The organism is Caballeronia ptereochthonis (assembly GCF_001545075.1).
GTDB lineage: Bacteria > Pseudomonadota > Gammaproteobacteria > Burkholderiales > Burkholderiaceae > Caballeronia > Caballeronia ptereochthonis.
Genome location: NZ_FCOB02000032.1, coordinates 1 through 57,303 on the forward strand (window position 1 = coordinate 1; position 57,303 = coordinate 57,303).

The window sequence follows — 57,303 nt, forward strand, 5'->3', positions numbered from 1 at the left end:
GCATCGCTCCAACAGCGCTGCCGCCTAAAAAACAAACCCCACGTTCCGAAAAACATGGGGTTCGTCAGCAGTCTGACACCCCGCTTCTGCGGGGTGTTTTCGTTTGGCGGACCTCATTCGGCGGCGCGAGTTGCGGAATGCTTAGTCCCGCGAAGCACGGCGTTCGATCAGCGCGAGATAGGCGTCCGTGTCGGGCGGCGTGCCGGAGCGCTGCGCTTCCCAGATCACCTGCCCGAGGCACTCCATGATCGCGTGCTGCGCGTCGTGCGGCGAGCCCAGGCGCGCGACGAGCCTGTCGTGCGCGCGGCGGATGCCCGGCGGCTGATCGATCGACAACTGCTCGCTGATCGCGAGATGCATCGACAGATGCAGAAACGGGTTGGTCTGGCCGCGATCGGGCGAGTAGTCGGCTTCGCGGGTTTCGGGATTCAGGAGCGCGTCGTGATATTCGGGATGCTCGCCGATCCAGTCGGCGGCGATGCTTTCGAGCGGCGTCAGAATTTCGCCCGCGCGCTCCTTGCGCCAGGTTTCGGAAAAGAACTGGCGAACTTCGTCGCGGCTAGGGTTGAACATAAGGTATTGATTCGATTGCGGGTTTCTCAACCCACCATTGTAGACCGCGGCGCCGCCGGCCGCTCATTCGACCGGCGCGGGCGTCTTCGGGCGAAACTCGCAGAGCGGCTCGATTGCGCAATGCCAGCACTCCGGCACGCGCGCCTTGCAGACATAGCGCCCGTGCAGGATCAGCCAGTGATGCGCGTCGTGCAGGAACTCCTTGGGCGTGAACTTCTCGAGCGCGCTTTCCACCGCTCGCACGTCCTTGCCGGGCGCGAGCCCCGTACGATTGGCGACGCGGAAGATGTGCGTATCGACCGCGATCGTCGGATGTCCGAACGCCGTGTTCAGCACGACGTTCGCCGTCTTGCGTCCGACTCCCGGCAGCGCTTCGAGCGCCTCGCGGTTGTCGGGCACTTCGCCGCCGTATTGATCGATGAGAATGCGGCACGTCGCGATCACGTTCTTCGCCTTCGTGCGATAGAGCCCGATCGTGCGGATGTATTCCGACACGCCTTCCTCGCCGAGCGCGAGCACCGCCGCGGGCGTATTGGCGACGGGGAACATCTTGCGCATCGCCTTGTTGACGGAGACGTCGGTCGCCTGCGCCGAGAGCATCACGGCGATCAGCAGTTCGAAAGGCGTGGTGTATTCGAGCTCGGTCGTCGGGTGCGGGTTCAGGCTCTGCAGCGTCTCGAAGATGGCGCGTCGCTTGTTGGCGTTCATTGTTCGATGTCGGTTCTCACGCGGTTTTATCGCCGTCGCCGGAAGGGGACGCGTTTTCGTCGTCCGTCAGCCCGAGACGGCGGCGGCGCTCCTCGGCGGCGTCGATTTGCGCCTGCACGTCGGCGCTCACGTGCTCCGTGTTCTTCGGGCTCGCGCCGAGCCGCGCCATCTCTTCCTTCTTCTTGCGGGCGCGTTCCAGCGCAGCCTGGATGATCGCGCGTTTCTTCGCTTCCGGGTCTTCGCTTGCTGCTGGCGCCGCCGGTCGTGCATCCGCGTTTGCGTCGACGTTCGCCTGCGCCGCACGCGATGCCTGCCGCGCGCTCGCCCGCGCTTCGGCCGCCGCGCGCTCGCGTTCGAGGCGCGCCATGCGGCGGTCGTGGCGCGCGCGCGCCGCATCGGCTTCTTCCTGGCTCCAGGCGTCCCAGCCGGTGCGCTCGCCCGTTACCGGCACCATCGCGATGCAATCGACCGGGCAGGGCGGCACGCACAGATCACAGCCCGTGCACAAGCCGGCGATGACCGTATGCATCTGCTTGGGCGCGCCGACGATCGCATCCACCGGGCAAGCCTGCATGCACAGCGTGCAGCCGATGCACACGTTCTCGTCGATCACGGCGACCGGACGCGCGCGCTCCACGCCGTGCGTCGTGTCGAGGGGAATCACCGGCTTGCCGAGCAGCGCGGCGAGCCGCGCGATGCCTTCGGCTCCTCCGGGCGGACACTGGTTGTAGTTCGCCTCGCCCGCGGCGATGGCGTCGGCGTAGGGCCGGCAGGCGGGATAGCCGCACTTGGTGCACTGCGTCTGCGGCAGCAGGTCTTCGATGCGCTCTGCGAGCGTCCTGGAAACGGTTGCGGTCACGGGGTTGCGATGATGCCGGGGGACGGGCGCAGCGTGGGCCAAGGTGCGTCGCTGCGATCACGCCGGACGCGCAAAATGCGCTGAAAACGCTTCGGGGTCCACGATGACGGCACGCTGCATGTTCGGCGCGCGTCCCGTTCGAATGGGCGCGCTTGCCTTTGACCGACATTATCGCCGAAGTCGGCGAGCACCGTGACGGATGGCTTTCAATCCCAATTGCCAATGCTCTTCAATGTGCGCATAATCGAAGCGCTTTTCCGTTTGACCGCAGGACGGTGTTTCCCAATAACCATGGGCAGCGCCCGTTCACGTCATGTACCCCAACGCGGGCCGCGTGACGCTAATCCGGCAACGCGGCTCCCGAGTCATGCCACCATGAATCAGCCGAAAATCAAAAGAGATCCTGAAGGCACCCGGCGCCGTATTTTACTTGCCGCCGCGGAGGAGTTCGCTGCCGGAGGCCTGTTTGGCGCGCGCGTCGATCAGATCGCGCGCCGGGCGGAGACCAATGAACGTATGCTCTATTACTACTTCGGCAGCAAGGAGCAGTTATTCACCGCCGTGCTCGAACATGCGCTCGCGGCGCTCGTCGAAGCCGAGCGCACGCTGGAGCTCGATGGCGTCGCGCCCATCGAAGCGATGACACGACTCGCGCATTTCGTCTGGGATTACTATCGCGACCATCCGGAATTGCTGCGCCTCATCAATAACGAAAACTTGCATGAGGCGCGATATATCAAAGGATCGAACCGTATCCGCGAACTCATTTCGCCGATCGTCACGACGCTCACGGCGATTCTCGATCGTGGCCAAAAGGCCGGGTTGTTTCGCTCCGACGTCGATCCGCTCAAGTTCTACGTGACGCTCTCGGGCCTCGGCTATTACATCGTCTCGAACCGCTTCACGCTGGAAGCCAGTTTCGGGCTCGATTTCAGCGAGCCGAACCAGCGCGAGCAGATCGTGCGGATGAACACCGAGTTGCTGCTGGCTTATCTGACGCGCCGCTGATCCATCGCGATCGCGCACGCGCCGTCTGAAGAAAAAACGTCGCGCCTTTTGCAAGGCGCGACGTTTTGTTTGTGCAGCGATGGAATCGGTCCCGCGGCGGATACGCGGATTCGCGAATTACGCGGGCACCGCTTCCGTCTTCGGTGTCTTGTCGTGCTCGAGGATGAATTCGCGCAATTGCGGATAAACCATCGTGCGCCAGCGGCGGCCCGAGAAGATGCCGTAGTGGCCGGCTTTTTCGGCCGTGAAATGCCGCTTGTGCTTGGCCGAGATGCCCGTGCACAGATCGTGCGCGGCGCGCGTCTGGCCGCTGCCGGAAATGTCGTCGAGCTCGCCCTCGATCGTGAAGAGGGCGGTGTGCTTGATGTCCTGCGGACGCACGAGCTCGCCGTGCACCTCCCAGGTGCCTTCCGCGAGCCGGAACTCCTGGAACACGATGCGGATCGTCTCGAGGTAATACTCGGCAGCCATGTCGAGCACGGCGTTGTATTCGTCGTAGAAACGGCGATGCTGTTCGGCGTCGTCATCGTCGCCGCGCAGCAGATTTTGATAGAAGTCCCAATGGGCGGTGAGGTGGCGCTCCGGATTCATCGCGACGAAGCCCGCGTGTTGCAGGAAGCCCGGATAAACCTTGCGTCCCACGCCAGGATAGTTCGCCGGCACCGTGTAGATGACGTTGTTCTCGAACCACTCGTAAGAATGCTCGTTCGCCAGCGAGTTGACCGACGTCGGGCTGCGGCGCGCGTCGATCGGGCCGCCCATCATGGTCATCGTGCGCGGGGTGTCCTCGCCGCGGCTCGCCATCAGCGAAATGGCGGCGAGCACGGGCACGGTCGGCTGACATACGGAGATCACGTGCAGGTCTTTCGCGCCGATATGGCGGATGAACTCCTGGATGTATTCGACGTAGTCGTCCAGATGGAACGGGCCGTTTTCGATCGGCACCATGCGCGCATCGATCCAGTCGGTGATGTACACCTTGTGGTCCTGCAACAGCGTGCGCACGGTGTCGCGCAACAGCGTCGAGTGGTGGCCCGAGAGCGGCGCGCACACGAGCACGATCGGCTCGTTCTTCAGCTTGGTGACGGTGGCGCTGTCGTCGGCGAAGCGCTTGAAGCGCAGCAGGCGGCAGAACGGCTTCTCGATCACGGTCTGCTCGATGATCGGAATGTTATGGCCGTCCTTGACGATCTGATGAATGTCGAACTCGGGCTTCTCGTAGTCCTTGCCGAGCCGGTACAGAAGCTCGTATGCCGCCGCGAAACGGCTCGAGCCGGGAACGTAGGCGAGCGGACTGGCCGGGTTGACGAACGATTTGGAAGCGGCCTCGGCCCATGCTGTGAGGGGGGACAGCATGGCTCGCTGAATTTCGTGGATTTGATAGAGCATGGTTGCCCCAGTAACTCCGGTTGGAACCGGTACGCCCGTTGATCCCGGCAAGGAAAGCATCCGGCGATGAACTCAACGGTACTCGATGACCCCCGGCGGCTCGGCGGGCTGTCGCCGCACTGCCGGGGCACTGTCTTTCTTGCTTGTTCTTGCTTTCTGCACGAGTCTTCTGCGCACTTGCCGACTCTCAGTGACGAACCTTGAGTCGAGGCCGGATTTTCCGCGCATTAAACGTTCAATTCAACAGATCGGTCGAAATTACCGGCTTATAAACAACACATAAACAGCGTATCGAATAAGCTACCAATTGTGCATTGCAGCAATTTTACCCGGAAAACGGCAATTTCGCCAAGCAAAACAGTCATTTAAGACTTTCCTGCGGCGGCGTCGATCTCGGCCTGCGCTTCCGCGTCGTCCGGGCTTTCGGCGCCCGACGGCTGGCCGGTCGCCTTCGCCATCTCCTCTTCGTGACGCATCAGGTTCATGCCCGTATGGACGAGCGCCACATGAGTGAATGCCTGCGGAAAATTTCCCACCATGCGCTTCGCCACCGTGTCGTATTCCTCCGCGAGCAGGCCGACATCGTTCGCGAGGCCGACGAGGCGCTCGAACATCTGGTGCGCTTCGTCGATCCGGCCCTGCAGCGCCAGGTTGTCGACCAGCCAGAAGCTACAAGCCAGAAACGTGCCTTCGCCGGGCGGCAGTCCATCGGCGACCTCGGCGGTGTGATAGCGCTTCACGAGGCCATCATGCGTCAGTTTCGTCTCGATCGCATGTACGGTTCCGGTCACTCGCGGATCTTTTGGCGGCAGAAATCCGAGCAACGGGATGAGCAGGAGGCTCGCGTCGAGTGCGTCGCTGCCGTAGGCCTGCGTGAAGGAGTTGAGCTTCGCGTTCCAGCTCTTCTTCAGCACTTCGGCGCGGATGCGCGCGCGCATTTCGCGCCAATGGTCGACCGGGCCGGGCAGTTCGAAGTTTTCCGCCGATTTGATCGCGCGGTCGTAGGCGACCCAGGCCATCACCTTCGAAAACGTGAAGTGCTGCCGTCCGCCGCGCACTTCCCAGATGCCTTCGTCGGGTTCTTTCCAGATCGTGTCCAGGTGCTGCAGCATCGCGCACTGGATCGACCAGGCCGTCTCGTCGCTCTGCAGGCCGCCGACGCGCGCGAGGTGCAGCGCGTTCATCACTTCGCCGTAGACATCGAGCTGCAACTGATCGACCGCGCCGTTGCCGATGCGCACGGGCGACGCGCCCTCGTACCCGGGCAGCCACGGAATCTCCCATTCGGGCAGGCGTCGCTCGCCCGCGATGCCGTACATGATCTGGATCTGCGAGGGCGAACCCGCCATCACGCGACCCAGCCACGCGCGCCATGCGCGGGCTTCGTCGTAGTAGCCGCCGCGCATCATCGCGAGCAGGGTGATGGTCGCGTCGCGCAGCCAGCAGTAGCGGTAGTCCCAGTTGCGGGTGCCGCCGAGCTGCTCGGGAAGCGAAGTCGTCGGGGCCGCGACGATGCCGCCGGTCGGTTCGTAGGCGAGCGCCTTCAGCGTGATGAGCGAGCGGCGGATGGCCGGCGCCCAGCGACCCTTGAGCTCGCTCTGGCCGGACCATTCGCGCCAGTGGTTCTCCGCGCGCGCGAGCTGCGTATGCGGATCGTGCGCGGGCGGCAGGCGCAGATGCGACTGCGAATAGCACAGCGAGAAGGGCACGCGTTCGCCCGCGCCGACATCGAAGCACGCGGTCGTATGCATGTTTTCGCCGACGAGTTCGACGGGCGTGCGCAGCACCGCGAGGTCCGGTCCGGCGATGGCGCGAATGCCGCTGTCGTCGGGCAGGCGGCTGACCCAGGGCACGATGGAGCCGTAATCGAAGCGCAGCACGAGCTCCATCTTCATGCGCACGGTGCCGCGCCGTCCGACCACGATGCGCACGAGCTCCGAATGACCGTTGCGCAAGGGCATGAAGTCGACGATGGTGACCGCGCCCTGCGGCGTTTCGAAATCGGTCTCGAGAACCAGCGTGTCCTCGCGGTAGCGGCGCGTGATGACGGGCGCCTCGCCGTCGGGCAGCGCGGGCGTGATCAGCCATCGGCCGTGCTCGGCCGTGCCGAGCAGCGCGGCGAAGCACGCGCCGGAGTCGAAGCGCGGCCAACAGAGCCAATCGACGGAGCCGTCGCGTGAAATGAGGGCTGCGGTGTGGCCGTCGCCGACCATCGCATAGTCTTCAATCGGTGCTGGCATGAGCGGACATCTTCCTGCTTGCGGCGACGCGGGCCGAATGCGCTTGCGCGTCGCGGGTTGAGCAAAAGATTCGGGACGAAGCACGTCCCGGGCGAAGCGCGGCGTCATGTCGACGAACACGGACGCCATGCATGCCTTCTGGCCGCATTCTGCCGCAATCGTTCGATGCAAGCAGAAAAGCGGGCCGTGCGTGATCGCATCGCACAACCTCCGGGTGCGGCGACATGCCGCGCCCCGTTGACGGATAGGTGCTAACGAAGCGCCGCTCACGCCGTTGGAAAAACATTCGACTGATGTTTAGAATGAAGCTTCGTGAAAGGCGTCGACGCCGATCCCTCAGGCATTGCACCTCATGTGTCTTTCACGTGCCCTTCATGCATGGTTCGACCGGGCTTGTGACGCCGGTCATGCAGTGTCTTCAGGCCGTCGTGCGCATCCCGGTCTCGCGGTTCGTCCAGACCGGTTCACCAGGTTGATTTCGTAGCGTTTTCGAGGAACGGAACCCATGCTCTATCCGTCGAAAGCCGATTGCATCGCCATTCTTTCCGCCGCCAGCCGCTTGGGCGACGCCGAACCACTCCTCGTGCTCGATCACCGGCATCTCGGCCTGTCGCGCAACGCGATGGAAACCGCCGCGGCCTTCCTCACGGAGCGCGGCTGCTTCAGCCGCTATACCTTTGGCGTGAGCGGCGTCTGTGTCGGCGCGTTGTCGCTGCAGGGGCGCCTGCGTCTCGACCAACTCGCCAACGGCTGATTCAGCCCGGTACGAAGCGCGGCGCGTCGGCGCGTTCGTCTGTTCTGCTTTCGTGACGCTTTGCTCACGCGCACGGGGCAACCCGTGCGCGGGCGTTCGCGCGTCGGCGTCCCCGCGCGGCGGCGGAACCGCGAGCGCGAATCGGCGTCACAACGCAAGGCGCGCTCGGCGCGGCCGGTTAAGGCGCCGTCAGAAATGCATCGAGCCCATGCCGAACAGCCCGATCAGCCCGATCACGATCAGATAGATCGCGACGATGAAGTTCAAGAGCCGCGGCATGATCAGAATGAGGATCCCGGCGATCAGCGAGACCAGCGGGCCGAGACTTAAATGAATGGTCATGGCGGCAACTCCTGTTGTTGGTTCGAATCGGGTCGGTTGGCCTGTCGCGCGTGGTGTATCTTGAATGCGGCCCGTCGTTCGCGACGGCGCACTCCATGACTTTGGAGCGGAATTTGCTCCCGCACGTCGTTGGCCGCGCGATATCTGCCGATTTGCGCGTTGCCCTTGAAATAACAAGCCAGCAAAGAGACGATGAGGAGGTTTCATGCATCCGAGCCATTCCTGCGGCGCCAATACGCGCGCATCCGCATCTGCATCCACAACCAACTCGCAAGACGTGCGCCTGACGCATTTCAGGCCGGCCGTCTGGGCGAAGGGCTTCGCGCTGATACTGTCGCTCGCGGCGGCGCAAGCCTTCGCGCAGACGCCGGGCGCGCCTGATGCGGCGAGCGGGGCCGCCACCGTCGGCGCGGCGGGCGGCGAAGTCTACGATCTGCTCATCGGCACCTACACGGGCGTCGGCAAGAGCGAGGGCATCTACGTCTATCGTTTCGATGCCGGCAACGGCGAGTTGTCCCGCATCGCTTCCGCGCAGACGGTGAATCCTTCGTATCTCGTCGTGAGCCGCGACCGGAATTACGTGTACGCCGTGAACGAATTGCCCGGCGACAACGGCCCGGCCTCGCAGCGCGGCGGCGTGAGCGCGTTTCGCTTCGATCGCGCGAGCGGCCAGTTGAGCTTCCTCAATCGCGTTTCGTCCGATGGCAACGATCCGTGCTATCTCGCGATCTCACCCGACGGCAAATATCTGCTCACCGCCAACTATTCAGTCGCCGCCAATCCTGGCGGCAGCTTCGCGGTGTTTCCGCTCGCCGCCGACGGCCACGTCGGCACGTCGGTGCTGACGGTGCATCACGAGGGCGGCGGACCTGTGAAAGGGCGGCAGGACAACTCGCACGTGCACTCGACCGTGTTCTCGCCCGACGGCCGCTATCTCTTCGCGCAGGATCTCGGCGTCGACAAGGTGTTCGCCTACCGCTACACGCCCGATCCGTCGGCGAGCAGCCGCGGCCTGTTCGGTCCGACGGAACGGCGCTACACGCCCATCAAGGCGGGCTCGGGCCCGCGTCATCTGATCTTCGACGAGAGCGGCAAGCACGCCTATCTCACGACCGAGCTGAACGCGTCGGTGCTCGTGTTCGACTATCACGACGGCCAGCTCACGCAAGTCCAGACCGTATCGATGATCGCGCCGGGCTTCAAAGGCAAGATCGGTGGCGGCGCGCTGCATCTCTCGCCGGACGGACGCTTTCTCTACGCCACCAACCGCGGCGATGCGAACGAGCTCGTCGCGTTTGCCGTCGATCCGCGCAACGGTCATCTGAAATTGCTCAAACGCTATCCGACGCTCGGCAAGACGCCGCGCGAGTTCGCCATCGATCCGAGCGGGCGGTGGCTCGTCGTCGGCAATCAGGAGAGCGACAGCGCGTATTTCTTCCGCCGCGATCCGGCGACGGGCGAACTCGCGTCGGACCCGAAGCGTCTGTCGATCGGCTCGCCGGTCGATTTCAAGTTCGTCTCGCCTTCATGACCTGACCGTCGGGGCGACCTGAAGCGGCGGCCCGGACGCCGCGATTCACCCAGCGATACGCGGTCCGATGACAATGAAAAAAACACTGGTCAAGGCGCTCGCCGTCTGGATGGCGTGCGCGCCGTTTGCCGCCCGCGCAAGCGACGGCCGATGCGATTACAAGCAGGACTGGCTGTCGTCGGCGTGCGAGCGCGTGATGCGCGTCGCGCGCGACGGCACCTGGGATCTCTACCTGACGGGCTATGGCTGGCATATCGATGGCTACGACGACCCGGGCAGTCTCAACGCGAATTCGTGGGGCGGGGGCGCGGGCAAGCACTGGACCGACATGAACGGCAATCAGGACATCCTGTTCGCGTTCGCATTTCTCGATTCCCACAAGAACATCCAGCCGATCGGCGGCTATGCGCGGCAGTGGTACACGAAGCCGGTGCTCGGCGGGCTGTCGCTCGGCGGCGGGTACTTCGCCGGCTTCACGGCGCGCAGCGACGTGGCGCACTATCTCCCGCTGCCGCTCGCCTTGCCGATCGGCTCGGTGCGCTATCGGCGCGCATCGGCCATGGCGACGTTCATTCCGCGCATACCGGGCATCAACAAGGGCGATGTCGCGTTCTTCTGGGGGCGCTACGAGTTCTAGTACGATGCATCTCCGGCCCGCCTTTTCGTTCGCGTTCGACTGAAAGGTGGGCCGGGGAAATCGAAAGGCACTAGCAGGGAAAGCAAGATTGAACACGACTCATATTTTCGAATCGCGTGAGCAAGCCTCGCCCGGGCGCGACGAATCGGCGCCGCCGGGTTTCATCAGCGCGTTTCGCTTCTCGGGCGGCCAGGCGCTGCGGCTGTCGTGGGACGAGGCGCGGGAATCCGTCGCGGGCGAGGGGCCGACCTGGCTGCATCTCTCCGCGAACGACGACACCGTCGAAGGCTGGCTCGAAGGCGTCACGTCGATGCCCGATGTCGCGCGCGAGTTCCTGAACGGCGAGGACAAGCGTCCGCGCGTGCATATCGGGTCGAACTTCGTATACGGCGTGGTCGCGGATCTCGAACTCGTCGCGAAGACGCCCGACACCGACGCGCCCGACGCGCGCGAGGCGAACCGCGCGACCGGCGCGCTGCGCTTTTACGTCGACAAGCACCGCATGATCACCGTGCGCGCGCGGCCGCTGCAATCGACCGACCGGCTGCGTCACGCGGTGCTCGAAGGCGCGATGTTCCGCGACACCGTCGATCTGTTCGCGGGGCTCATCCGCGCGCTGAACGACACCTTCGCGAACCGCATCGACGAAATCGGCGACGCGCTCGACGACGTCGAGGAAAGCGTGCTGGAGGGCGGCCACTCGAAGTGCCGCGCGTTGCTGGGCGACGTGCGGCGGCGCATCGTGGAAGTGAAGCGCTTCATCGATCCCGAGCGCAACGCGCTGACGCAGCTCGTATTGCGCAAGCTCGAATGGGCCGAGCCGCGCTCGATGGAAGCGCTCGTGCAGGCGATTCAGGTGCTCAACGGCCTGGGCGGCGGACTGGAAGGGCTCTACGAGCGCGCGAAGCTGTTGCAGGACGAAATTGCCGCGGCACTCTCGGAGGACATCAACCGCAAGCTGCTGTGGCTCGCGATCATGTCCGCATTGCTGCTGCCCGCCACGCTCGTGACGGGCATCTTCGGCATGAACGTCGCCGGCTTGCCGGGCACGAAGGATCCGGTTTCGTTCTGGATCGTGGTCGGCGTGATGGCGGGATGCGCCGCCATCACGATCTTTCTCTTGCGGCGTTTGCGGCTCTGGTAAGACCGCTGTTAGCGCGTTACTCGGCCGGTCCCGGCGGCGCGAGCACTTCGCGGTTGCCGTTGGTGCTCATCGACGAGACGAGGCCAGCGGTTTCCATCTGCTCGACGAGGCGCGCCGCGCGGTTGTAGCCGATGCGCAATTGCCGCTGCACCGAAGAAATCGACGCGCGCCGCGTGCGCACGACGAAGGCCACGGCTTCGTCGTAGAGCGGATCGGCTTCGGCATCGGGCGCATCGCCGAACAGGTCCTGCGTCGCGCCGCCTTCGGACGTCGGCCCGGAGAGAATGCCTTCCTCGTACTCCGGCTCGCCGAACTGCTTCAGATACTCGACCACGCGATGCACTTCGTCGTCCGCGACGAACGCGCCGTGCACGCGCTGCGGGTAGCCGGTTCCCGGCGGCAGGAACAGCATGTCGCCCGCGCCGAGCAGCGATTCCGCGCCCATCTGGTCGAGAATCGTGCGCGAATCGATCTTCGACGACACCTGGAACGCCACGCGCGTCGGAATGTTCGCCTTGATGAGTCCGGTGATGACGTCCACCGACGGGCGCTGCGTCGCGAGAATCAGATGAATGCCGGCCGCGCGCGCCTTCTGCGCGAGACGCGCGATCAGCTGCTCGATCTGCTTGCCCGCGACCATCATCAGGTCCGCCAGCTCGTCGATGATCACGACGATGAGCGGCAGCGTCGACAGCGGCTCGGGCGCGTCGGGCGTGAGCGAGAACGGGTTCGTGAGCTTCTTGCCCGCGGCTTCCATGTTGCGGATCTTCTGGTTGAAGCCCTGCAGGTTGCGCACGCCGACCGCCGACATCAGCCGGTAGCGCTTCTCCATTTCGCCGACGCACCAGTTGAGCGCGTTCGACGCGAGCTTCATGTCGGTCACGACCGGCGCGAGCAGATGCGGAATGCCTTCGTAGACGGAAAGCTCCAGCATCTTCGGGTCGATCATGATGAGGCGCACGTCCTCGGGCTTCGCCTTGTAGAGCAGCGACAGGATCATCGCGTTGATGGCGACCGACTTGCCCGAGCCCGTCGTGCCCGCGACCAGCATGTGCGGCGCCTTCGCGAGATCCGTCACGACCGGATTGCCGACGATGTCCTTGCCCATCGCGATCGTCAGATTCGACTTCGACGCGCGATAGACCTCGTCCTCGAGAATTTCCGAGAGGCGGATCATCTGGCGCTTCTGATTGGGCAACTCGAGGCCCATGCAGGTCTTGCCGGGAATCGTCTCGACGACGCGGATCGAGGTGAGGCCGAGACCGCGCGACAGATCCTTCATCAGGCCGACGATCTGGCTGCCGCGCACGCCGAGCGCCGGCTCGACCTCGAAGCGCGTGATGACCGGCCCGGCCGACGCGCCGACGACGGTCACCGGCACCTTGAATTCCTGCAGGCGCTGCTCGATCAGCTGGCCCGTTTCGTTCAGGCGTTCCTCGGAAACCGGTTCGGTTTCGCCGGAAGCGGGCTCGAGCAGATCGAGCGTCGGCAGTTCGATCGCGGACGCGTGCGGCGCGTGGAATTCGAACTCGGTGGGCGTGAAGCCGCGCACGGACGACCGCGTTTCGGACGGGGCGGGCGTCGTGCCGCTTGCCGGAGCGACGACGGGCGGCGGCGCGGCCGGTGTCGTCGCGGCAGCCGTCGCAACGGGGAAGCGCACGATGTTCGATGACGAAGCGAACTCGTCGCCTGCGACCTGACGCCCGGTGAGGTCGCGTTCCTCTTCCTCTTCGATTTCCGCTTGCGCTTCCGGTTCGGTCTGCTGCTTCGCCTGCGCGGCGGGCGGCTCGTCGATCACGCGCAGAAGCGGCGGGGCAGGGGGCTCGTGCCAGTCTTCTTGCGGCGCGGGGGTGTCCAGCCACGGCGGAGTCTGCGCGAGATCGCGATAGTCCGTTTCATGCGCTGACGTGGAAGTCGCGGTCTCGCCGGCGCCGGGCATCGGCGGCTCGGCAGGCATCGCGACCGGCGACGTTCGCGCGGCGACGGATGAGGCGGGTGCGGGTGTGTGCGCCGGGCGTTCGATGAAGTCGGCTCCTGGGCGCGTGCTGAAGGCGCCTGGCGGCGGCATTGGCGCGTCGGTCGATGTGGTGCCATGCGTCGTTGCGGCCGCGATGTCCGATGCCGGCGGCTCGAGCGGGCGCATGTCGAAGAGCGGCGGCGGCTCGACGAGCGCGGGGGCGATCGCATGCGCGTCGATCAGCGGCGTTTCGACGCGTTCGACAGATTCCTGCGCGATTGCGGGCGTTACCACGGGCGTCGAGGCGACTTCGGGCGCCCCGGGCGCTTCGGCGACGCTCGCTTCGGCCACCGTCGGAGCGGAGAACGCGGCTTCGAGCGGCTCCGCATCCGGCTGATCGAGCGTTGCTCCGTCGATATCCGGATGTCCGGCTCTCGCCATCGCCTCATGCCCGCGAGCGAGACTCGCGCCGGCCAGCGAAGTCCACAGCGCGGTCTTCTCCTCGATGGAACGCAACGTCGCCTGAATCGATTCGGGCGCGGGCGGCGGCGCCGGCGGTCCGAGCGGCGTGGGCGGCCGCGAGAACGCGGGCGTGGCGAGCGGCGGCGCCGCGAACTCGCGCGTCGCGGCGCTCGCGCCCGGGCGTGACGGAGGACGCCTGAGCTCGCCGCCCGGCTGCATCTGCGCCACGGACGGCCTGCGCGCGGCATCCATGCCCGCCGCCGCGGAGGCCACGGACGCGGAAGCGCTCGACGCCCGCTGCGCCGGCATCGACGCCACCGCACCGCGCGGCCGGTCCATTCCCGCATTCGTGACGGAAGGCTTCTGGCCGATCGGCTTATCGACGGCGATCGACGCGCGCAAACCCGACCCCGAAGGCGCGAACGCCGACGCCTGGCGCGGCGGATACTGCAGGTGCGCGTCACGGTTCGACGCCGGCTTCAGCCAGTCGGCGGGCGCGATCGGCTCCGTCCGCGTGGGCCGATGCGAGACGCCGGCCGCTTCGAAGGCGGGGCGCCGCGCGTGAGGATCGCCGGCAGCCGTTCCGGCCGCACCCGCACCGCGATTCGCCGCGCCCTTGCTCACCGCGGGAGGACGCCACACGGTCGGACGCTGATAGCGACTGCCTCGATTGCCCGTCGGAAGACCGAGCGTCGGCTCATCGGGCGTCGTGCGCGAGGGCGGCGTGTCGAAGCGCTCGGAGCGCAGGCCGCGCTCCTGCGAATCGCGCGCGGCGCGCGCGCGGGCGCGGCGCTCGAACCAGCCGACCGACTTGTCGCGAGACTTCTCGCGACTCGCTCTCGCCGGCCGGGGCTCGGCCTCGCGCTCGCGCGGCGTGATCCAGCTTTGCGGCAGTCCGAAGCCGAACGCCTCGTCGGCCCAGGCGAGAACGGAACGCCAGCTGAATTCGATGAGCCAGGGCAGAAAAAACGCGAGCACGAGCGCGGCGATCGCGCCCGCGCCGAACGGATGCGCGAGCCCGCTCAAGCCCGCGGCGAGCGCGCGCCCGCCGCGATTGACGTTCGCCTGCGCTTCGAGCGCGCCCGCGAGTGTGCCTTCGAGCGTGCTGCTCGCGAGCAGCACGGCCAGAAAGCCGAGCCAGAGGCGGATCGTGCCGGGGCCGCGCAGCCCGCCGCCGCCCGGCAGCGCCATCTTGACGACGCGCCAGAGCAGAGGGCCGAACCAGACGACCGATGCACCGAACCAGCCGAGAACTACCATGTGCATGCCTGAGAATGAATCGATGTTGGGTGAAACAGAGAGACTGCCGCCCGGCCGCGCCGGTCTCGCCTGACGGCCGGGCTGTTCGACCGAGCAGTTTAACGGGTGGCGCGCATGCCCGACGCGCATGCCGCAAGTACGCAACACATGCGGTCGAAGCGCGCCGCGTTCACTTGGCGTGAGGCGCGAAAGTGAGCACCTGACCGTCGTCGAGCGTCAGTTGCAGGGTTTGCGGAGGATTCATCTGCACGCCGCTTTTCGCGACATGCGCGAGCGCGTCGAGATACGGCTTCTCCAGCGCGGCGCCCGCGCCGGCCACGCACGCCATGCGCGTGCCGGCGAGCGGTCCGAACGTGAGCTTGCCGTCCTTCAGGTCGTATGCGCCCGTGAAGCGGTTGCAGCCCGAAAACCCGCTCGCCCTGCGATGGCCGGTTGCAGTCGAGAACTCGAGCGTGATCGGCTGGCCGCCGTCCTGAGCGCCGTGCGGAATGGCGCGCGCCCGACCGTTCGCGTCGGTCCAGCTCGCGAGTTCCCACTGCGTGTCGTCGAGCAGCTGGGTCGCGGCAGGATTGTAGGGATCGGTGGGCGGCGCGCTCGCGTCGGGGTGCCTGGGCATCGCGCAGCCGGCGACGAGGCTCGCTGCCACCAGCGCCGCGCAGGCGCCGGCGCTCGCGCGGGCCACCCGTGAAAGCGTCTGCCCGCGGCGCGACAGGAAAAGTGACGATGAGCGCGAAGAGATTGCGCGGGGGAAGTGCGTGGGCATCGATGATCCTGAAGCTGGCGAAACCGTAAGCGTATCGCACTCGTCCTACGATTTGTCCAGCGCCGAGATGCAACAAAATGATCGGCCGGCTTGCACCGAGCCTCGCCGAGCCTCGCCGAGCCTGATTCCGACGACGAACCGCCGCCGGGAATTCTGCCATGCAATCGCGTGTCAATACCGCTTGTGACGAGCTTGTCGAGCGTGTCGATAGGCCAGACGGCAGGGCTGTTGCGGCTGGCGCTGCGTGTTAACATCGCGCGCAATTCCGCAGATTCCGCCTCGTCACCGATTCATTCCTGGAGCACGCATGCAAACCGATCCACTCCGCGCCGGCGCCACCGGTCCGAAAGCCGCGAACGCGCTCACCGCGCGCATCGGCACGCCGCTATCCGCGCACGCCACGCGCGTCATGCTGCTGGGGGCGGGCGAGCTCGGCAAGGAAGTGATCATCGCGTTGCAGCGCCTGGGCGTCGAAGTGATCGCCGTCGATCGCTATGCGAACGCGCCGGGGCATCAGGTCGCGCATCGCGCGCACGTGATCGACATGACCGACGCCGCCGCGCTGCGCGCGCTCGTCGAAAAGGAGCAGCCGCACCTGATCGTGCCGGAAATCGAGGCGATCGCCACCGACGCGCTCGCCGATATCGAAGCGGCCGGGCTTGCGACCGTCATCCCGACGGCGCGCGCCACGCAGCTCACGATGAACCGCGAAGGCATCCGTCGCCTTGCCGCCGAGACGCTCGGCCTGCCGACCTCGCCCTACGCGTTTGCGAATTCGCTCGACGAAATGAAGGCGGCGGTGGCGAAGATCGGCTTTCCGTGCGTGGTGAAACCGGTGATGTCCTCGTCGGGGAAGGGGCAGTCGGTACTGAAGCGCGACGCCGACATCGAGCCCGCCTGGAATTACGCGATGGCCGGCGGCCGCGTGAATCACGGGCGTGTGATCGTCGAGGGATTCATCGACTTCGAATACGAGATCACGCAGCTCACCGTGCGCGCGGCGGACCCGGCGAGCGGCGAGACGCACACTTGTTTCTGCGAGCCGATCGGTCACGTTCAGGTGGCGGGCGATTACGTCGAATCGTGGCAGCCGCAGGCGATGAGCCCCGCCGCGCTCGAGAAGGCGCGCGAAGTCGCCGCCAAGGTGACGACGGCGCTCGGCGGCCGCGGGCTCTTCGGCGTCGAGCTCTTCGTGCGCGGCGACGATGTCTGGTTCTCGGAAGTGAGCCCGCGTCCGCATGACACCGGCCTCGTCACGCTCGCCACGCAGCGGTTCTCCGAGTTCGAGCTGCACGCTCGCGCGATCCTCGGCCTGCCCGTGGATACCGCGCTGCGCGCGCCGGGCGCATCCGCCGTGATTTACGGCGGGCTGGACGAGGCGGGCATCGCGTTCGAGGGCGTGGCGGAAGCGCTCGCCGTGCCCGGCGCGGATCTACGGCTCTTCGGCAAGCCGGAGAGCTTCGTGAAGCGCCGCATGGGCGTCGCGCTGGCGACGGGCGCCGACACGAACGAGGCGCGCGAGCGCGCGAAGCTCGCCGCGTCGAAGGTCAGGCCGGTTTCGGCCAGGTGACCGGCGCGGCTGCGCCGGCGGGAGCGGACAAGTGAAATGGAAAGTGCTGGCCGCGCTCTTCGCGGCTTCCCTGGGCCTCTCGGGCTGCGGGCTCGCGGCGGCGCCGTGCCGGATCGCGTCGGCGGGGCTGAAGATCGTGCCGGTGGTCGGACATGTCGCGGCCGCGCCGACCGATGCGTGCGCGGACGTGATCGATCCCTGACCGATCCCGCGCGATCGGAAGCGGCCTTTTTTCGCATCGACATTCAACGAATCGCGAGCCGAACGATGAAGAAACTTCTCGCATGCATCCTCGCGCCGCTGGCCCAGACGGCGCTCGCGATGCCGCTCACCGTGCCGCAGATCCAGACCGCATCGACGCAAACGACGCGCTACGACTGCAAGGACAACAAGAGCGTCAGCGTCCAGTACACGAATACGCGCAACCATCAGAGCTTCGCGGCGCTGACCGTCGACGGGCGCAAGCTGCTGTTCGTGAACGTGATCGCGGGATCGGGCGCGAAATACGTCGCCGATCAATACACGTGGTGGACCAAGGGCCCGCAAGCCAATCTCTACGACGAGATGGCCGCGAAGGATTCCCCGCCGCTGCTCGCCGATTGCGAGGCGCGCAAGAAGTAGGCGCGCGCGCCGCATGCCGGAGTCCGCCGGATCGTGCTTGCGCGCCGCCGGAGTGGTTCGGCGCGCGGTGCTACAATGTGCGGCTTTACGGCCTCGACATTCGCGGCCGGAGAGAAAACGAATGTGCGGCAGCGCCGTTCGATGCCGGCGCAAGCGGCGCATCTGCCAGCAGTGCGAGCCGCTTGACCAGAAACGAGCGATGCCGCTTGCCTTGAAAACGTCATCGAAACTGTGTTCCATCGGAACGCCAGATCGCGAGCCGAAACACGGGCGGCGCCCGAAACGGGGCAGCCGGGCTCGCCGAATGAGCCGTAATGCCCGCACCACGCGCCCGCGCGCAACTGACGCGCCGCGAGCGCAACGAAACATATCCGCGTAAGCGACCGGTCGCGCCAGATCGACCGAACGACCCGACCGCGACTCGACCGGTCACTTGCGCGCGCCGCATCCAGCGGAACTTTAGCGATAGCCATATAGCCACCATGTCCGATTCCGTCGCCACGAACACGTCCACCGCACAGGCCGCCGCGCCTACGTTCGACCAGTTCGGTTTGTCCGCCGACATCCTGAAAGCGGTGCGCGAGTCCGGCTACACGACGCCCACGCCGATCCAGGCGCAGGCGATTCCCGTCGTCCTGTCGGGCCGCGACGTGATGGGCGCCGCGCAGACCGGCACCGGCAAGACCGCCAGCTTCTCGCTGCCGATCATCCAGCGCCTTCTGCCGATGGCCAGCACGAGCGCCTCGCCGGCGCGCCATCCGGTGCGCGCGCTGATGCTCACGCCGACGCGCGAACTCGCCGACCAGGTCGCGGCCAACGTGCAGACCTACTCGAAGCACACGCCGCTGCGCAGCACGGTGGTGTTCGGCGGCGTCGACATGAATCCGCAATCCGAGGCGCTGCGCCGCGGCGTGGAAATCCTGATCGCGACGCCCGGGCGCCTGCTCGATCACGTCCAGCAGAAGACGGTCAACCTGGGCCAGGTGCAGATGCTCGTGCTCGACGAAGCCGACCGCATGCTGGACATGGGCTTTCTGCCGGATCTGCAGCGCATCCTGAATCTGCTGCCCAAGGAGCGCCAGACGCTGCTTTTCTCGGCGACGTTCTCGCCCGAAATCAAGAAGCTCGCGGCGACGTACCTGCGCAATCCGCAGACGATCGAAGTCGCGCGCAGCAATTCGACCGCGACGAATGTTCGGCAGATCGTCTACGAGGTGCACGAGAGCGACAAATCCGGCGCGGTCGCGCAGCTGATCCGGGATCGCGAACTCAAGCAGGTGATCGTGTTCTGCAACAGCAAGATCGGCGCGAGCCGGCTGGCGCGCGTGCTGGAGCGCGACGGCATCGTGGCCACGGCGATTCACGGCGACCGCTCGCAGAGCGAGCGCATGCAGGCGCTCGACGCGTTCAAGCGCGGCGAGATTGAGGCGCTCGTCGCCACCGACGTCGCCGCGCGCGGTCTCGACATCGCCGAGCTGCCCGCCGTGATCAACTTCGACCTGCCGTTCAACGCCGAGGATTACGTGCACCGCATCGGCCGCACCGGTCGCGCGGGCGCATCGGGCGACGCGCTGTCGCTGTGCAGCGCGAACGAGCGCAAGCAGCTGGCCGACATCGAGAAGCTGATCAAGCGTCCGCTCGAAGTCGAGCAGCTCGAAGTCGCGACGCGCGCGCGCCGCGACGGTTCGGCACCGCGCCGCGAGGAGCGCTTCGGCCGTCCCGAGCGCGCCGAGCACCGTCATCCGTCGCGCGACGATGCCGGTTCGCGCCGCCGCGCGGCGGGCGCACACGAGCGTCCGCGCGGCCGGCAGCAGCCGATCGACGAGTTTTTCCTGAAGCCTTACGAGCCGTCGCCGTCGGCGATGAAGCGTCATCAGGAGGAAGCGGTCGAGCCGGAGCGCAAGAGCGCGCCCAAGCAGCCGCTCGCGGCGTTGCTCGGCGGCCTGGGCATGCCGCGCAAGTCGTCCTGATTCCGCTATTGGTCGAATCGAAAGAGGCAGCCCGCGTGGCTGCCTTTTTTGCGTCCGGGCGACGAATCTAGCGCCCGAAGCGCTTCGCCCATTCGGCCGTTGCGGCGCTGTAGAAGGTATCGAGCGAATCGGCCGGCACGTCGATGCCGAGATGCCGCGCGGCCTGAGCGAGCGCATCGAGCGGCGCGTGACGGTCGAGCGGGGCCGCGCCCGTCTGCTTGCTCAGTTTTTCCCCCGCCTCGCTGTTGACGACCGGCACATGCAGATAGGCCGGCGTCGGCGCACCGAGGCACTGCTGCAGATAGACTTGCCGCGCGGTCGAATCGAGCAGATCGGCGCCGCGCACGACGTGCGTGATGCCGGCGTCGGCATCGTCGACGACCACCGCGAGTTGGTACGCCCACAAGCCGTCGGCGCGCTTCAGCGCGAAATCGCCGACTTCCGTTGCGAGATCCTGCGTCTGCGTTCCCTGCCAGCGATCCACGAAGGTGATGCGAGCCGCATCGCCTTCCGGTACGCGCAGCCGCCACGCGCGCGCGGGCTTGCCGTTCAGGCCGTTGCGGCAGGTGCCCGGATACGCGAGCGTCGCATGACGCGCATGCGCGTGCACGAGCGAATCCGCGATCTCGCGCCGCGTGCAGCCGCACGGATAGATGAGGCCCGTGGCCTGCAGACGTTCGAACGCGGCCTGATATGCATCGCCGCGCTCGCTTTGCCAGACCGGCGGCTCGTCAGAATGCATGCCGAAGTGCGCGAGCGTCGCGAGGATTTCATCGGCGGCGCCGGCGACGGTGCGCGGGGTGTCGACATCCTCGATGCGCACGATCCAGCCGCCGCGATGCGCGCGCGCATCGAGAAAACTCGCGAGCGCGCTGACGAGCGATCCCGCGTGCAGCGGGCCGGTGGGCGAGGGCGCGAAGCGGCCGCGATAGGTCATCGATGCGTGCTTATGCCGCCTGGCCGACCTTGGCGTCCGGGTGGCAGGCGGGGCACGTCTCGCCCGGCCTGTAGAACGGCGACTTCTGATCCTCGACCGACACCACGGCGCGGCATCCGAAGCATTGCGAGGTCGCAGTCGGCTGCAGGTCCGGATCGAGCGCCGTACGGTAGTCGAACACGAAGCATTCGCCCGTGTAATGCGCGCCGCCCACTTCCTCGAAGTACTTGAGGATGCCGCCTTCGAGCTGATAAACGTGCTTGATGCCGACGTCCTTCATATGGATCGCGGCCTTCTCGCAGCGAATGCCGCCGGTGCAGAACGACACGACCGTCTTGCCTTCCAGGTCCGCGCGATTCTTCTCGATTACTTCCGGAAACTCGCTGAATTTCGTGATGCGGTAATCGAGCGCGTTCTCGAAGGTGCCGACGTCGACTTCGAACGCGTTACGCGTGTCGAGCATCACGACCGGGCGGCCTTCGTCGTCGTGGCCGCGGTCGAGCCAGGCCTTCAGCGTGGGCGCGTCGACGAAAGGCGCGCGGCCGAGCTCCGGCTTGATCGCGGGCTTTTTCATCGTGATGATTTCGCGCTTGAGCTTCACCAGCATGCGGCGGAACGGCTGTTTTTCGGAGAGGCTTTCCTTGAACTGCAGATCGGCGAAGCGGCGGCCGAAGAGCGCGTCCGTGCGAAGGTAGTCGATGAATTCGCGAGCCTCGGGAATCGGCCCGGCGATGAACAGGTTGATGCCCTCCGGCGCCAGCAGGATCGTGCCCTTCAGGCCGAGCGCGTTGCAGCGTTCGGTGACGAGCGGCCGCCAGGCCGCGCCGTCTTCGATGGTGACGAATTTATAGGCGGAGAGGTTCAGAATGCTCATGATCGGACGACGCTGGATACGGCTGTAACGGGTAAAAAATGCGGACGAGGTGAGGACATGCGGCCCGCGCAAAAGCCGTATTATCCCGCAAACGGCGCGCGCTTCGCCGGAATCTCCGCGGCGCGTCGACCGTCCTTGCGCGCGCTCAATCGAGGGCGCCGCGCAGAGCCTTATCCGTTCGGCCAACGCCTGCGCGTCGCCCGTTTTCGCGATGGCCCGCATGTACAATACCGCCATGTCAGATCCCCGCTTCGTTCATCTCCGCGTCCACTCCGAATTCTCGATCGCCGACGGCATCGTGCGGCTGGACGACGTCGTCAAGGCTGCCGCGCAAGACGGACAAGGCGCGCTCGCGCTCACCGATCTCGGCAACGCATTCGGCCTCGTGCGCTTCTACAAGGAAGCGCGCGGCAAGGGCGTCAAGCCGATCGCCGGCTGCGACATCTGGATCACCAATCCCGACGATCGCGACAAGCCTTCGCGCCTTCTTCTGCTCGTGCGCGACGGGCAAGGCTATCTCAACCTGTGCGAGCTGTTGAGCCGCGCGTGGCTGACGAACCAGTATCGCGGCCGCGCCGAGGTGATGCTCGAATGGCTCGAAGAAGGGTTGGCGCAGGGTCTGCTCGCGCTGTCCGGCGCGCAGACGGGCGACATCGGCATGGCGCTGGCGGCGGGGAACGCGGCCAGTGCGCAACGGCATGCCGAGCGCTGGGCGAAGCTCTTTCCGAACGCGTTCTATATCGAACTGCAGCGCGCGGGCCAGCCGGGCGAACAGGCTTACATTCAGGAAGCCGTCGCGCTTGCCGCGAAGCTCAGGCTGCCGGTGGTCGCCACGCATCCGCTGCAATTCATGACGCCGGACGACTACACCGCGCACGAAGCGCGCGTGTGCATTTCGGAAGGCGACATCCTTGCGAATCCGCGCCGTCAGAAGCGCTTCACGACGGAACAGTATTTCCGCACGCAGGACGAGATGTGCGCGCTGTTCGCGGACATTCCTTCCGCGCTCGCGAATACCGTCGAAATCGCCAAGCGCTGCAATCTCACGCTCGAACTCGGCAAGCCGAAGCTGCCGCTCTTCCCGACGCCCGATGGCCTCTCGCTCGACGACTACCTCGTGCAGCTGTCGAAGGAAGGGCTCGAAGTGCGCCTCGCGCAGCTCTATCCCGATGAAGCCGAGCGCGACGCGCAGCGCGAGACGTACTACAAGCGCCTCGACTTCGAGTGCGACACCATCATCAAGATGGGCTTTCCGGGCTACTTCCTGATCGTCGCCGACTTCATCATGTGGGCGAAAAACAATGGCGTGCCGGTCGGTCCGGGGCGCGGCTCGGGCGCGGGCTCGCTCGTCGCCTACGCGCTCGGCATCACCGATCTGGATCCGCTGCGCTACAACCTGCTGTTCGAGCGCTTCCTGAATCCGGAACGCGTGTCGATGCCCGACTTCGACATCGACTTCTGTCAGGAAGGGCGCGACCGCGTCATCCAGTACGTGAAGGGCAAGTACGGCGCCGACGCCGTCTCGCAGATCGCCACGTTCGGCACGATGGCCGCGAAGGCGGCGGTGCGCGACATCGGCCGCGTGCTCGATCTCGGCTACATGTTCACGGATGGCGTCGCCAAGCTGATCCCGTTCAAGCCCGGCAAGCACGTGACCATCGCGGATGCGATGAAGGAAGAGCCGACGCTGCAGGAGCGCTTCGACAGCGAAGACGAGGTGCACCAGCTGCTCGAGCTCGCCCAGCGTGTGGAAGGGCTGACGCGCAACGTCGGCATGCACGCGGGCGGCGTGCTGATCGCGCCGGGCAAGCTCACCGACTTTTGCCCGCTCTACACGCAGGGCGAAGACGGCGGCGTCGTCAGCCAGTACGACAAGGACGACGTGGAAGCCGTCGGTCTCGTGAAGTTCGACTTTCTGGGCCTCACCACGCTCACGATTCTCGACTGGGCCGAGCGTTACATTCGCCGCCTCGATCCGTCGAAGAAGGACTGGAATCTCGCGCAAGTGCCGCTCGACGATCCGGCCTCGTTCGCGATCCTCAAGAAGGCGAACACCGTCGCCGTGTTCCAGCTGGAAAGCCGCGGCATGCAGGGCATGCTGAAGGACGCGCAACCGGACCGCTTCGAGGATATCATCGCGCTCGTTGCGTTGTATCGTCCGGGCCCGATGGACCTGATTCCGAGCTTCTGCGCGCGCAAGCACGGGCGCGAGATCGTCGAGTATCCGGACCCGCGCGTCGAGCCCGTCCTGAAAGAGACCTACGGCATCATGGTCTATCAGGAGCAGGTGATGCAGATGGCGCAGATCATCGGCGGCTACTCGCTCGGCGGCGCGGACCTGCTGCGCCGCGCGATGGGCAAGAAGAAGCCCGAGGAGATGGCCAAGCATCGCGAGATCTTCGCCGAGGGCGCGGCGAAGAACGGCCTCACGCGCGAGAAGTCCGACGAGATCTTCGACCTGATGGAGAAGTTCGCGGGCTACGGCTTCAACAAGTCGCACGCGGCGGCATATGCGCTGCTCGCGTACTACACGGCGTGGCTGAAGGCGCACCATCCGGCGGAATTCATGGCGGCCAACATGTCGCTCGCCATGGATGACACCGACAAGGTGAAGATCCTCTTCGAGGACTGCGTCGCGAACGGCATGAAGGTGCTGCCGCCGGATGTCAACCAGTCGGCGTATCGCTTCGAGCCGGTCGCGGAAGCCGACGGCACGCGCTCGAAGACCATTCGTTATGGCCTCGGCGCGGTGAAGGGCAGCGGGCAGAACGCGATCGAGGAAATCCTGCGCGCGCGCGAAGACGGTCCGTTCGTCGATCTCTTCGATTTCTGCGAGCGCATCGACCGGCGTGTCGTGAACCGTCGCACGGTGGAAGCGCTGATCCGCGCCGGCGCGTTCGACACGCTGCACGCCAACCGCGCGCAACTGCTCGCGTCCGTGCCGCTGGCGATGGAAGCCGCCGATCAGGCCGCCGCGAACGCGATGCAAGCCGGCCTCTTCGACATGGGCGACGCGCCGCTGCAAAGGCACGAACTCGTCGATGAAGCCATGTGGTCGGACAAGAAGCGCCTGCAGGAGGAGAAGACCGCGCTCGGCTTCTATCTGTCGGGCCATCTGTTCGACGCGTACAAGGGCGAAGTTCGCCGCTTCGTGCGCCAGAAGATCGGCGAGCTGAAGGAAGGGCGCGACAAGCTCGTCGCGGGCGTGATTTCCGCCATGCGCACGCAGATGACCCAGCGCGGCAAGATGCTGATCGTCAATCTGGACGACGGCAGCGGCCAGTGCGAAGTCACCGTCTTCAACGAGCAGTTCGAGGCCAACAAGGCGCTGTTCAAGGAAGACGAGCTGCTCGTCGTGCAAGGCCAGGCGCGCAACGATGCATTCACGGGCGGCATCCGTTTCACGGTCGACACCGCAATGGATCTCGAGCGGGCGCGCAGCCGCTACGCGCAGTCCGTGAAGGTCGAGATGAACGGCAACGCGGACGCCCTGCGTCTGCGCCGCGTCCTCGAAGCGCATGCGGCGGGCGCGCAAGCCGAAGCACCGCCGCCCGCGCCCGCGCGCGAAAATGGCCGCTCGCGCCAGTCCGCGCCGATTCCGAACGGGCTGAACGTGAGCATCGTCTATCGCAGCGAGCACGCCGAAGGCGAAGTGCGTCTCGGCGACGCGTGGCGCGTCAAGCCGACCGACGAGCTCATCACGGCGCTGCGCGGAGAATTCGCGGGCAGCGCGATCGAAATCGTCTACTGATGCGCATCGGCATTTCGGCGAACGCGCTGAAGCACTCCGGCGGCCTCGAACGCTACGCGATGGATCTCGTGCGCGGGTTCGCCGCCGCGGGCTTCGACGACAAGGAGAAGCTCCCGTTCTTCGCGCGCAGGATCGATACGTCGCTGCCGGAAAGCCGGCTGATCGAGCCGCATCGCATCGAGGTGTCGTTCCTGCCAGGCAAGTGGCGCGACGGATATTTCTCGTGGGCGCTGAAGCGCGCGCGCAGGAAGGCGAAAGTCGATGTGCTGATCGGCTGCAATCGCGTGGAGGGCTCGGAGATCGCCATTTGCGGCGGCACGCATATCGGCTTTCTGCGCGCGACCGGGCGGCGCGAGAAGCGCTCGGACGCGCGGCAGATCGCGCTGGAGCGCCGCCAGTACGAGCAAGCGGATGTGATCGTCGCGCATTCGGACATGATGCGCGACGAGCTTCGCCGTCTCTACGGCATCGACTCCGCAAAGATCCGTGTGCTTTATCCGCCTGTCGACGGCGCGCGTTTCTCGGCCGTCGATGCAACCGGGCGCGCGCGTCTGCGCGAGCAGTTCGGCTTCAAACCCGATGAAATCGTGCTGCTGTTCCCGTCGAGCAGTCACGAGCGCAAGGGCTTGCCGCTGATCGAGAAGGCGCTCGCCGGGTTGCCCGTGGTCGTGGCCGTCGCGGGGCGCGCGCCGGAGAAAGCGGCGGCGAACGTGCGCTATATCGGCTATGCGAAGAATATCGAGGACGCTTATCGCGCGGCGGATTTCACGATCCTCGCGTCGAGCTACGAGCCGTTCGGGCTGGTCGGCATCGAGTCGGTGATGTGCGGCACGCCGGTGATCTTTCCGGCGAGCATCGGCTGCTGCGATGCCATCGCCGATCACGCGAAGCACGTCTTCAAATCCGGCGACGCCGACGACCTGCGCCGCACGGTGCTCAAAGCCATCGAAGCGCGGCGGCGGGGCGATGCGCGCGTGTCGGGCGACGCCGTGCGCTATGACGCCGATGTCGCCTCGCATGTGAGCGCGCTCATCGAGCTCGCGCGCGGCATCGTTCAAGTAAAACGTTGAACGCTCAGCGAAACTCGTTCAACTGCGCGAGCTTCAGAAACCGGTAATAAACGGTCTGCGCATTGAACACGGCGATCATGAACCCCGTGCGGCCGTCGAGAAACCCGCGGCGCAGCACGTAGGTCCGCAAGAACGCCCACGCGCCGCGCGCAAGCGCTATGCCGAAGCTGCCGCGCTTGCCCGCCGCGTGCCGCTGCTCCGCGCCCGCCGTCGAATACGCGTCCAGCTTGCGCAGCACCGCTTCGAAATTCTCGTAGGAGTAGTGCATCAGCTTGCCGGAGAGGCGCACGACCGGCTTGCCTGTCGACAGCAGCAGCCGCTCGTGCACGAGATCCGGCGAGAAGCGCGCCGTGCCGCGCCGGAAAAGCCGCGGAATCCAGTCCGGATACCAGCCGCTGTGCCTGACCCACACGCCGCAGAAGCTCGACAGGCGATCGACGGCGTACACGTCCGCCTGCGGATCGGTCATTGCCGCGCGAATCGAGGCCGCGAGTTCCGGCGTGACGATCTCGTCGGCGTCGATCGAGAGCACCCAGTCGGTGGAGAGCGCATCGAGCGCGCGGTTCTTCTGCGGGCCGAAGCCGGGCCAGTCGCGTGCCACGATCACGCGCGCGCGGTGGGCCTCGGCGATGCCCACGGTCGCGTCGGTGCTGCCGCCGTCGACGACGACGATCTCGTCGGCGAAGGAGACGGCCTGCAGGCACTGCGCGAGGCGGGCTGCCGCGTTGTGCGTGATGATGGCGATGCCAAGCGTCGGGGATTTCATGTTGACTCTGGATGGCGCGGTGCGCCTTGTCGTTCTATTGAGCGGGAGGAAGCGCGATCATCCGCGCAAATGCCACTTCACGAAGAAAAACGGCGAGAGCAGCCACGGGCACGTCGCGTAAATGAACATTCTGAAGCGAAAGCCGAAGCTCACATTCTTCGATGCGGCGAGCAGCGCGATCTTGCTCGCGAGCGAGCGTTCGCCGAAAACCTCGCTCACGTAGCTTTCCCGGGCGGATTTTTCGGCAAGCAGCGCGCGCATCTGGCTGCCGGCGCCGACTTTTTCGGCGTCGCTCACGAGCTGGCGCGTTTCACCCGTGCCGTTGATGTTCGCGAGCTTGATGCGCGCGATGAAATCCGCCGGCGTGCGCCATTTGCGCTTGCTCGACAGGCCGCCGCGCCGGTACAGCACGAGCGGCTCGTGCAAGGTATGCGCGCCGTGGCTCATGATCGCGCGAAACGCCATGATCTGGTCCTCGCCGTAGATGCCCGGCGCAATCGGGCCGAACACGTCGAACAGCCGCCGTGCCCACGCGTGCGCCGCGCCGACCAGATGCGGACGGTTGCTCGACCACGCCTCGAAGCTGCGGTAATCGTCGAGGTCCGTCACGCGCAGCACGCCGTGCGCCCGGCCGTCGGCGTCGAGGTCCTGCAGGTCGGTCGCGATCAGGTCGTAGCGCTTGCCGCTGTCGAGCCACACGCGCATCACGCGCTCGACGCGCTCCGGTTTCGAGATATCGTCGCCGGCGGCGATGAACAGCATCTCGCCCGATGCGCGCGCCGCGAGCGCGCTCAGATGCGCGCTGATGCCGAGATTGTTCTCGTTGCGATAGAGCCGCACGGTGTGCGGGCCGCGATAGCCGCGCACGCATTGCTCGGCGACGGCGAAGGTGTTGTCGGACGAGGCATCGTCCGAAATGAGGATTTCGAGCGGCGCCCAGGTCTGGGCGAGCGCGCCGCGAATCGCGTCGGCGACCGTTTTTTGCTGATTGAACGTGATGAGCAGGAAGCTGGCGAGCGGCGCGCCCGGCTCCTTGAGAGGTGTCGCTGACATGTCGGATTCACAACGCGTGGATTGCCTGGCACGCCGCCCGGGCCGTGGGTCGATCGACTCCATAGCGAAGAGCGTGCCAGGCGGCAACGGCTATAATAACGCGGGTTTTTGGGACACGCGACCGGGCCGGCCGGTCAATCCCATGTCAGGTTCATCGATTTGGAAAAAAATCTCCGTTACGTCATCGCCAGCCTGGTCTTGCTGGCGCCCGCGAGCACGCTGGTCGTGCGGGGTGGAACCGGTTACTGCTTCTTCGTGCTGCTCGCCATTGCGCTTTTTGCCGGCTTCAGCAAGCCGTTTCGGCTCAAGGGCAGCCTGCTCGTCTCCGCTTATCCCTGGTACGCCGTGGGCATGCTGTGCTTCATGGTCTATCTGCCGCTGCAGCAGGCGATCGAAGGCTATTTCCTGCCGCGCGAGTTCGACGGGATGTCGCGTTTCGCGCTGAGCCTGCCGATCTTTCTGCTGCTCGTGAATGTTCCGATCAAGAATCTGAAGGCGCTCGGCTGGGGCTGCGCGCTGGGCGGGATCGGCGTGGGCGTCTGGGCGGTGTACAGCAACCTCCACATGACGATCAACGATCTGAACCGCCTCGGCAACGATTTCACGAATCCGATTCCCTATGGCAACACCGCGCTCCTGCTCGGTTTTCTGTCCGTGATGACGATCCGCTGGGACGATTATCCAAGCGCGCTCGCCAGGCGCCTCGGCATCGCGGTGAAAGTTCTCGGGCTCGCGGGCGGCGTGTATGCGTCATATCTGTCGGGCACGCGCGGCGGCTGGCTCGCGATTCCGCTCTTTCTCGTGCTGTGCTCGCTCAATTTCGGCTGGGTCAGGCAGGTCCGTCACTTGCTCGTCGCGCTGCTGGTCGCCGTGCTGGCGATGTCGGCGCTGCTCGCGTCGCCGCTCGGCCGCGAACGCGTCATGGCGACGCGCTCGGACATCGAGCACCTGGCGGAGGGCTCGGCCGCGTACAGCTCGATCGGCGCGCGCCTGCAGCTCTGGCGCGCCTCGGTTCGCCTGTTCGAGGCACATCCGGCGACGGGCGTCGGCAAGGGCCATCTGGAATCCTCGTTGAAGGATCTGGCGAACAAGGGCGAGGTGCCGGCCTACATCGTCAATCAGCGCGCGCATAGCGAGTTTTTCTCGACGATCGCGGAACTGGGCGCGGCAGGCGTCGTTTGTCTGGCATTGATTTATATCGGGCCGCTCGTGTATTTCGTGCGCTATCGAAGATCGCCGCACCGCGATGTTTCGACGGCCGCCTATTGCGGAATCGCGGTGTCGGGGTCGGTTATCATCTTCGGTTTGAGCATCGACGTGTTCACCGTCGTGATGAGCACCGCGCTCATCGCGCTCATCTGGGCCGTGCTGCTTGCGGTCATCACGCACGACGCGCGCCTGCCGCAAGGCAAGCCGGGCCGCGGACCGATCGGCTGATCGGCTGATCGGCGGAACGGCTGAGCGAAAACGCCGATCCGCCCGGCTGACGACGATACCAACAAACGCCGCGCGACGAGCGAGTCCAGCGCCGGGCGAAGTGGAGATACGCTCTTGAACAAGGAAGCAGGTTTGCGCAAGCCGATAGGCGGCACGGAAAGCTCGTCGCCGACGGCTGTCATGAAGCGGCTATGGCCGTACATTCGCCCGCTGATGGGCATGGTGCTCCTCGGCCTGTTGACGATGGGAATCGTCGCCGCGAGCGAAGCCGGCATTCCGATGCTGCTCAAGCCGCTGCTCGACCACGGCTTCGGCTCGAAGAGCAGCGATCATGCGAAATGGCTGGTGCCGGCCGCCGTCATCGGGCTCGCGCTCGTGCGCGGCGCGGCGCAGTATGCGTCGGGCTATTTTCTCTCGTACGTGACGAACAAGATCCTGCTGCAACTGCGGCTCGAGATGTTCCAGCGCATGATCCACACGAGCGCCGGGTTCTTCCAGCGCGAGACGGCGAGCACGGTCATCAACGCGATCGTCTTCGAGGTGAACCAGATTCTGAGCGTGCTTTCGAGCGTCGTCGTCACGCTCGTGCGCGATTCGCTCACGGTCGTGTTCCTGCTCGGCTATCTGTTCATCCTCAACTGGCGGCTCACGCTGATCGTCGCGGTGATTCTTCCGGCGATCGGCTGGCTCGTCAGCAAGATCAACCGGCGCCTGCGCCGCCTGAACCGCGAGCATCAGACGCTCACCAACGAGCTGTCCTATATCGTCGAGGAGACGGTCGGCGGCTACAAGGTCGTGAAGGTGCATAACGGCGAGCCGTATGAGATGGGGCGCTTCACGGAGATGAGCCACCGTCTGCGCGGCTACGCGATGCGCATGCAGGTGTCGGGCGGCCTGGCGCAGCCGCTCACGCAGTTTCTCGCGTCGATCGCGCTCGCGATCGTCATCACGATCGCGGTCGTGCAGTCGGCGAACGACCAGACGACGGTCGGCGGCTTCGTCGCGTTCGTCACGTCGATGCTGCTCGTCATTTCGCCGTTGAAGCATCTGATCGACATCAACCAGCCCTTGCAGCGCGGCATGACCGCGGCGGAACTCATCTTCGGGCTGATCGACGAGCCCGCCGAGCCCGAGGGCGGAGGGCGGCGTCTCGAACGCGCGCGCGGCGAAGTCGAGTTCCGCGACGTGATGTTCACCTACGGCTCGGTCGATCGGCCGACGCTCGATCGCGTGTCCTTCAAGGTCGCGCCGGGCGAGATGGTCGCGCTCGCGGGACCGTCGGGCAGCGGCAAGACCACGCTCGTGAATCTGCTGCCGCGGTTCTTCGATCCGCGCGGCGGCCAGGTGCTGGTCGACGGCGTGCCGCTCACGGAATACGACCTGCACGATCTGCGCGGTCAACTCGCGATGGTCAGCCAGGACGTCGTGCTCTTCAACGATACGATTGCCGCGAACGTCGCGTATGGGCAGACGCCGGATCGCGCGCGCGTGATGTCGGCGCTCACGGCGGCGAATCTCGCGGATGTGGTGGCTACGTTGCCGGACGGCATTGATACGCTAATCGGCGGCAATGGCATGCGATTGTCAGGCGGCCAGCGTCAGCGGCTGGCGATCGCTCGCGCGATCTATAAGGACGCGCCGATTCTGATTCTCGACGAAGCCACGTCGGCGCTGGATTCGGAGTCGGAGCGGCATGTGCAGTCGGCGCTCGAGACGCTGATGAAGGGACGCACGACGCTCGTCATCGCGCACCGGCTCTCGACCATCGAGCGCGCGGACCGCATCCTGGTCATGGAGGCGGGGCGCATTGCCGAGCAGGGGAGTCATGCGGAGCTGCTGCGCAAGGATGGGTTGTATGCGCATCTGCATCGGATTCAGTATCAGCAGCAGGCGGCGTGAGGAGGCTAGGCCCCTTTCACCTGTCCTGACCTTCGGGCCGGATGCCATCGGCCCGATTCGTTCTCAGCCGGCGAACGCTCTTTCGGCCCAGCTGCCGAAGTCGCGATAGCCCGTGACTTCGGCGGTTTGGGCGAGAGAGTCGCTGCGCGCCCGAATTCGATGTCGCTGGCGCCTTCTTCGACACCACGAGTCGATGGGCGACTTCATCCACCTGCTTGACGTCCGCGAACTTTCCGTAGACTTGATGGACGCGGTCCCAGTCTATCTTGCTGCCCGCGCCGAGCGCGATGGGTTCGATATAGAACAGGCGGTCGTTCGCCGCCTTGACGGCCAGAGGAATATCGATGCTGCGAGCCGGATTTCTCGATTTCAGCGCGGCTCCGGCCAATATGTCGGATTCCGAACGAAACTGGGTGCACGTTCTATTGTTCGCAGCCGAGTCCGATCCCTACATCAACACGATGTCATACTGCTCCTGACTGAGATTGCTCTCAACCTGCAACGAAACCGGCTTGCCGATGAAGTCCATCAGCATGGCGAGATGCTGCGACTCTTCCTCGAGAAACAGATCGATGACCTGCTGCGAAGCCACGACGCGAAACTCCCTGGGATTGAACTGTCGTGACTCGCGCATGATCTCGCGCAGCACGTCATAGCACACGGTGCGCGGCGTCTTGACCTGCCCCTTGCCCTGACAAACAGGACAAGGCTCGCACAACACATGAGCCAGAGATTCCCGCGTGCGCTTCCTCGTCATCTCCACGAGTCCCAACTGCGAGAACCCATTGACCGTCACCCGCGTGCGATCGCGCGACAACGCCTTCTTCAACTCCCCCAGAACCTGATCCCGATGCTCGACATTCTCCATGTCGATGAAATCGATGATGATGATCCCGCCCAGGTTCCGCAACCGCAGTTGCCGCGCGATCGTATGCGCCGCTTCGAGATTGGTCTTGAAGATCGTATCGTCGAAATTGCGCGCGCCGACATAGCCGCCCGTATTGACGTCGATGGTCGTCATCGCCTCGGTCTGGTCGATCATCAGATAGCCGCCCGACTTGAGATCGACGCGCCTCGACAGCGCCCGCTGAATCTCCGCCTCGATGTTGTACAGATCGAAAAGCGGCCGCTCGCCGGTGTAGTGATGCAGTCGTGAAGCCACCGCCGGCGTGAACTCCGCCGCGAAGTCGGCAAGCATCTGATACGTCTCGCGCGAATCCACCTGGATGCGCGTGGTCTCGTCGTTGACGAAGTCTCGCAGCACGCGCTGCGCGAGGTTCAGATCCTGATAGAGCAGGGTAGTGGGCGGCACGCGCTGCGCCTGAGCCACGATGGTCGCCCAGGTCTTGCGCAGGTACGCGACGTCCGCCGCAAGTTCTTCGCTGGTCGCGTCCTCGGCGATGGTCCGCACGATATAGCCGCCCTTCTCGTCCGCGGGCAAGACGGCGGTCAGACGCGCGCGCACGGCCTCGCGCTCCGCTTCGCTCTCGATCTTCTGCGAGATGCCGATATGCGGCTCCTGCGGCAGATAGACGAGCGTGCGCCCCGCGATGCTCACCTGCGTCGACAGCCGCGCGCCCTTCGTGCCGATCGGGTCCTTCACGACCTGCACCATCAGCGATTGACCTTCGAAGACGATCTTCTCGATGGGCACATGCGGCGTCGCCGAATGCGGTTCGCCCGCGATGCGCGGATGCCAGATATCGGCGACATGAAGAAACGCCGCGCGCTCGAGGCCGATATCGATGAACGCGGACTGCATGCCCGGCAGGACGCGCACGACACGGCCGAGATAGACATTGCCGACGCGCCCGCGCGAGAGCGTGCGCTCGACGTGAAGCTCCTGAACAGCGCCTTGCTGAACCAGTGCGACGCGGGTTTCCTGCGGTGTGACGTTGATCAGGATTTCTTCGTTCATGGCCTGTTTAGAATTCGACGCGCGCCACGCGCAAGAGAGCTGCGGTTTCGAAAAGGGGCAGACCCATGATACCCGAATAGGACCCGTCGATTCGCTCGATGAACTCGGCCGCGCGGCCTTGGATGCCGTACGCGCCGGCCTTGCCGAGCGGCTCGCCGGTGGCGGCGTAGCGCCGCAGCGCAGCACGATCCACCGACGCGAAGCGCACCGTCGAGCGCGAGAGCGCGGGTTCGAGCAGCGCGCCGTCCGCCGCGACGACGGCGATCGCCGTCAGCACTTCGTGCTCGCGGCCGACGAGGCGCTCGAGCATCGCGACGGCATCTTCCTCATGGATCGGCTTGCCGAGAATCAGGCTGTCGATGGTCACGGTCGTGTCCGCGACGAGAACCGGCGCGGCGCGGTGGCCGCCCGCAAGCAGCCGTGCGCGCGCCGCATTCGCCTTCAGCACGCAGACGCGCTGAACGTACGCATCGGCGGCTTCGCCTGGCAGCTCGGCTTCGAGCGCTTCGGCATCTTCGTCGGGACGGGGCAGAAGGAGCTCGTATTGCGCGCCGAGTTGACGCAGGAGCTCCTGGCGGCGGGGGCTTTGAGAGGCGAGATAAACGAAGGGATAAGTGAGCATCGTCAAGTTGGATTCGAAGTCGCGCGTCCGATCATGCACGGCCTTCGATGTCCAGCTATCGGAAAGCCTCACGCGCGATGATAGGGATGATTCTGCGTGATGCTCCACGCGCGGTAAAGCTGTTCGGCGAGCAGCACGCGCACCATGCCGTGCGGCAGCGTCAGGCTCGACACGCGCAGCATCAGTTCGGCGCGCGCTTTCACTTCCGGCGCGAGCCCGTCTGCGCCGCCGATCACGAACGCGACATCGCGCCCATCCTGCTGCCAGCCGGGCAGGGCGCTCGCGAGCTGCATCGTGGTCCAGTCGCGGCCGCGTTCGTCGAGGGCGACCACGCGCGCGTTCTTCGGCAAGGCGGCTTCGATGCGCTGCTTCTCGGCAGCCATCACGCTCTCGGCGTTGCGTCCCGATGATCGTTGCTCAGGCTTGATCTCCTTGAGCTCGATGCGCAGTACGGGCGGCATGCGCTTTGCATACTCCTCGAAGCCATTCGTGATCCAGTCGGGCATCTTGTGTCCGACGGCGAGGATGACCAGCTTCATGAAACGAGGTTACGTCACGCCTGCTTGCGCGCGGTCTTGCGCGCGGGACGTTTGACGACGGGCGCGGCTTCTTCGTCCTCGTCATCGTCGGCGGAAACGCTCGCGCCGCCGAACATGTTCGGCTTCTGCAGCTTCACGCGCACGGGCTTGTCGCCCCAGACTTCCTCGAGGTTGTAGTACTGGCGCAGCGCCGGCTGCAGGATGTGCACGACCGCGTCGCCGCAATCGACCAGCACCCATTCGCCGATCTCTTCGCCTTCCGTGCTGATGATGTCGCCACCCGCTTCCTTGACCTTCTCGCGCACGCTGTTGGCGAGCGCCTTGGTCTGCCGGTTCGACGTGCCGCTCGCCACGACCACGCGGTCGAACAGCGACGTCAGGTGGGTCGTGTTGAACACCTTGATGTCTTGCGCCTTGACGTCTTCCAGACCGTCGATGATCGCGCGTTGAAGCTTCTGAATTTCCATGGTTACCGTGTCTTTACCGTTTCCGGTACAGGTGATGTTGAACAATATAGTCCCATACGGCTGGCGGGACCTGAGCGCGGGCATCGTGCCTGCCCGCCATCGTGCGCGCTTCCTCGCGGATCGCCGTGGCGGATACGTCCAGCAGCAGCATTTCGTCGATGAGCATGTGCCCGTGCGGACTCGCGCGCAGCGTTTCGGCCGAGGCGCGGCGCTTGTCGAGTTCGGCCGCGACTTCGCCTGGCAGGGTCGCCACATCGAAGCCCGCGCGCGTTTCCACGCAGATGTGGGCGTAGTCGAAGAGCTCCTTCCACCGATGCCACGAATTGAGCTTGACGAGCTGATCCGCGCCCATCAGCAGCGCGATCGACGCGTCCGCGCCTTCGCGTTCGCGCCAGTGAGCGAGCGTGTCGACGGTATAGGTGTCGCCCAGGCGGTCGATTTCGTCGGTGGCGACGGTGATCTGCACGCCGTCGAGCGTGAGCGACGCCGCCGCCGCGCGCGTCATCGCCAGCCGGTGGCCGGGTGCCGACACGCCTTCCTTCTGCCAGGGCTGGCCTGCCGGCAACAGCACCAGCTCGGTCAGTTGCAGCAGTTCGGCGAAGCGCCGCGCGAGTGCCAGATGTCCGTTATGAATCGGATCGAAGGTGCCGCCGAGCAGGCCGACGCGCTTCGCACAGGGCGTGCTGGCCGTGGCCGTCGTGGTCACAGCCATTCCCGCCGCACCAGGAAGTCGGAGTAGAGCCGCGCCTCGGGCGTGCCGGGCTCGGGCGTCCAGTCGTAGCGCCAGTTCGCGACGGGCGGCATCGACATGAGAATCGACTCGGTGCGCCCGCCGCTTTGCAGGCCGAAGTGCGTGCCGCGGTCGAATACGAGATTGAACTCGACATAGCGGCCGCGCCGGTACGCCTGGAACTCGCGCTCGCGCTCGGTGTACGGCGTGTCGCGGCGGCGCTCGATGATCGGCAGATACGCCTTCAGGAACGCGTCGCCGACGCTTTTCACCATCGCGAAGGAACGCTCGAAGCCGGGCTCGGAGAAATCGTCGAAGAAAATGCCGCCGATGCCGCGCTGCTCGTTGCGGTGCTTCAGATGGAAATACTCGTCGCACCAGGTCTTGAAGCGCGGATACAGCTGGGCGCCGAACGGATCGAGCGCGTCGCGGCAGACCTGGTGGAAGTGCCGCGCGTCTTCCTCGTAGCCGTAGATCGGCGTGAGATCCATGCCGCCGCCGAACCAGAAGACCGGCGCTTCGCCTTCCTTCGTCGCCGTGAGCATGCGCACGTTCATGTGCACGGTCGGGCAGTGCGGATTGCGCGGATGCATCACGAGGGACACGCCCAGCGCCTCGAAGCCGCGTCCCGCGAGCTGCGGGCGCGCCGCGCTCGCGGACGGCGGCAGCGCATCGCCCTGCACGTCCGAAAAGCCGATGCCGGCGCGCTCGAAGAAGCCGCCGCCTTCCAGGATGCGCGTGACGCCGCCGCCGCGCAGATGCGCGCCGGGCTCGCGGGTCCAGGCGTCGGTGGCGAAGGCCGTGCCGTCGAAGGCGCCGAGCGCATCGGCGATGCGCGTCTGCAGCCCCGTCAGATAGTCGCGGACGGCCTCGATATCGTGGGAGGCGTCGTGTTCTTTGCGTGGTTCCGCGCTGCGGTTCGGTTCACTCATCGATTGATGCAATACGCCGCGTCGGCGGCCATGAATGGGCGGGGTAAACCCTTTGTTTCGAAACGCTCCAAAGCACGCTGCCGGACACGAGGTCCGGCAGCGCGGGTGCTCGGGGGGCCAGGGCCGCGCGTTGCCTTGCCTAGTGCTTGTCGCCCGAGGACTTGCGGTTCACGGCCCGGTAGCCGATGTCCCGGCGGTACTGCATGCCGTCGAACGAGATCTGATTCACTGTATCGTAGACCACGGATTGCGCGCCGCGCACGGAATCCGCCAATCCGACCACGCACAGCACGCGCCCGCCGGAGGTCGTGAGCTTGCCGTCGGCGAGAGTCGTGCCCGCGTGGAACGTTACCGCCTGCTCGGTTTCCGCCGGAATGCCGTTGATGCGGTCGCCCTTGCGCGGCGTGTCCGGATAATTGTGCGCCGCGAGCACGACGCCGAGCGCCGTGCGACGGTCCCATTCGAGTTCCACGGTATCGAGCTTGCCGTCGATCGCCGTCTCCACGACCTTCGAGAAATCGCCCTTCAGACGCGCCATGATCGGCTGCGTCTCGGGGTCGCCCATGCGGCAGTTGAATTCGAGCGTCTTCGGATTGCCGTTCGCGTCGATCATCAGGCCCGCGTAGAGGAAGCCCGTGTAGCGGATGCCTTCGCTTTCCATGCCGCGCACGGTCGGCTGGATGATCTCGCGCATCACGCGCGCATGCAGTTGCGGCGTGACGATCGGCGCGGGCGAGTACGCGCCCATGCCGCCGGTATTCGGGCCGCGGTCGCCGTCGAGCAGGCGCTTGTGGTCCTGGCTGGAGGCGAGCGCCAGCACGTTCTTGCCGTCGACCATCACGATGAAGCTGGCTTCCTCGCCCGCGAGGAATTCCTCGATCACGACGCGCGCGCCCGCATCGCCGAGCTTGTTGTCGGCAAGCATGGAATCGACGGCGGCGTGCGCTTCCTCGGCCGTCATCGCGACGACGACGCCCTTGCCGGCCGCGAGCCCGTCCGCCTTGATGACGATCGGCGCGCCCTTCGCGTCGACGTAGGCGTGCGCGGCGGCGATGTCGGAAAAGGTTTCGTACTCGGCCGTCGGGATGTTGTGGCGCTTCATGAACGCCTTGGCGAAGTCCTTCGAGCTCTCGAGCTGCGCGGCTTCCCGGCTCGGCCCGAAGATCTTCAGGCCGCGCGAGCGGAACAGATTGACGATGCCCGCCGCGAGCGGCTGCTCCGGACCGACGAGCGTGAACGCGACGTGCTCTTTCTCGACGAAATCGGCGAGTTCCGCCGGGTCCGTGATGTCGACGTTGCGCAGGCGCTCGTCCTGCGCGGTGCCGCCGTTGCCCGGCGCCACATAGACGATCTGCACGCGCGGAGATTGCGCGAGCTTCCATGCGAGCGCATGTTCGCGACCGCCGGAACCGACGACGAGTAACTTCATTTGAATCCCCGAAATCCTGACTAAAAGCGGCTTGAGAAAAAACGGCGGGCACATCACGCCCGAGGCGCACGCATGACGGCGGTCATGACGTCTTAGGCGGCTCGCGCCGACATCGGCTGCGTCACGCGCCTTCCTCGAGTGATGCGGCGCCGCGTCGATTCAGCGGCACTGCTCCGGCATCCGGACCGAAGCGAAAGACGTTCCATGCGAGGACGCGGCGGCGCCGGAAGCCGCCGCCGCGTCCCGTGGCGATCCGAAGCTCAGTCTTCGTTGATCGCGGCGTTCGTATAGACTTCCTGCACGTCGTCGAGATTTTCGAGCGCGTCGAGCAGTTTTTGCATCTTCACCGCGTCGTCGCCGCTGAATTCGACTTCCGTCTGCGGTTTCATCGTCACTTCGGCGAGTTCCGCCTTGAAGCCGGCGGCTTCGAGCGCGTCCTTCACCTTTTGAAAGTCGTTGGGCGGGCAGACCACTTCGATGCTGCCGTCCTCGTTCGTCACGACGTCGTCGGCGCCGGCTTCGAGCGCCGCGTCCATCAGCTTGTCTTCCGGCGTGCCCGGCGCGAACAGGAACTGGCCGACGTGATCGAACATGAACGACACCGAGCCGTCCGTGCCCATGTTGCCGCCGAACTTCGAGAATGCGTGGCGCACTTCCGCGACGGTACGGGTGCGGCTGTCCGTCATCGTGTCGACGATGATCGCCGCGCCGCCGATGCCGTAGCCTTCGTAGCGGATTTCCTCGTAGTTCGCGCCGTCGACGCCGCCGACGCCGCGCTGGATCGCGCGGTTGATGTTGTCCTTCGGCATGTTGGCGTCGTAGGCCTTGTCGACGGCCAGACGCAGGCGCGGGTTCGAATCGGCTTCGCCGCCACCCATGCGCGCCGCGACCTGGATTTCCTTGATGAGGCGCGTCCAGACCTTGCCCTTCTTCGCGTCGGCCGCTGCTTTCTTATGCTTGATGTTGGCCCATTTCGAATGACCCGCCATTACCTTTCTCCATCGCGCGCGGGCTCGTGCCGTGCGCCTAGTGTGCTGTCGTGCTGAATGTGTCTGTCCGGCCCGCCCATCGTGCGCGTGCGCTCGCGCGTGGCGCCTGTTCTTGCTTCTTGAGCGGCGGCTGGATTCGCCCGGGATTCGATCTGATCCGGCGTAACCCGAATAGGAACAGACCGAAATTTTAGCATGGCGGCACGCGCTCCCAGTACCGTCGCGCGTGGATCCGGACGGGAAAAGTCGCGCAAACCGGGCGTATTCGCGGCCAAACCGGGTGAATTCACGCAAAAGCGCATGTAAACGCAAACCGCCGCGCGACGGCGCGGCGGTCGAAGAAACAGCCGGCGGACGCTCAGTTCTTCGTGCCGAACAGACGGTCGCCCGCATCGCCCAGGCCGGGGACGATATACGCATGGTCGTTCAGATGCGAATCGAGCGACGCGACGTACAGCTTCACGTCCGGATGCGCGTCCTGGAACACCTTCACGCCTTCGGGCGCGGCGACCAGCGCGACGAAGACGATGTTCTCGCCGTGCACCTTGCGGCGCTTCATCACATCGACGGCGTGCACGGCCGAGTAGCCCGTCGCGACCATCGGATCGCACAGGATGAAGACGCGCTCCTCCAGATCGGGCGGCAGGCGCACGAGATACTCGACCGGGCGATGATCCTCCGCCCGATACACGCCGATATGCCCGACGCGGGCCGACGGAACCAGATCGAGCAGGCCGTCCGACATGCCGATGCCCGCGCGCAGCACGGGCACGATCGCGAGCTTCTTGCCGGCGATGACCGGCGCGTCGATCTCGAGGAGCGGCGTTTCCACGCGCTTGGTCGTGAGCGGCAGGTTGCGCGTGATTTCGTAGCCCATCAGCAGCGTGATTTCCCGCAGCAGTTCGCGGAACGTGCGCGTGGACGTGTCCTTGTCGCGCATGTGCGTGAGCTTGTGCTGGATCAGCGGGTGATCGAGGATGAAGAGATTGGGAAAGCGGCTGTCTTGTTTCATGGGTCTCGCGCGCGATGCGCGTCCTGCTCGTGTGGTGGGCTGCCTTTCGCGCTCGGCAAACGGCGCGCGATGGAACGACGGCGGCGCCGGAGCGGACAGTGGCGACAGTTTACCGAAAAGCCCGCCCGCACCTAAGAAGATTCGCATGAGGCGCGCCGCGAGCGGTCGCCGACGTTGCCGCCCCGATTCTTCTAGAATTGCGCGAGAGGCAGAAGAACGCGCGCGCCGTCATGCGCGCGCCGGACGAACACCACGAACGATCACGGAGGATGGACGATGGATATGGGAATCGCGGGACGCACCGCACTGGTGTGCGCAGCGAGCAAGGGGCTCGGACGCGGCTGCGCGGAGGCGCTCGCCGCCGAAGGCGTCAACCTGGTGATCACCGCGCGCACGGCGGAAACGCTGGAGGCGACGGCCGCGAGCATCCGCTCGCGATACGGCGTGAACGTGCAGGCGGTCGCGTGCGACATCACGACGCCAGAGGGCCACGCCGCCGCGCTCGCCGCGTGTCCCGCGCCGGACATTCTCGTCAACAACGCGGGCGGCCCGCCGCCGGGCGATTTCCGCAGCTTCACGCACGAGATGTGGATCAAGGCGCTGGAAGCGAACATGCTCACGCCGATCGAGCTCATGAAGGCGACCATCGACGGCATGATCGAGCGCGGCTTCGGGCGCATCGTGAACATCACGAGCTCGTCGGTGAAGGCGCCGATCGACGTCCTCGGCCTGTCCAACGGCGCGCGCTCGGGGCTGACCGGCTTCGTCGCGGGCGTCGCGCGCAAGGTCGCCGCGACCGGCGTCACGATCAACAACCTGCTGCCGGGCACCTTCGACACGGACCGCATCGCCGTGACCATGGAAGCGCAGGCGAAGGCGCAGAACCTCTCGATCGAGGAGGTGCGCGCGCGCCGCGCGCAGAGCCTGCCTGCCGGACGCTTCGGCACGTCGGAGGAGTTCGGCAGCGCCTGCGCCTTCCTGTGCAGCGTGCACGCGGGCTACATCACCGGGCAGAATCTGCTGATCGACGGCGGCGCCTACCCCGGCACGTACTGACAAACAATAACGACGAGAGGGAGAGAACATGACCACACGCGTCGCGTTGATCGCGCACGACATGAAAAAGGACGACATCGTCGCGCTGGCCGGCGAGTTCGTCGATACGCTCGCGCAATGCAGTCTCGTCGCGACGGGCACGACTGGCGGGCGCATCGCGGCGGCGCACGGGCTGGAAGTCGAGCGCAAGCTTTCCGGCCCGCACGGCGGCGACCTGCAGATCGGCGCGGAGCTGGCCGAAGGGCGCGTGGACGTGGTGATCTTCCTGCGCGACCCGATGACGCCGCAGCCGCACGAGCCGGACATCAACGCGCTCGTGCGCGCGTGCGACGTGCACAACGTCCCGTGCGCGACCAACGTCGCAACGGCGCGCATGATTCTCGACGACCTGCGCCTGCGCTTTCAGCGCGATGCCTGACGCGCGCGGGCAAACACCAAGGAGATGAACGAGCGATGAGCAAGGCAATCCGATTCGACAAGACCGGCGGCCCCGAAGTCATGAAGTGGGTCGACGTGGACGTGGGCGCGCCGCGCAAGGGCGAGATCCGCGTGAAGCATCACGCGGTGGGGCTGAATTTCATCGACGTGTATTTCCGCACCGGCCTCTATCCGATGCCGTTGCCCGGCGGGCTCGGCATGGAAGCCGCGGGCGAGGTGACGGCGGTGGGCGAGGGCGTCACCCAGTTCAAGCCGGGCGATCGCGTGGCGTATGCATCGCGTCCGCCGGGCGCGTATGCCGAGGAGCGCGTGATGTCGGCGGATTACGTCGTCAGGCTGCCGGATTCGATCAGCTATGAAGACGCCGCGTCGATCATGCTGCAAGGGCTGACCGCGCAGTATCTGCTGCGCCGGACCTATCGCGTGAAGGCGGGCGACACCGTGCTGATCCACGCGGCGGCGGGCGGCGTCGGCATGATCGCGTGCCAGTGGGCGAAGGCCCTCGGCGCGACCGTGATCGGCACGGTCGGTTCGGACGAGAAAGCCGAGCTCGCGAAGGCGCACGGCTGCGACTATCCGATCGTCTACACGCGCGAGAACTTCACGCAGCGCGTGCGCGAGATCACCAACGGCGCGGGCGTGCCCGTCGTCTACGACTCGATCGGCAAGGACACGTACATCGCATCGCTCGATTGCCTCGCGCCGCTCGGTCTCTTCGTGAGCTTCGGCAATACGTCGGGGCCGCTGCCGCCGATCGATTCGTCGGATCTCGCGGGACGCGGCTCGCTCTACTTCACGCGGCCGACGCTCTTCAGCTATATCGCCAAACGCAGCGATCTCGATGCGATGGCGGCGGAGCTGTTCGAAGTCGTGTCGTCGGGCAAGGTGAAGACGAACGTGCGCCAGCGTTATCCGCTCTCCGATGCGGCGCGCGCGCATGAAGACCTGGAAGCGCGCAAGACGACCGGTTCGACGATTCTTCTGCCTTGACGTGATCCGCCGGGCGGTTCGTCACCATAACGACCCAATATAAACATGAGCGAGCCGTCCTTTACCGTGGTCCTGATCGAGGACGAAAAGCAGATACGCCGCTTCGTGCGCGTGTCGCTCGAAGCGCAGGGCATGACGGTCCACGAGGCGGAAACGGGGCAGAAGGGTCTCGTCGAAGCGGCGACGCGCAAGCCCGATCTCGTGATCGTCGATCTCGGCCTGCCCGATACGGACGGCATCGACGTGATCCGCGAACTGCGCGGCTGGACCGAGCTGCCGGTCATCGTGCTCTCGGCGCGCACGCAGGAAGAAGAGAAGGTCGCCGCGCTCGATGCCGGCGCGGACGATTACCTGACCAAGCCCTTCGGCGTCTCCGAATTGATGGCGCGGATTCGCGCGCATCTGCGGCGGCGCAATCAGGCGTCGGGGAGCGAGACGCCCGTCGTGACTTTCGGCGATGTCGCCGTCGATCTCGCGCTGCGCCGCGTCACGAAGCACGGCGAGAACGTGCATCTCACGCCGATCGAATACCGGCTTCTGTCGACGCTCGTGCGTCACGCGGGACGCGTGCTCACGCATCGGCAATTGCTGGTGGAGGTGTGGGGGCCGTCGCATGTCGAGAGCCCGCACTATCTGCGCATCTACATGGCGCACCTGCGCCAGAAGCTCGAGCGCGACCCCGCGCAGCCCGAGCACATCGTGACGGAAACGGGCGTCGGCTACCGGCTGGTCGGCGCGGCGTGACGGCTGGCGTGATGAGCGGCGTCCACGCGCTCGAGCCTTGACGCCTCGAGCGCGGCGTCGATCGGCTCGTCGCCGCCGACGAACGCGATCATCCGGTCGCTGATGCCGAGCGTCACGCACCGCACCACGATGCGCGCAACGTCCTCGCGCGATACCGCCGGCATGTGTTCCGTGCGCTCGCTCGCAAGCCCGATCGCGCCGTGCGCCGGCTCGTCCGAGAGCGGCCCTGGCCTGAGAATCGCGTACGGCACGCCGCGCTGCGCGACGTATTCGTCGGCTTCGCGCTTCATCCGTGAATAGTGGCGCAGCGGGAGCGGGTTCCTCTGCGGATGAAATGCCGATAGCGCGCTCACCACGACGAGCTGCTGCACGCGCCGGCGCTTCGCGTAGTCGGCGGTGCGCATGACGGCGTCGCGGTCGATCGCGCGCTCCTGGTGCACGCCTTCCGTTTCCGCCGATCCGGCCGTGTAGATCACATGCGTGATGTCGTCGAAGGCGTGGGAGAAGTCGTTGATCAGATCGCCGAGCACGATTTCGGCGCCCATCGCCGCGAATTCGCTCTTGTGCGCCGATTTGCGCAGCATTGCGCGAAAGGGGAGGGATTCTTCATGCAGGCGCCGCGCGATGAGACGTCCCGTGCGGCCGTGCGCGCCGATCAGCAGAACCTTCAGCGTTTTCATGCGGGGACGCTCCTTCGCCGTGAGTCGCTATCAGACAAAGTAAGCGATTTTTCCGCGGCTTGCTGCGGGACGCATTTGCGCCCGCAGCATTTTCCCGCGCGCGGCTACTCGGCGGCGTTCGCGGGACGCGCGCCGCCTCGACGGCGCGCACGCCGGGCTTCCGCGCGGATGCGGAAGCGATCCATGTAGAGATACACGACGGGTGTCGTATAGAGCGTGAGCATCTGACTCACGATCAGGCCGCCGACGATCGCGATGCCGAGCGGCGCGCGCATCTCCGAGCCTTCGCCGGTGCCGAAAGCGAGCGGCAGCGCGCCGAGCAGCGCGGCGGCGGTCGTCATCATGATCGGGCGAAAGCGCAGCAGACACGCCTCGCGGATCGCTTCCCGCGGGGTCTGCGCGCCGTGGCGCGTCGCCTCGATCGCGAAGTCCACCATCATGATCGCGTTCTTCTTCACGATGCCGATCAGCAGGATCACCGCGATCAGCGCGATGATGCTGAACTCCGTGCGGAACAGCAGCAGCGCGAGCAGCGCGCCGATGCCCGCGGAGGGCAGGGTCGAGAGAATCGTGATCGGATGGATGTAGCTCTCGTACAGGATGCCGAGCACGATATAGACGGCCGCCAGCGCCGCGAGAATCAGCACCGGCTGATCGTTGAGCGATTGCTGAAAGGCCTGCGCCGTGCCCTGGAAGCTGCCGTGGATGGTCTGCGGCATCCCGATCTCGGCCATCGTCTCGTAGATCGCGGTGGTCGCGTCCGAGAGCGACTTGCCAGGCGGCAGGTTGAACGAGATCGTCGATGCGACGAACTGGCTCTGGTGGTTCACCGAAAGCGGCGTGTTGCCCGGGCCGAACTTCGCGACGGCCGAGAGCGGCACCATCGTTTCCTTGGACGTCGAGACCGCCGCACCCGCCGACGAGCTCGACTTGCCGCTGGCCGCGATCGCATTGATCGCCGAGTTCTTCACGGCGGCGAGCGCGAGCGCGGCGGCGGTGTCCGTGCTGCTCGTGGACGAGCCGCCCGCGCCGGTCGAGCCGGTGGCCGAGGCGGAGGCGGTCGTCGTCGCTCCCGAGGTGGTGGTCGATTGCGTCGACGCCGCGCCGCTCGCCGTGCCGCCCGATGTGCTGACATAGACCTGCTTGAGCATCTCGGGATCCTGCCAGTACTTCGGCGCGACTTCCATCACGACGTGGTACTGAGACAGCGGGTTGTAGATGGTCGAGACCTGACGCTGGCCGAAGGCGTCGTACAGCGTGTTGTCGATCTGCGCGGGCTTGATGTTCAGGCGCGCGGCGGTCGCGCGGTCGATCGTCACCATCGCCTCCAGCCCGCCTTGCTGCTGGTCGGAGTTGACGTCGGCGAGCTCGGGGCGCTTCTGCAGCGCGTCCGTGAGTATCGGCCCCCATTTGTACAGGTCGGAAGTCGTGTCCGAGAGCAGCGTGAACTGATACTGCGCGTTCGACTGCCGGCCGCCCACGCGAATGTCCTGCACCGCCTGCAGGAACGTGCGCGCGCCGGCGACATCCGCGAGCGGCTTGCGTAGCCGGTTGATCACCTGATCGGCGGACACCTTGCGCTCGCTCTTCGGCTTGAGCGAAATGAACATGAAGCCCGAGTTGGTCGAGCGCCCGCCCGTGAAGCCCGCGACGCTGTCGACGGCCGGATCGGCCTCGACGATCTTCATCATCTCGGCGAACTTGATCTTCATCGCCTGGAACGACGTGCTCTGGTCAGCCTGAATGCCGCCGACGATGCGCCCCGTGTCCTGCTGCGGGAAGAAGCCCTTCGGCACGATCACATACAGATAGATGTTCAGGCCGATGGTCGCGAGGAGGACCAGGATGATCGTGCGCGGATGCGCGAGCGCCCAGCCGAGCGTGCGTGCGTAGCCGGCCTGCATGCGCTGGAACTGGCGCTCGAGCCAGCGTGCGACGCGGCCTTCCTCGCGTTTGTCGTGCGGCTCCCGCAGAAGGCGCGAGCACATCATCGGCGTGACGGTCAGCGAGACGACGAGCGATACGCCGATCGCCAGAGACAGCGTCAGCGCGAACTCGCGGAACAGCCGTCCGACGATGCCGCCCATCAGCAGAATGGGCAGGAACACGGCGACGAGCGAGATGCTGATCGACAGCACCGTGAAGCCGACTTCGCGCGCGCCGAGTATCGCGGCCTGCATGGGCGGCACGCCTTTTTCCACATGCCGCGTGATGTTCTCGAGCACGACGATCGCATCGTCGACGACGAAGCCCGTCGCGATAGTGAGCGCCATCAGCGAGAGATTGTCGAGCGAGAAGCCGAGCAGATACATCGCCGCGAACGTGCCGATGATCGATATCGGCACGGCGACGCTCGGTATCAGTGTCGCCCGCCAGTTGCGCAGGAACAGGAACACGACCATCACGACGAGCGCCACCGCGACCACGAGCGTGAGCTCGGTGTCGTGCAGCGACGAGCGGATCGTGGTCGATCGGTCGGCCGTCGGCGTGATCTGCACGTCGGCGGGCAGCGCGGCCTGCAGTTGCGGCAGCATCGACTTCACGCGGTCGATCGTCTCGATGATGTTCGCGCCCGGCTGGCGATAGAGAATCACGAGCACGGCGCGCTTGTTGTTGATGAGGCCGAGATTGCGCAGGTCTTCGACGGAATCGACCACTTCGCCGACATCCGAGAGCTTCACCGCCGCGCCGTTGCGGTACGCGACCACCAGATCCTTGTACTGCGCGGCCTTGCTCGCCTGATCGTTGGTGTAGAGCTGGACGCGGTTGCCCTTGAATTCGATCGCTCCTTTCGGGCTGTTCGCGTTCGCCGAGGCGAGCGCGGCACGAACGTCCTCCAGCCCGACGCCATAGTGGAAGAGCGCACCCGGCTCCAGCTCGACGCGCACGGCCGGATTCGCCGAGCCGCTCACATCGACTTCGCCGACGCCCGGCACGGTAGAGAGCGTCTGCTGCAGCACGGTCGCGGCGGAGTCGTAGAGCGAGCCCGCCGTGCGCGTGGGCGAGGAGAGCGCGAGCACGAGAATCGGCGCATCGGCCGGGTTGACCTTGTGGTAGGTCGGGTTCTGGCGCAGCGATGTGGGCAGGTCGGCGCGCGCGGCGTTGATCGCGGCCTGCACGTCGCGCGCGGCGCCGTCGATGTCGCGGTTCAGGCCGAACTGCAAGGTGATGCGCGTCGTGCCGACCGAGCTTTGCGAGGTCATCTCGCTCACGTCGGCGATGGTCCCCAGATGCCGCTCGAGCGGGCTCGCGACGCTCGTCGCGACCGTTTCCGGGCTTGCGCCCGGCAACTGCGCCTGCACGGAAATCGTCGGGAAATCGACTTGCGGCAGCGGTGCGACGGGCAGCCTCACGAACGCGAACATGCCCGCGAGCGCGATGCCGATCGCGAGCAGCGTCGTCGCGACGGGCCGGGCGATGAAAAGACGCGACATGTTCATGATTTACTGCCCGTCGCTCGCGGGTCGCGGCGGATTCGGCATGTGGCGGCTGAAGCGCGCGCGCAGCTTGCGTCCGAGCGAATCGAAGCCGAGATAGATCACGGGCGTCGTGAACAGCGTGAGCAGCTGCGACACGATCAGGCCGCCCACGATCGCGATGCCGAGCGGGTGCCGCAGCTCCGAGCCGGCGCCCCAGCCGAGCATCAGCGGCAGCGCGCCGAGGAGCGCGGCCATCGTCGTCATGAGAATCGGCCGGAAGCGCAGCAGGCACGCCTGGAAGATCGCTTCGCGCGGCGGCTTGCCCTGATCGCGTTCGGCTTCGAGCGCGAAGTCGATCATCATGATCGCGTTCTTCTTCACGATGCCGATCAGGAGCACGATGCCGATGATGCCGATGATGTCGAGATCGTGCCCCGTGATCATCAGCGAGAGCAGCGCGCCGACGCCCGCCGACGGCAGCGTCGAGAGAATCGTGATCGGATGGATGAAGCTCTCGTACAGCACGCCGAGCACGATGTACATCGTGACGATGGCAGCGAGAATCAGGAACAGCTCGTTCGACAGCGACGCCTGGAACGCGAGCGCCGCGCCCTGATAGCGGATCTGGAACGACGGCGGCAGGCCGATGTCCTGCTTCGCCTGCTCGATCGCCTTCACCGCCTCGCCGAGCGATGCGCCCTTCGCGAGGTTGAAGGAGACGGTCGTCGCGGGGAACTGGCCGAGATGCGTGACGAGCAGGGGCGCCGCGCGCTCGTGGAACTTCGCGATGGCCGAGAGCGGCACCTGTCCGTTCGTCGCGGTGGAGGAGGGGAGGTAGATGCCGTTGAGCGTCTCGCTGTAGTGCGCGTCGGAAGGCTCCGCTTCGAGAATCACGCGATACTGGTTGGACTGCGTGAAGATCGTCGAGATGATGCGCTGGCCGAACGCGTCGTAGAGCGCGTTGTCGACGGTCGCGGGCGTGATGCCGAAGCGCGCGGCCGTCTCCCGGTCGATCTCGATGTACACGGACTGGCCGTTCTGCTGCAGGTCGGTTGCGACATCGGTCAGGGCCGATGTGTGCTGCAGGCGATCGACGAGCTTCGGCACCCATTCCGCGAACTCGGACGGATTCGGGTCCGTCAGCATGAACTGGTACTGCGTCGGGCTGACGGTGGAATCGATCGTCAGGTCCTGCACCGGCTGCATGTAGAGCTTGATGCCGGGAATGTCCGCGACCTCGCTCTGAATCGTGCGGATGATTTCGCTCGACGTATTGCTGCGGTTATCGCGCGGCTTCAGGTTGATGAGCATGCGCCCGCTGTTCAGCGTGATGTTCGAGCCGTCCACGCCGACGAACGAGGTCAGGCTCTCCACATCCGGGTTCTGCAGGATCTTCTTCGCGAGCGCTTGCTGCTGATCCGCGACGGCCTGATACGACGCGGCCTGCGGCGCCTGCGTGATCGCCTGGATCACGCCGGTGTCCTGCACCGGGAAGAAGCCCTTCGGAATGAACACGTACAGCACGCCGGTCAGGACGAGCGTGAGCACCGCGACGAAGAGCGTCGCGTGCTGGCGCTCGAGCACCCATTCGAGCGCGACGGCATAGCGCCCGATCACGTAATCGATGAACTGGTGCGCGCGCGCCTCGAAACGCTTGCTTTCCTTGGGCGGCGTGTGACGCAGGAGCTTCGCGCACATCATCGGCACGAGCGTGAGCGAGACGATCGCCGAAATCACGATGGTGACCGCGAGCGTGATCGCGAATTCGTGGAACAGGCGCCCGACGACATCGCCCATGAAGAGCAGCGGAATCAGCACGGCGATGAGCGAGACCGTCAGCGAGATGATGGTGAAGCCGATCTGCTTCGAGCCCTTCAGCGCCGCTTCGAGCGGCGGATCGCCTTCCTCCACGTAGCGCGCGATGTTCTCGATCATCACGATGGCGTCGTCGACGACGAAGCCGGTCGCGATCGTCAGCGCCATCAGCGAGAGATTGTCGAGCGAGAAGCCGCACAGGTACATCACCGCGAGCGTGCCGACGAGCGAGAGCGGCACGGACAAGCTCGGGATGATCGTCGCGTAGACGTTCGCGAGGAACAGGTAAATGACCAGCACGACCAGCACGACGGACAGCGCGAGCTCGAACTGCACGTCGCGCACCGATGCGCGGATGGTCGTGGTGCGGTCGGTCACGAGGCGCACGTCGAGCGCCGCCGGCAGCGCCTGCTGGAGTTGCGGCAGGATCTTCTTGATGCTGTCCACGACCTGGATCACGTTCGCGCCCGGCTGGCGCTGCACGTTCAGGATGATCGCGGGCGTCGAGTCGACCCACGCGCCGAGCTTCGTGTTCTCCGCGCCCTGAACGATGGTCGCGACATCCGTGAGCATCACCGGCCGGCCGTTGCGATAGGCCACGACCGCGCCCTTGTAGGCGTCGGCGTCCGTGAGCTGATCGTTCGCGTTGATGGTGTAGGCGCGCGTCGGACCGTCGAAGTTGCCCTTCGGCGTGTTGACGTTGAGGTTCGAGATGGTCGTGCGCAGGTCGTCGATGTTGAGGCCGTACGACGCCAGCGCGCGCGTGTTCGCCTGGATGCGCACCGCGGGACGATTTCCGCCGCTCACCGACACGAGGCCCACGCCCGCCACCTGGGAAATCTTCTGCGCGAGGCGCGTGTCGGCCAGGTCCTGCACCTGCGTGAGCGGCAGGGTCTTCGAGCTGACCGCGAGCGTCATGATCGGCGCGTCGGCGGGATTCACCTTCGCGTAGATCGGCGGCGCGGGCAGGTCGGACGGCAGCAGGTTGCCCGCCGCGTTGATCGCCGCCTGCACTTCCTGCTCGGCGATATCGAGCGGCAGATCGAGGCTGAATTGCAGCGTGATGACCGATGCGCCCGCCGAACTCTGCGAGGACATCTGGTTCAGGCTCGCCATCTGCCCGAACTGCTTTTCGAGCGGCGCCGTGACGCTCGATGTCATCACGTCGGGCGACGCGCCGGGATAGAACGTCTGCACCTGGATCGTCGGATAGTCGACGGCGGGCAGGGCGGACAATGGCAGAAAGCGCAGCGCGACCAGGCCGACCAGCATGATCGCCGCCATCAGGAGCGCCGTGCCGACCGGGCGCAGAATAAAAATACGAGATGGGTTCATGCGGGATTCGTCACGTGAAGCTCGTGGTTACTGCTGCTGCGATTGCTGACGTCGATGCCCGCCATGCCGCGCGCCCGAAGCCCCCGAGGCCGGCGCGGCCGCCGATGCGCCCGGCGCCCCTGAAGCCCCTGAAGCCCCTGAAGCACCCGAAGCACCCGAAGCACCCGAAGCCGCCTTCGCCTTCTCGGCCGGAATCGTGATCTTCGCGCCTTCCTTGAGGCGGTCGGAGCCGTCGATCACCACGCGCTCGCCCATTTGCAGCCCGGACTTGATGCTGGTGCGCTCGCCGTCGACGGGGCCCGCCTTCACGTTGCGCACCGTGACGGTGTTGTCCGGCTTCACGACATAGACGAACGTGCCCGACGAGCCGTTGAGCACCGCCGAGGTCGGCACGATGGTCGCGTTCTTGATCACGTCGACGAGCAGCTTCGTGTTCACGAACTGATTCGGGAAAAGCATGCTTTCCCGGTTGTCGAACGTGGCGCGCAGCTTGACGGTGCCGGTGGTCGTGTCGATCTGGTTGTCGACGGTTTCGAGATAGCCGGATTCAAGCGCCGTCGTGTTGGCGCGGTCGTAGGCCGTGACCGACATCTTCCTGCCCGCGTGCAGCGGCTTGAGAATCGCGGCGAGGTTGTCCTCGGAAGTCGTGAAGATGACGCTGATCGGCTGCAGTTGAGTGATGACGACGACGCCGTTGGTGTCGCCCGTCGTCACGTAGTTGCCCGGGTCGACCTGACGCAGGCCGACGCGCCCCGAAACCGGCGCTGTGATGCGCGCGTAGGTCAGGTCGAGCTTGTAGGTATCGACGTTCGCCTGGTCGGACTTGACCGCGCCTTCGTACTGCTTGACGAGCGACGCTTGCGTGTCGACCTGCTGTTTGGCGATGGAGTCTTGCGAGAGCAGTGTCTGGTAGCGCTGCAGATCGACACGCGCGGTCTGCAGGAGCGCCTGGTCGCGCGCGAGCTGGCCCTGCGCGTTGCGCAGCGAGATCTCATAGGGACGCGGGTCGATCTGCGCGAGCAGGTCGCCCTTCTTGACCATCTGGCCTTCGTTGAAGGCGACGTCCATCAAGGTGCCGTTCAGCTGCGTCTTGACCGTGACGTTGGCGAGCGGCGTGACCGTGCCGAGCGAATTGATGACGACAGGCATTTCGCCTTGCGTGACGGTCGCCACATGCACCGGCTGCGGCTGGTTTGCGGCGTTCGGGGCGCCGCGCCGTCCGCCCTGACGCGCCTCCTGCGGACCGCTCGTGCCGCCGCCGCGGTTCCACGGATGCCACCACGCGATTGCCCCCGCGACGATCAGGATCGCCACGATGAGCGGCACGATTCTGCGGCGCCGGGGTGCGGCTTCGGTGGCGGCGGGCGGGGCGGGCGTCGGGCGCGGTTGCCCGGGAGGATTCTTTTGGTCGTCCATCTGTTCGGTGGCTGGGTCTTTCAAATCTGTCGTACGGGGGCGCGGACGGGCGGCCGTTCACATTGCACACGCGCGATGCGACGCGGCGCGCGCGAACCGCAGTTGAAGCGTAGTCCGTGAACATGGCGGGACCGTTGAGCGCGGGCGGAAAGCAGACCCGTGAAGCGGGCGAAGGTCGCGGCGCTGCCCCGATGCGCGCGAAGCATGATGCTACGTCCCGCACCGGAGCCCGTCCACCGGTCATTCTTTCTGTTGATTACGACTGTTACATGCGGCGGCGCGCAAGCTTTCAACGCACCTCGGCTGGCTTTGACCGCCATTCGGGCCGGGCGGCTCAGGCCGCGTCGCTTACCCGTCGACGCGCGCGGGTGCCGCGGCGTGCGTGCCGCCGATCTCGCGCACGATGTGCCCGACACATTCGAGCAGCGCGGGCGCGACACACTCGATCAGGGTCTCGCGCGAGCATTGATGCGCGGCGCCGCCGCAGTTGACCGAATAGCGTTCCTCGGACGGCCCGACGAAGCCCGCCGCGACCGCATTCAGGCCGTCATGCCATTCGCCGATCGAGATCGCGAAGCCGAGGCGCAGCGCCTCGTCGAGACCTCGCTGCAGGCCGCTTGCGATGGTCGGCCAGTCGTCGCCCGATGCAGTCTGAAGGCTGCGGATGAGCGCCTGGCGATCGGCGTCCAGGAGCGCCGCCAGATACGCGCGACCGACGGACGTGCGGCCCAGATCCATTCTGCCGCCGACTTCGAGCCGCGAAACGAGGACGGCGGAGCGCGGCCGGATCGCGTCGATCACGACCATTTCCAGACGATCGCGCACGGCGAGATGCACCGAGAGGCCGGTGCGCTCGGCGAGCCCGATCAGAAACGGGCGCGCTCGTGCGCGAATATCGAAATTGCGCAAGAATCCGTTGCTCAATTCGAGAACGGATGCGGTCAGGACGAAACGTTCGCTGTCGGGCAGCCGGTGCAGAAGTCCCGCGCCCACGAGCGTCGCCGTGATGCGTGAGATCGTCGGCTTGGGAATCCCGGTCCAGTCGGTCAGCTCGCGATTGCTGACGGGCGCATCCGCGGCGGCGATCCGGCGCAGCACATCGAGCCCGCGCGCGAGGGCCGTGACTTCCTCACCGTCCTTCTCCCGGGCCTTTTCCTTGCCCGTCGACCGATTGTTTTCCATGCACACCTGTTTTTATGAAACATCGTTTCGAATATCAGATCGACACCATTCTACAAGCACGGGACGCGAAGCTTGCAAAGGATGCAAACGTCGGCAATAAGTTGTAAAAGCGATGAAACTTATTGTCCAGTCCTTGGAATCGGGCCGGACTTGGGCAGTTGCCCGAAGGCTGAAATTTTGCTTGACTTAGGCAGCGATCCCGGAAAAAATGGAACCGAATTTCGAAAGTGAGGACGATGTGCGCACACGTGCTTTCCGCTTCACGACTCGAATGACCGGCTCTCAGGTTCTAGCACGGCCCTCGGAATGGCTAGAACTTTTAAGGCGCTACGGAAACGTAGCGCCTTTTTTTTCGTCCGTGCGTGGGGAAATGCTTTGACCCGAACATACCCGCAGAACGGGCGAGCGGGTTGCGAGGAGCGCGCCTGAGCGGCGCAGGGCGTGGAAAAGGGACAGGAACAAGAAGAAGACGGGCAGACGGCGAACCGGCCGCGAATCAGTGCAGGTCGGTGAAGACGCGGCGCTGCTTGAGGAAACGCCTGCCACGAATGATCCAGTAGAGGCTGGCAAGCACGAGCATCGCGGCGACGCACAACACGAAAAGCGGCGAGATGCGCTCGGGTGCCGGCGGGCTCGTCGCAACGATCAAGGCCGTGACGAAGGCCGCGCCCGCCTGATAGAACGAGCGCGTGGCCAGATTGCGGCGAATGCGGGGCGTGGTGAAGCGGGAGACGGGGGCGCGCGTGAACGGCTCGAACAGCATCAGCCCTGCGACGAGAGCGATGGCGACATTCATGTAAAGCATGCTGGGAGACTTCGGTGGAAGGCAGGAACGTCGGCGAATATATTCCAACCCGACATCGTGCCAAAACCAGAAGTCTCCTAAATGTAGAGGAAAGATTCTATTTGCCGCTCCGGATCGCCGATTGTTTCCGACATTGATGCAACCAGGCTGGCAGCGGCACTTCGCGCGCCAGCCAGGTTTTCCTGCGATGCAAGGTTTTCAGAGCTCGATTCGCGTCCCCAGCAGTGCAAGAAACTGCCTGATCCACGCCGGATGAGCGGGCCATGCCGGCGCCGTGACGAAATTGGCGTCGGTCACGGCATCGTCGACGGCGATATCGGCGAAGGTCGCACCCGCCAAGCGCACTTCGGGCGCGCACGCCGGATACGCGGAAATGCGCCGGCCCTCGATCACGCCCGCCGCGGCAAGCAGTTGAGCCGCATGGCAGATCGCCGCGATGGGCTTGTTCGCCTGCGCGAAATGGCGCACCAGTTCGAGCACGCGATCGTTCAGGCGCAGATATTCGGGGGCGCGTCCGCCGGCGATCGCGAGCGCGTCGTAACCGCCGGGGTCGATGTCGTCGAAGCTCGCGTTGAGCGTGAAGCGGTGGCCCGGCTTCTCGGTATAGGTCTGGTCGCCCTCGAAATCGTGGATCGCCGTCTTCACGTGGTCGCCGCGCTTCTTGCCGGGACACACGGCATCGACCGTATGGCCGACTGCCTGCAATGCCTGAAACGGGACCATCGTTTCATAGTCCTCGGCAAAATCGCCGGTGAGGAAGAGAATCTTCTTGGCAGCCATCGCTAAACCTCGTCTGGAAGTGGTTCTCGGGATGCACAGCGTGACGCGCCGTCGCGCGCCGCAAATCAGTCTACGCTTCCCGTCACGCCTTGCATGTGACAGCCCGGCGGCCATTCCGGGACCCGCGCTGCGCCGGGAGCGTATGATGTGCGCCAGTTTCGAGACGGAATCCGCCGCGCGCGGCGAACTCCGCACAAGTGCGCCCGAACGCGCACGCATTCAGTAGAAGGCAATACCATGCAGATGACTCCCATGACCCGGATCGTGGTCGCCCTCACGGCGCTCGGCGTGCTCGCCGCGTGCGAGAAGCACGACGCGACGGCAGGACAGGCCGCGAGCGCATTCAACAACCTGGCGAGCCAGACCAGCCAGAAGTTCGATCAGGCGGCGAGCTACGTCGGCCAGAAGGTCGATTCGGCGAAGCAGTCGGCGCAGCAGAATCTCGACAGCGCCGGCTCGATGCCCGACGTGTCCGCGAGCAGCGTCGCCGCCTCGGCGCGCGCGAACTTCGACAACGCCGCGAGCGCCACCAACGCCGCGATCAACAATGCCGCGAGCGCGACCGGCGCGGGCCTGCAGTCGGCGGGCCGCAAGCTGCAGGAATGGTCCGCGAAAGACGGCGGCGCCTCGAACACGCAGGCGGGCGCGCAGGCGTCGGGCGCGACCCCCAATACCGACACGAGCGGCGCGCGCACGGAAATGGACAAATAACGCGTCGTGCCGGATAGCGGGCACGCGTTTTTATCTGAACAATCAAGGCGCAAACGCTTAACATTCGGTTACGTCCGTGTTGGACGGCGTCGGAGTTGCACCCGCTAAACTGGCGGTCTTTCAAAGATCGAGACCGTTATGAAGTCACGCAAGCTCGCGCATGATGGCGCGTGGGCGTCTGTCGCGATATTTTGGATGGCGGCCCTCGCGCTCGTTCGCGCCGTGCCGGCGGGACTGCGTGGCCGCGCAATGCCGCGTCCGTCAGCGCGTGCGGCGTGGTCGACGCTGGCCGCGCTTGCCGCATCGATCATGCTCGCGACGCCCGGTGCGAATGCGGCGCCCGCGCTCACGCTACCTTCCTTCGAGGAACTGATCAAGCCGGCCGCGCCCGCGTCCGCGCCGGATGCCGCTTCGGGCGCGTCGGCGCCCGCCGTGTCCGATGCCGACATGGTCCGCTCGCTCGACACCGTCATCTCCACGCTCGACAGCGACAAGCAGCGCGCCGCGCTCGTGGCGCAGCTGAAGCGCCTGCGCGATGCGAAGCACGCCGCCGATGCCGGCGCCGGCGCTCCCGCGTCGGGCGCGGCGGCGACCGCTGCGGCAGCGGATGGCGCGGCGAGCGGCGCGCAGACGGCCGGCGCGCCGATATCGTCGAGTTCGACGGCGTCGTCGGTGGTGGCGACGATGGCGCAGAACGCGGGGCTGCTCGGCGCGATCGCCTCGGCGCTCACCAACATCGAAGCGGACGTGAAGCGCGGCAAGACGCCGATCGCCTACTGGGGCGGGCGCTTCAACGCGGCCGGCAACGAGCTCTTCACGATCGTCACGAGCCAGAGCCGCGAGCCGTTCGGCCGCACACTCTTCAACTACTTCGCGACGCTCGCGGGCTGGGGCGCGTGCGCGTTCGTGCTGGTCTATGTCCAGCGGCGCGTGCAGGCGCGCTACGGCATCGACCGCGGACTGCACTCGAATCCGACCACGCTCGAACTGCTGCTCTTCGCGCTGCGTCGCGTGGCGCCGTATCTCTTCGCGTTCGTCGCGGCGCTGACCTTCACGCACTACATGCCGCTGTCGCTCGGCCGCACGCTCGCGATGGTGACCGCCTACGCGATCGTCGCGGGCGCGGTGTTCTCCGCCATCTGCCTCATCATGTTCTCGCTGTTCGGCTCGGCGCATCGCCGCGTCGCGGTGAACGTGCTGATCATCCGCGCGCGGCGGCTGCTCTTCCTGATCGGCATGTTCGGCGCGCTCGGCGACGCCGCCGCCAACTACGATGTCGCGCAGCAGCTCGGCACCAATCTCTCGGCGCTCATCTCGACGTGCGCGAACATGGGCGCGGCCGGCCTCACCGCGTACTTCGCGCTCGCCTTCCAGCGGCCCGTCGCGCATCTGATCAGAAGCCGCACCTACGAGCAGCGCCACACGCGCAAGGCCGCGACCGAGACCTTCGAGGTGGTGGCGTCGCTGTGGCAGTTGCCGCTGCTCCTGCTCGCGTCGGCGTCGGTGGTGGCGACGCTCATGGGCATCGGCACGTCCGAGAACGTCCTGCAGATGGCGATCGCGACCGCCGGCTTGCTCGTCGTCGCGTTCTTTCTCTCGGCGATCGTCGTGCGCATCACGCGCCCCAAGTCGCGGAAGCCGCGCCGGCAGTCGGCGTACGTGCGCAGGCTCGTCAAGTTCGTCGGCACGATGATCGTGGTCGGCGTCTGGCTCGTCTTC

The 57,303-nt window shown here is 65.9% G+C and carries 48 protein-coding genes (1 of these 48 only partly in view); 19 read left to right on the forward strand and 29 right to left on the reverse strand.

What is annotated here, in order from left to right; genetic code table 11:
* Positions 1-141 precede the first annotated feature (141 nt).
* The 3 genes from AWB83_RS27815 to rsxB form a co-directional block, all read right to left on the reverse strand.
* A complete protein-coding gene (locus tag AWB83_RS27815; RefSeq protein WP_087048841.1) occupies positions 142-573 on the reverse strand; it encodes a DUF1841 family protein in 432 nt (143 codons plus the stop codon).
* A gap of 63 nt (positions 574-636) precedes the next feature.
* Positions 637-1,281 (reverse strand): endonuclease III, encoded by a 645-nt coding sequence (gene nth / locus AWB83_RS27820; protein ID WP_087048842.1) that lies wholly within the window; start codon positions 1,279-1,281, stop codon positions 637-639.
* Between the two features lie 16 nt (positions 1,282-1,297).
* Positions 1,298-2,140 carry an electron transport complex subunit RsxB gene (gene rsxB, locus AWB83_RS27825; protein ID WP_087048843.1) on the reverse strand — a complete coding sequence of 281 codons (843 nt, stop codon included), beginning with the start codon at positions 2,138-2,140 and terminating at the stop codon, positions 1,298-1,300.
* 375 nt (positions 2,141-2,515) lie between these two features.
* Here rsxB and AWB83_RS27830 point away from each other — a divergent pair, with 375 nt between their 5' ends.
* A complete protein-coding gene (locus AWB83_RS27830; RefSeq protein ID WP_087048844.1) occupies positions 2,516-3,148 on the forward strand; it encodes a TetR/AcrR family transcriptional regulator in 633 nt (210 codons plus the stop codon).
* 117 nt (positions 3,149-3,265) lie between these two features.
* On the opposite strand, the gene AWB83_RS27835 is transcribed toward AWB83_RS27830, so the two are convergent.
* Together AWB83_RS27835 and AWB83_RS27840 are read right to left on the reverse strand one after the other, a co-directional pair.
* Positions 3,266-4,537: a polyhydroxyalkanoate depolymerase gene (locus AWB83_RS27835; protein WP_087048845.1), complete on the reverse strand. Its 1,272-nt coding sequence runs from the start codon at positions 4,535-4,537 to the stop codon at positions 3,266-3,268.
* Between the two features lie 365 nt (positions 4,538-4,902).
* The gene (locus AWB83_RS27840; RefSeq protein WP_087048908.1) at positions 4,903-6,777 is read right to left on the reverse strand and encodes a glycoside hydrolase family 15 protein; all 1,875 of its coding nucleotides are present in this window, start codon (positions 6,775-6,777) and stop codon (positions 4,903-4,905) included.
* A gap of 505 nt (positions 6,778-7,282) precedes the next feature.
* On the opposite strand from AWB83_RS27840, the gene AWB83_RS27845 reads away from it, so the two are divergent.
* Positions 7,283-7,531: a hypothetical protein gene (locus tag AWB83_RS27845; RefSeq protein WP_087048846.1), complete on the forward strand. Its 249-nt coding sequence runs from the start codon at positions 7,283-7,285 to the stop codon at positions 7,529-7,531.
* 189 nt (positions 7,532-7,720) lie between these two features.
* On the opposite strand, the gene AWB83_RS27850 is transcribed toward AWB83_RS27845, so the two are convergent.
* Complete coding sequence (locus tag AWB83_RS27850) at positions 7,721-7,873, reverse strand: DUF3096 domain-containing protein (RefSeq protein ID WP_087048847.1); 153 nt, start codon at positions 7,871-7,873, stop codon at positions 7,721-7,723.
* A 205-nt stretch (positions 7,874-8,078) separates the two neighbouring features.
* On the opposite strand from AWB83_RS27850, the gene AWB83_RS27855 reads away from it, so the two are divergent.
* The 3 genes from AWB83_RS27855 to AWB83_RS27865 all read left to right on the forward strand — a co-directional run bounded on the left by AWB83_RS27855 (position 8,079) and on the right by AWB83_RS27865 (position 11,185).
* The gene (locus AWB83_RS27855; RefSeq protein ID WP_087048848.1) at positions 8,079-9,404 is read left to right on the forward strand and encodes a lactonase family protein; all 1,326 of its coding nucleotides are present in this window, start codon (positions 8,079-8,081) and stop codon (positions 9,402-9,404) included.
* 73 nt (positions 9,405-9,477) lie between these two features.
* Positions 9,478-10,041: an antimicrobial peptide resistance and lipid A acylation PagP gene (locus AWB83_RS27860; protein ID WP_087048849.1), complete on the forward strand. Its 564-nt coding sequence runs from the start codon at positions 9,478-9,480 to the stop codon at positions 10,039-10,041.
* Between the two features lie 88 nt (positions 10,042-10,129).
* Positions 10,130-11,185: a transporter gene (locus tag AWB83_RS27865; protein WP_087048850.1), complete on the forward strand. Its 1,056-nt coding sequence runs from the start codon at positions 10,130-10,132 to the stop codon at positions 11,183-11,185.
* 16 nt (positions 11,186-11,201) lie between these two features.
* Here AWB83_RS27865 and AWB83_RS37855 read toward each other — a convergent pair whose 3' ends face one another.
* Positions 11,202-14,870, reverse strand: a complete 3,669-nt coding sequence (locus AWB83_RS37855; RefSeq protein ID WP_087048851.1) for an FtsK/SpoIIIE family DNA translocase — start codon at positions 14,868-14,870, stop codon at positions 11,202-11,204.
* 163 nt (positions 14,871-15,033) lie between these two features.
* Positions 15,034-15,627 carry an META domain-containing protein gene (locus AWB83_RS27875; protein WP_087048852.1) on the reverse strand — a complete coding sequence of 198 codons (594 nt, stop codon included), beginning with the start codon at positions 15,625-15,627 and terminating at the stop codon, positions 15,034-15,036.
* A 409-nt stretch (positions 15,628-16,036) separates the two neighbouring features.
* Between AWB83_RS27875 and purT the strand changes: the two genes are divergently transcribed.
* The 4 genes from purT to AWB83_RS27890 all read left to right on the forward strand — a co-directional run bounded on the left by purT (position 16,037) and on the right by AWB83_RS27890 (position 19,788).
* Entirely contained in the window at positions 16,037-17,197 is a 1,161-nt protein-coding gene (gene purT / locus AWB83_RS27880) for a formate-dependent phosphoribosylglycinamide formyltransferase (protein ID WP_244197917.1), read from the forward strand.
* Between the two features lie 31 nt (positions 17,198-17,228).
* Positions 17,229-17,399, forward strand: coding sequence for a DUF6726 family protein (locus AWB83_RS36250; protein WP_143750119.1), 171 nt, complete (start codon positions 17,229-17,231; stop codon positions 17,397-17,399).
* A gap of 65 nt (positions 17,400-17,464) precedes the next feature.
* Positions 17,465-17,818 carry an MliC family protein gene (locus AWB83_RS27885; protein WP_087048854.1) on the forward strand — a complete coding sequence of 118 codons (354 nt, stop codon included), beginning with the start codon at positions 17,465-17,467 and terminating at the stop codon, positions 17,816-17,818.
* Positions 17,819-18,300: 482 nt separating this feature from the next.
* Positions 18,301-19,788 (forward strand): DEAD/DEAH box helicase, encoded by a 1,488-nt coding sequence (locus tag AWB83_RS27890; RefSeq protein WP_087048855.1) that lies wholly within the window; start codon positions 18,301-18,303, stop codon positions 19,786-19,788.
* Positions 19,789-19,855: 67 nt separating this feature from the next.
* On the opposite strand, the gene gluQRS is transcribed toward AWB83_RS27890, so the two are convergent.
* Together gluQRS and AWB83_RS27900 are read right to left on the reverse strand one after the other, a co-directional pair.
* Positions 19,856-20,725 carry a tRNA glutamyl-Q(34) synthetase GluQRS gene (gene gluQRS, locus AWB83_RS27895; protein ID WP_087048856.1) on the reverse strand — a complete coding sequence of 290 codons (870 nt, stop codon included), beginning with the start codon at positions 20,723-20,725 and terminating at the stop codon, positions 19,856-19,858.
* A gap of 10 nt (positions 20,726-20,735) precedes the next feature.
* Positions 20,736-21,599: a sulfurtransferase gene (locus AWB83_RS27900; RefSeq protein ID WP_087048857.1), complete on the reverse strand. Its 864-nt coding sequence runs from the start codon at positions 21,597-21,599 to the stop codon at positions 20,736-20,738.
* Between the two features lie 220 nt (positions 21,600-21,819).
* Here AWB83_RS27900 and dnaE point away from each other — a divergent pair, with 220 nt between their 5' ends.
* Positions 21,820-25,350: a DNA polymerase III subunit alpha gene (dnaE, locus tag AWB83_RS27905; RefSeq protein ID WP_087048858.1), complete on the forward strand. Its 3,531-nt coding sequence runs from the start codon at positions 21,820-21,822 to the stop codon at positions 25,348-25,350.
* On the forward strand, positions 25,350-26,420 hold the full coding sequence (locus tag AWB83_RS27910; protein ID WP_087048859.1) for a glycosyltransferase family 4 protein: 1,071 nt from the start codon (positions 25,350-25,352) through the stop codon (positions 26,418-26,420). Before dnaE ends, AWB83_RS27910 begins: the two co-directional genes overlap by 1 nt.
* 4 nt (positions 26,421-26,424) lie before the next feature.
* Here the strand turns inward: AWB83_RS27910 and AWB83_RS27915 are convergent, their stop codons facing one another.
* Both AWB83_RS27915 and AWB83_RS27920 read right to left on the reverse strand, forming a co-directional pair.
* A complete protein-coding gene (locus AWB83_RS27915; RefSeq protein ID WP_087048860.1) occupies positions 26,425-27,186 on the reverse strand; it encodes a glycosyltransferase family 2 protein in 762 nt (253 codons plus the stop codon).
* 57 nt (positions 27,187-27,243) lie between these two features.
* On the reverse strand, positions 27,244-28,239 hold the full coding sequence (locus tag AWB83_RS27920; protein ID WP_087048861.1) for a glycosyltransferase family 2 protein: 996 nt from the start codon (positions 28,237-28,239) through the stop codon (positions 27,244-27,246).
* 159 nt (positions 28,240-28,398) lie between these two features.
* On the opposite strand from AWB83_RS27920, the gene AWB83_RS27925 reads away from it, so the two are divergent.
* Positions 28,399-29,676, forward strand: coding sequence for an O-antigen ligase family protein (locus AWB83_RS27925; RefSeq protein ID WP_087048862.1), 1,278 nt, complete (start codon positions 28,399-28,401; stop codon positions 29,674-29,676).
* 180 nt (positions 29,677-29,856) lie between these two features.
* Positions 29,857-31,575 (forward strand): lipid A export permease/ATP-binding protein MsbA, encoded by a 1,719-nt coding sequence (gene msbA / locus AWB83_RS27930; RefSeq protein WP_244197918.1) that lies wholly within the window; start codon positions 29,857-29,859, stop codon positions 31,573-31,575.
* A gap of 16 nt (positions 31,576-31,591) precedes the next feature.
* Here the strand turns inward: msbA and AWB83_RS27935 are convergent, their stop codons facing one another.
* The 10 genes from AWB83_RS27935 to upp all read right to left on the reverse strand — a co-directional run bounded on the left by AWB83_RS27935 (position 31,592) and on the right by upp (position 40,213).
* A complete protein-coding gene (locus AWB83_RS27935) occupies positions 31,592-31,963 on the reverse strand; it encodes a hypothetical protein (protein ID WP_087048864.1) in 372 nt (123 codons plus the stop codon).
* A gap of 60 nt (positions 31,964-32,023) precedes the next feature.
* A complete protein-coding gene (gene rng / locus AWB83_RS27940) occupies positions 32,024-33,493 on the reverse strand; it encodes a ribonuclease G (protein WP_087048865.1) in 1,470 nt (489 codons plus the stop codon).
* A gap of 7 nt (positions 33,494-33,500) precedes the next feature.
* The gene (locus AWB83_RS27945) at positions 33,501-34,115 is read right to left on the reverse strand and encodes a Maf family protein (protein WP_087048909.1); all 615 of its coding nucleotides are present in this window, start codon (positions 34,113-34,115) and stop codon (positions 33,501-33,503) included.
* Positions 34,116-34,183: 68 nt separating this feature from the next.
* Positions 34,184-34,654, reverse strand: coding sequence for a 23S rRNA (pseudouridine(1915)-N(3))-methyltransferase RlmH (gene rlmH, locus AWB83_RS27950; protein ID WP_087048866.1), 471 nt, complete (start codon positions 34,652-34,654; stop codon positions 34,184-34,186).
* A 14-nt stretch (positions 34,655-34,668) separates the two neighbouring features.
* Positions 34,669-35,121, reverse strand: coding sequence for a ribosome silencing factor (rsfS, locus tag AWB83_RS27955; protein ID WP_087048867.1), 453 nt, complete (start codon positions 35,119-35,121; stop codon positions 34,669-34,671).
* 13 nt (positions 35,122-35,134) lie between these two features.
* Positions 35,135-35,833 (reverse strand): nicotinate-nucleotide adenylyltransferase, encoded by a 699-nt coding sequence (locus tag AWB83_RS27960; RefSeq protein WP_087048868.1) that lies wholly within the window; start codon positions 35,831-35,833, stop codon positions 35,135-35,137.
* Positions 35,824-36,783, reverse strand: coding sequence for an oxygen-dependent coproporphyrinogen oxidase (hemF, locus tag AWB83_RS27965; RefSeq protein ID WP_087048869.1), 960 nt, complete (start codon positions 36,781-36,783; stop codon positions 35,824-35,826). The genes AWB83_RS27960 and hemF overlap by 10 nt, the downstream gene beginning before the upstream one ends.
* A gap of 139 nt (positions 36,784-36,922) precedes the next feature.
* Entirely contained in the window at positions 36,923-38,212 is a 1,290-nt protein-coding gene (purD, locus tag AWB83_RS27970; protein ID WP_087048870.1) for a phosphoribosylamine--glycine ligase, read from the reverse strand.
* 260 nt (positions 38,213-38,472) lie between these two features.
* Complete coding sequence (locus tag AWB83_RS27975) at positions 38,473-39,201, reverse strand: YebC/PmpR family DNA-binding transcriptional regulator (RefSeq protein ID WP_087048871.1); 729 nt, start codon at positions 39,199-39,201, stop codon at positions 38,473-38,475.
* A 358-nt stretch (positions 39,202-39,559) separates the two neighbouring features.
* Positions 39,560-40,213 carry a uracil phosphoribosyltransferase gene (upp, locus tag AWB83_RS27980; RefSeq protein WP_087048872.1) on the reverse strand — a complete coding sequence of 218 codons (654 nt, stop codon included), beginning with the start codon at positions 40,211-40,213 and terminating at the stop codon, positions 39,560-39,562.
* A gap of 276 nt (positions 40,214-40,489) precedes the next feature.
* Here upp and AWB83_RS27985 point away from each other — a divergent pair, with 276 nt between their 5' ends.
* From AWB83_RS27985 to kdpE, 4 genes are read left to right on the forward strand one after another with little or no spacing between them, the layout of a single operon-like run.
* Positions 40,490-41,269, forward strand: a complete 780-nt coding sequence (locus tag AWB83_RS27985; RefSeq protein WP_087048873.1) for an SDR family oxidoreductase — start codon at positions 40,490-40,492, stop codon at positions 41,267-41,269.
* 28 nt (positions 41,270-41,297) lie between these two features.
* On the forward strand, positions 41,298-41,687 hold the full coding sequence (locus AWB83_RS27990) for a methylglyoxal synthase (RefSeq protein WP_087048874.1): 390 nt from the start codon (positions 41,298-41,300) through the stop codon (positions 41,685-41,687).
* A gap of 35 nt (positions 41,688-41,722) precedes the next feature.
* Complete coding sequence (locus AWB83_RS27995; RefSeq protein WP_087048875.1) at positions 41,723-42,697, forward strand: quinone oxidoreductase family protein; 975 nt, start codon at positions 41,723-41,725, stop codon at positions 42,695-42,697.
* Positions 42,698-42,742: 45 nt separating this feature from the next.
* Positions 42,743-43,441: a two-component system response regulator KdpE gene (gene kdpE, locus AWB83_RS28000; RefSeq protein ID WP_087048876.1), complete on the forward strand. Its 699-nt coding sequence runs from the start codon at positions 42,743-42,745 to the stop codon at positions 43,439-43,441.
* Here kdpE and AWB83_RS28005 read toward each other — a convergent pair.
* The 7 genes from AWB83_RS28005 to AWB83_RS28035 all read right to left on the reverse strand — a co-directional run bounded on the left by AWB83_RS28005 (position 43,417) and on the right by AWB83_RS28035 (position 54,873).
* Positions 43,417-44,121, reverse strand: coding sequence for an SDR family oxidoreductase (locus AWB83_RS28005; RefSeq protein WP_087048877.1), 705 nt, complete (start codon positions 44,119-44,121; stop codon positions 43,417-43,419). The two genes, kdpE and AWB83_RS28005, sit on opposite strands and share 25 nt — an antisense overlap.
* Positions 44,122-44,225: 104 nt before the next feature.
* Positions 44,226-47,561: an efflux RND transporter permease subunit gene (locus AWB83_RS28010; RefSeq protein WP_087048878.1), complete on the reverse strand. Its 3,336-nt coding sequence runs from the start codon at positions 47,559-47,561 to the stop codon at positions 44,226-44,228.
* Between the two features lie 3 nt (positions 47,562-47,564).
* The gene (locus AWB83_RS28015; RefSeq protein WP_087048879.1) at positions 47,565-50,690 is read right to left on the reverse strand and encodes an MdtB/MuxB family multidrug efflux RND transporter permease subunit; all 3,126 of its coding nucleotides are present in this window, start codon (positions 50,688-50,690) and stop codon (positions 47,565-47,567) included.
* A gap of 27 nt (positions 50,691-50,717) precedes the next feature.
* Positions 50,718-52,106: an MdtA/MuxA family multidrug efflux RND transporter periplasmic adaptor subunit gene (locus AWB83_RS28020; RefSeq protein WP_087048880.1), complete on the reverse strand. Its 1,389-nt coding sequence runs from the start codon at positions 52,104-52,106 to the stop codon at positions 50,718-50,720.
* Positions 52,107-52,454: 348 nt separating this feature from the next.
* On the reverse strand, positions 52,455-53,288 hold the full coding sequence (locus AWB83_RS28025; RefSeq protein WP_087048881.1) for an IclR family transcriptional regulator: 834 nt from the start codon (positions 53,286-53,288) through the stop codon (positions 52,455-52,457).
* A 496-nt stretch (positions 53,289-53,784) separates the two neighbouring features.
* Entirely contained in the window at positions 53,785-54,093 is a 309-nt protein-coding gene (locus AWB83_RS28030; RefSeq protein WP_087048882.1) for a hypothetical protein, read from the reverse strand.
* 198 nt (positions 54,094-54,291) lie between these two features.
* Complete coding sequence (locus AWB83_RS28035; RefSeq protein WP_087048883.1) at positions 54,292-54,873, reverse strand: DJ-1/PfpI family protein; 582 nt, start codon at positions 54,871-54,873, stop codon at positions 54,292-54,294.
* Between the two features lie 237 nt (positions 54,874-55,110).
* Here AWB83_RS28035 and AWB83_RS28040 point away from each other — a divergent pair, with 237 nt between their 5' ends.
* Positions 55,111-55,584: a BCAL1086 family glycoprotein gene (locus AWB83_RS28040; RefSeq protein WP_087048884.1), complete on the forward strand. Its 474-nt coding sequence runs from the start codon at positions 55,111-55,113 to the stop codon at positions 55,582-55,584.
* A 138-nt stretch (positions 55,585-55,722) separates the two neighbouring features.
* Positions 55,723-57,303 carry the 5' portion of a mechanosensitive ion channel family protein gene (locus tag AWB83_RS28045; RefSeq protein WP_087048885.1) on the forward strand. 1,125 nt of this gene lie beyond the right edge of the window, so the window shows 1,581 of its 2,706 coding nt (coding positions 1-1,581); it begins with the start codon at positions 55,723-55,725; the stop codon falls past the right edge of the window.

Excerpts from the sequence above, each read along its gene's own strand:
- AWB83_RS27815 (WP_087048841.1), bottom strand. The coding sequence starts at position 573 with ATGTTCAACCCTAGCCGCGACGAAGTTCGCCAGTTCTTTTCCGAAACC.
- nth (WP_087048842.1), bottom strand. The coding sequence starts at position 1,281 with ATGAACGCCAACAAGCGACGCGCCATCTTCGAGACGCTGCAGAGCCTG.
- AWB83_RS27830 (WP_087048844.1), top strand. The coding sequence starts at position 2,516 with ATGAATCAGCCGAAAATCAAAAGAGATCCTGAAGGCACCCGGCGCCGT.
- AWB83_RS27835 (WP_087048845.1), bottom strand. The coding sequence starts at position 4,537 with ATGCTCTATCAAATCCACGAAATTCAGCGAGCCATGCTGTCCCCCCTC.
- AWB83_RS27840 (WP_087048908.1), bottom strand. The coding sequence starts at position 6,777 with ATGCCAGCACCGATTGAAGACTATGCGATGGTCGGCGACGGCCACACC.
- AWB83_RS27845 (WP_087048846.1), top strand. The coding sequence starts at position 7,283 with ATGCTCTATCCGTCGAAAGCCGATTGCATCGCCATTCTTTCCGCCGCC.
- AWB83_RS27850 (WP_087048847.1), bottom strand. The coding sequence starts at position 7,873 with ATGACCATTCATTTAAGTCTCGGCCCGCTGGTCTCGCTGATCGCCGGG.
- AWB83_RS27855 (WP_087048848.1), top strand. The coding sequence starts at position 8,079 with ATGCATCCGAGCCATTCCTGCGGCGCCAATACGCGCGCATCCGCATCT.
- AWB83_RS27860 (WP_087048849.1), top strand. The coding sequence starts at position 9,478 with ATGAAAAAAACACTGGTCAAGGCGCTCGCCGTCTGGATGGCGTGCGCG.
- AWB83_RS37855 (WP_087048851.1), bottom strand. The coding sequence starts at position 14,870 with ATGCACATGGTAGTTCTCGGCTGGTTCGGTGCATCGGTCGTCTGGTTC.
- AWB83_RS27875 (WP_087048852.1), bottom strand. The coding sequence starts at position 15,627 with ATGCCCACGCACTTCCCCCGCGCAATCTCTTCGCGCTCATCGTCACTT.
- purT (WP_244197917.1), top strand. The coding sequence starts at position 16,037 with ATGCTGCTGGGGGCGGGCGAGCTCGGCAAGGAAGTGATCATCGCGTTG.
- AWB83_RS27885 (WP_087048854.1), top strand. The coding sequence starts at position 17,465 with ATGAAGAAACTTCTCGCATGCATCCTCGCGCCGCTGGCCCAGACGGCG.
- AWB83_RS27890 (WP_087048855.1), top strand. The coding sequence starts at position 18,301 with ATGTCCGATTCCGTCGCCACGAACACGTCCACCGCACAGGCCGCCGCG.
- gluQRS (WP_087048856.1), bottom strand. The coding sequence starts at position 20,725 with ATGACCTATCGCGGCCGCTTCGCGCCCTCGCCCACCGGCCCGCTGCAC.
- AWB83_RS27900 (WP_087048857.1), bottom strand. The coding sequence starts at position 21,599 with ATGAGCATTCTGAACCTCTCCGCCTATAAATTCGTCACCATCGAAGAC.
- dnaE (WP_087048858.1), top strand. The coding sequence starts at position 21,820 with ATGTACAATACCGCCATGTCAGATCCCCGCTTCGTTCATCTCCGCGTC.
- AWB83_RS27910 (WP_087048859.1), top strand. The coding sequence starts at position 25,350 with ATGCGCATCGGCATTTCGGCGAACGCGCTGAAGCACTCCGGCGGCCTC.
- AWB83_RS27915 (WP_087048860.1), bottom strand. The coding sequence starts at position 27,186 with ATGAAATCCCCGACGCTTGGCATCGCCATCATCACGCACAACGCGGCA.
- AWB83_RS27920 (WP_087048861.1), bottom strand. The coding sequence starts at position 28,239 with ATGTCAGCGACACCTCTCAAGGAGCCGGGCGCGCCGCTCGCCAGCTTC.
- msbA (WP_244197918.1), top strand. The coding sequence starts at position 29,857 with ATGAAGCGGCTATGGCCGTACATTCGCCCGCTGATGGGCATGGTGCTC.
- rng (WP_087048865.1), bottom strand. The coding sequence starts at position 33,493 with ATGAACGAAGAAATCCTGATCAACGTCACACCGCAGGAAACCCGCGTC.
- AWB83_RS27945 (WP_087048909.1), bottom strand. The coding sequence starts at position 34,115 with ATGCTCACTTATCCCTTCGTTTATCTCGCCTCTCAAAGCCCCCGCCGC.
- rlmH (WP_087048866.1), bottom strand. The coding sequence starts at position 34,654 with ATGAAGCTGGTCATCCTCGCCGTCGGACACAAGATGCCCGACTGGATC.
- rsfS (WP_087048867.1), bottom strand. The coding sequence starts at position 35,121 with ATGGAAATTCAGAAGCTTCAACGCGCGATCATCGACGGTCTGGAAGAC.
- AWB83_RS27960 (WP_087048868.1), bottom strand. The coding sequence starts at position 35,833 with ATGGCTGTGACCACGACGGCCACGGCCAGCACGCCCTGTGCGAAGCGC.
- hemF (WP_087048869.1), bottom strand. The coding sequence starts at position 36,783 with ATGAGTGAACCGAACCGCAGCGCGGAACCACGCAAAGAACACGACGCC.
- purD (WP_087048870.1), bottom strand. The coding sequence starts at position 38,212 with ATGAAGTTACTCGTCGTCGGTTCCGGCGGTCGCGAACATGCGCTCGCA.
- AWB83_RS27975 (WP_087048871.1), bottom strand. The coding sequence starts at position 39,201 with ATGGCGGGTCATTCGAAATGGGCCAACATCAAGCATAAGAAAGCAGCG.
- upp (WP_087048872.1), bottom strand. The coding sequence starts at position 40,213 with ATGAAACAAGACAGCCGCTTTCCCAATCTCTTCATCCTCGATCACCCG.
- AWB83_RS27985 (WP_087048873.1), top strand. The coding sequence starts at position 40,490 with ATGGATATGGGAATCGCGGGACGCACCGCACTGGTGTGCGCAGCGAGC.
- AWB83_RS27990 (WP_087048874.1), top strand. The coding sequence starts at position 41,298 with ATGACCACACGCGTCGCGTTGATCGCGCACGACATGAAAAAGGACGAC.
- AWB83_RS27995 (WP_087048875.1), top strand. The coding sequence starts at position 41,723 with ATGAGCAAGGCAATCCGATTCGACAAGACCGGCGGCCCCGAAGTCATG.
- kdpE (WP_087048876.1), top strand. The coding sequence starts at position 42,743 with ATGAGCGAGCCGTCCTTTACCGTGGTCCTGATCGAGGACGAAAAGCAG.
- AWB83_RS28005 (WP_087048877.1), bottom strand. The coding sequence starts at position 44,121 with ATGAAAACGCTGAAGGTTCTGCTGATCGGCGCGCACGGCCGCACGGGA.
- AWB83_RS28010 (WP_087048878.1), bottom strand. The coding sequence starts at position 47,561 with ATGAACATGTCGCGTCTTTTCATCGCCCGGCCCGTCGCGACGACGCTG.
- AWB83_RS28015 (WP_087048879.1), bottom strand. The coding sequence starts at position 50,690 with ATGAACCCATCTCGTATTTTTATTCTGCGCCCGGTCGGCACGGCGCTC.
- AWB83_RS28020 (WP_087048880.1), bottom strand. The coding sequence starts at position 52,106 with ATGGACGACCAAAAGAATCCTCCCGGGCAACCGCGCCCGACGCCCGCC.
- AWB83_RS28025 (WP_087048881.1), bottom strand. The coding sequence starts at position 53,288 with ATGGAAAACAATCGGTCGACGGGCAAGGAAAAGGCCCGGGAGAAGGAC.
- AWB83_RS28030 (WP_087048882.1), bottom strand. The coding sequence starts at position 54,093 with ATGCTTTACATGAATGTCGCCATCGCTCTCGTCGCAGGGCTGATGCTG.
- AWB83_RS28035 (WP_087048883.1), bottom strand. The coding sequence starts at position 54,873 with ATGGCTGCCAAGAAGATTCTCTTCCTCACCGGCGATTTTGCCGAGGAC.
- AWB83_RS28040 (WP_087048884.1), top strand. The coding sequence starts at position 55,111 with ATGCAGATGACTCCCATGACCCGGATCGTGGTCGCCCTCACGGCGCTC.